At 51.0% G+C, this 57,671-nt stretch carries 42 protein-coding genes and 1 pseudogene (1 of these 43 running past the window's edge); 18 read left to right on the top strand and 25 right to left on the bottom strand.

Going from position 1 to position 57,671, the window contains the following annotated elements; translation table 11 throughout:
• The 6 genes from AC1DWB_RS15650 to AC1DWB_RS15625 all read right to left on the bottom strand — a co-directional run.
• Positions 1-1,366: the 5' portion of an extracellular solute-binding protein gene (locus tag AC1DWB_RS15650; protein ID WP_477542006.1), read on the bottom strand. 170 nt of this gene lie to the left of the window's left edge; 1,366 of the gene's 1,536 nt are visible here — the first part of the coding sequence; it begins with the start codon at positions 1,364-1,366; the stop codon falls past the left edge of the window.
• A 30-nt stretch (positions 1,367-1,396) separates the two neighbouring features.
• A complete protein-coding gene (locus AC1DWB_RS15645; RefSeq protein WP_477542005.1) occupies positions 1,397-2,284 on the bottom strand; it encodes a carbohydrate ABC transporter permease in 888 nt (295 codons plus the stop codon).
• A 28-nt stretch (positions 2,285-2,312) separates the two neighbouring features.
• Entirely contained in the window at positions 2,313-3,221 is a 909-nt protein-coding gene (locus tag AC1DWB_RS15640) for an ABC transporter permease (RefSeq protein WP_477542004.1), read from the bottom strand.
• A 256-nt stretch (positions 3,222-3,477) separates the two neighbouring features.
• On the bottom strand, positions 3,478-5,976 hold the full coding sequence (locus tag AC1DWB_RS15635) for a glycosylhydrolase-like jelly roll fold domain-containing protein (RefSeq protein WP_477542003.1): 2,499 nt from the start codon (positions 5,974-5,976) through the stop codon (positions 3,478-3,480).
• Between the two features lie 93 nt (positions 5,977-6,069).
• A complete protein-coding gene (locus tag AC1DWB_RS15630) occupies positions 6,070-6,966 on the bottom strand; it encodes a helix-turn-helix domain-containing protein (protein ID WP_477542002.1) in 897 nt (298 codons plus the stop codon).
• Between the two features lie 255 nt (positions 6,967-7,221).
• Entirely contained in the window at positions 7,222-8,001 is a 780-nt protein-coding gene (locus AC1DWB_RS15625; protein ID WP_477542011.1) for an alpha/beta hydrolase family protein, read from the bottom strand.
• 364 nt (positions 8,002-8,365) lie between these two features.
• On the opposite strand from AC1DWB_RS15625, the gene AC1DWB_RS15620 reads away from it, so the two are divergent.
• From AC1DWB_RS15620 to AC1DWB_RS15605, 4 genes are all read left to right on the top strand, one after another.
• Complete coding sequence (locus AC1DWB_RS15620) at positions 8,366-8,659, top strand: DUF2573 family protein (RefSeq protein ID WP_477542001.1); 294 nt, start codon at positions 8,366-8,368, stop codon at positions 8,657-8,659.
• A gap of 246 nt (positions 8,660-8,905) precedes the next feature.
• Positions 8,906-10,162, top strand: a complete 1,257-nt coding sequence (locus AC1DWB_RS15615) for an aminopeptidase (protein WP_477542000.1) — start codon at positions 8,906-8,908, stop codon at positions 10,160-10,162.
• A 386-nt stretch (positions 10,163-10,548) separates the two neighbouring features.
• Entirely contained in the window at positions 10,549-11,604 is a 1,056-nt protein-coding gene (rsgA, locus tag AC1DWB_RS15610) for a ribosome small subunit-dependent GTPase A (protein ID WP_477542010.1), read from the top strand.
• Position 11,605: 1 nt separating this feature from the next.
• Entirely contained in the window at positions 11,606-12,064 is a 459-nt protein-coding gene (locus AC1DWB_RS15605; RefSeq protein WP_477541999.1) for a LuxR C-terminal-related transcriptional regulator, read from the top strand.
• Here AC1DWB_RS15605 and AC1DWB_RS15600 read toward each other — a convergent pair.
• The 4 genes from AC1DWB_RS15600 to AC1DWB_RS15585 all read right to left on the bottom strand — a co-directional run bounded on the left by AC1DWB_RS15600 (position 12,006) and on the right by AC1DWB_RS15585 (position 15,399).
• Positions 12,006-12,494 carry a DUF1572 family protein gene (locus AC1DWB_RS15600; RefSeq protein ID WP_477541998.1) on the bottom strand — a complete coding sequence of 163 codons (489 nt, stop codon included), beginning with the start codon at positions 12,492-12,494 and terminating at the stop codon, positions 12,006-12,008. The genes AC1DWB_RS15605 and AC1DWB_RS15600 overlap by 59 nt on opposite strands.
• Before the next feature lie 210 nt (positions 12,495-12,704).
• A complete protein-coding gene (locus tag AC1DWB_RS15595; protein WP_477541997.1) occupies positions 12,705-13,592 on the bottom strand; it encodes an ROK family protein in 888 nt (295 codons plus the stop codon).
• Positions 13,593-13,727: 135 nt separating this feature from the next.
• The gene (locus AC1DWB_RS15590; protein WP_477541996.1) at positions 13,728-14,504 is read right to left on the bottom strand and encodes an SDR family NAD(P)-dependent oxidoreductase; all 777 of its coding nucleotides are present in this window, start codon (positions 14,502-14,504) and stop codon (positions 13,728-13,730) included.
• 436 nt (positions 14,505-14,940) lie between these two features.
• Positions 14,941-15,399, bottom strand: coding sequence for a chemotaxis protein CheX (locus AC1DWB_RS15585; protein ID WP_477541995.1), 459 nt, complete (start codon positions 15,397-15,399; stop codon positions 14,941-14,943).
• Positions 15,400-15,690: 291 nt separating this feature from the next.
• Here AC1DWB_RS15585 and AC1DWB_RS15580 point away from each other — a divergent pair, with 291 nt between their 5' ends.
• Positions 15,691-16,386: a response regulator transcription factor gene (locus tag AC1DWB_RS15580; RefSeq protein ID WP_477541994.1), complete on the top strand. Its 696-nt coding sequence runs from the start codon at positions 15,691-15,693 to the stop codon at positions 16,384-16,386.
• Entirely contained in the window at positions 16,376-17,956 is a 1,581-nt protein-coding gene (locus AC1DWB_RS15575; RefSeq protein ID WP_477541993.1) for a sensor histidine kinase, read from the top strand. Before AC1DWB_RS15580 ends, AC1DWB_RS15575 begins: the two co-directional genes overlap by 11 nt.
• A 288-nt stretch (positions 17,957-18,244) precedes the next feature.
• Here the strand turns inward: AC1DWB_RS15575 and AC1DWB_RS15570 are convergent, their stop codons facing one another.
• Positions 18,245-18,913 carry a response regulator gene (locus AC1DWB_RS15570; protein WP_477541992.1) on the bottom strand — a complete coding sequence of 223 codons (669 nt, stop codon included), beginning with the start codon at positions 18,911-18,913 and terminating at the stop codon, positions 18,245-18,247.
• 1 nt (position 18,914) lies between these two features.
• The gene (locus AC1DWB_RS15565; RefSeq protein WP_477541991.1) at positions 18,915-24,002 is read right to left on the bottom strand and encodes an AAA family ATPase; all 5,088 of its coding nucleotides are present in this window, start codon (positions 24,000-24,002) and stop codon (positions 18,915-18,917) included.
• A 220-nt stretch (positions 24,003-24,222) separates the two neighbouring features.
• Here AC1DWB_RS15565 and AC1DWB_RS15560 point away from each other — a divergent pair, with 220 nt between their 5' ends.
• The 3 genes from AC1DWB_RS15560 (at position 24,223) to AC1DWB_RS15550 (ending at position 26,427) form a co-directional block, all read left to right on the top strand.
• The gene (locus tag AC1DWB_RS15560) at positions 24,223-24,612 is read left to right on the top strand and encodes a VOC family protein (protein WP_477541990.1); all 390 of its coding nucleotides are present in this window, start codon (positions 24,223-24,225) and stop codon (positions 24,610-24,612) included.
• A 96-nt stretch (positions 24,613-24,708) separates the two neighbouring features.
• Positions 24,709-25,611, top strand: a complete 903-nt coding sequence (locus AC1DWB_RS15555) for a LysR family transcriptional regulator (protein ID WP_477541989.1) — start codon at positions 24,709-24,711, stop codon at positions 25,609-25,611.
• A gap of 9 nt (positions 25,612-25,620) precedes the next feature.
• Positions 25,621-26,427 carry a histidinol-phosphatase gene (locus AC1DWB_RS15550; protein ID WP_477542009.1) on the top strand — a complete coding sequence of 269 codons (807 nt, stop codon included), beginning with the start codon at positions 25,621-25,623 and terminating at the stop codon, positions 26,425-26,427.
• A 5-nt stretch (positions 26,428-26,432) separates the two neighbouring features.
• Here the strand turns inward: AC1DWB_RS15550 and AC1DWB_RS15545 are convergent, their stop codons facing one another.
• From AC1DWB_RS15545 to AC1DWB_RS15520, 6 genes are all read right to left on the bottom strand, one after another.
• Positions 26,433-27,002 (bottom strand): Uma2 family endonuclease, encoded by a 570-nt coding sequence (locus AC1DWB_RS15545; protein ID WP_477541988.1) that lies wholly within the window; start codon positions 27,000-27,002, stop codon positions 26,433-26,435.
• Between the two features lie 169 nt (positions 27,003-27,171).
• Positions 27,172-28,488 carry a neutral/alkaline non-lysosomal ceramidase N-terminal domain-containing protein gene (locus tag AC1DWB_RS15540; RefSeq protein WP_477541987.1) on the bottom strand — a complete coding sequence of 439 codons (1,317 nt, stop codon included), beginning with the start codon at positions 28,486-28,488 and terminating at the stop codon, positions 27,172-27,174.
• Entirely contained in the window at positions 28,485-29,726 is a 1,242-nt protein-coding gene (locus AC1DWB_RS15535; protein WP_477541986.1) for a DegT/DnrJ/EryC1/StrS family aminotransferase, read from the bottom strand. Before AC1DWB_RS15535 ends, AC1DWB_RS15540 begins: the two co-directional genes overlap by 4 nt.
• 24 nt (positions 29,727-29,750) lie before the next feature.
• A complete protein-coding gene (locus tag AC1DWB_RS15530) occupies positions 29,751-30,578 on the bottom strand; it encodes a phytanoyl-CoA dioxygenase family protein (RefSeq protein ID WP_477541985.1) in 828 nt (275 codons plus the stop codon).
• Between the two features lie 108 nt (positions 30,579-30,686).
• On the bottom strand, positions 30,687-31,628 hold the full coding sequence (locus tag AC1DWB_RS15525; RefSeq protein WP_477541984.1) for a helix-turn-helix domain-containing protein: 942 nt from the start codon (positions 31,626-31,628) through the stop codon (positions 30,687-30,689).
• Between the two features lie 15 nt (positions 31,629-31,643).
• Positions 31,644-32,513 carry an AraC family transcriptional regulator gene (locus tag AC1DWB_RS15520; RefSeq protein WP_477541983.1) on the bottom strand — a complete coding sequence of 290 codons (870 nt, stop codon included), beginning with the start codon at positions 32,511-32,513 and terminating at the stop codon, positions 31,644-31,646.
• 145 nt (positions 32,514-32,658) lie between these two features.
• On the opposite strand from AC1DWB_RS15520, the gene AC1DWB_RS15515 reads away from it, so the two are divergent.
• The 6 genes from AC1DWB_RS15515 (at position 32,659) to AC1DWB_RS15490 (ending at position 40,180) form a co-directional block, all read left to right on the top strand.
• Entirely contained in the window at positions 32,659-33,723 is a 1,065-nt protein-coding gene (locus AC1DWB_RS15515) for a Gfo/Idh/MocA family protein (RefSeq protein WP_477541982.1), read from the top strand.
• A 275-nt stretch (positions 33,724-33,998) separates the two neighbouring features.
• Entirely contained in the window at positions 33,999-35,933 is a 1,935-nt protein-coding gene (locus tag AC1DWB_RS15510; protein WP_477541981.1) for a heparinase II/III domain-containing protein, read from the top strand.
• Between the two features lie 29 nt (positions 35,934-35,962).
• Positions 35,963-36,865: an ABC transporter permease gene (locus tag AC1DWB_RS15505; protein ID WP_477541980.1), complete on the top strand. Its 903-nt coding sequence runs from the start codon at positions 35,963-35,965 to the stop codon at positions 36,863-36,865.
• 20 nt (positions 36,866-36,885) lie between these two features.
• Positions 36,886-37,776, top strand: coding sequence for a carbohydrate ABC transporter permease (locus AC1DWB_RS15500; protein ID WP_477541979.1), 891 nt, complete (start codon positions 36,886-36,888; stop codon positions 37,774-37,776).
• Positions 37,777-37,867: 91 nt separating this feature from the next.
• Positions 37,868-39,529 (top strand): type 2 periplasmic-binding domain-containing protein, encoded by a 1,662-nt coding sequence (locus AC1DWB_RS15495; protein WP_477541978.1) that lies wholly within the window; start codon positions 37,868-37,870, stop codon positions 39,527-39,529.
• 177 nt (positions 39,530-39,706) lie between these two features.
• A complete protein-coding gene (locus AC1DWB_RS15490; RefSeq protein ID WP_477541977.1) occupies positions 39,707-40,180 on the top strand; it encodes an SRPBCC family protein in 474 nt (157 codons plus the stop codon).
• A 743-nt stretch (positions 40,181-40,923) separates the two neighbouring features.
• Here AC1DWB_RS15490 and AC1DWB_RS15485 read toward each other — a convergent pair.
• The 7 genes and pseudogenes from AC1DWB_RS15485 to AC1DWB_RS15455 form a co-directional block, all read right to left on the bottom strand.
• Positions 40,924-45,600 (bottom strand): 3-keto-alpha-glucoside-1,2-lyase-like domain-containing protein, encoded by a 4,677-nt coding sequence (locus AC1DWB_RS15485; RefSeq protein WP_477541976.1) that lies wholly within the window; start codon positions 45,598-45,600, stop codon positions 40,924-40,926.
• 33 nt (positions 45,601-45,633) lie between these two features.
• A complete protein-coding gene (locus tag AC1DWB_RS15480) occupies positions 45,634-46,845 on the bottom strand; it encodes a Sip1-related alpha-galactosidase (protein WP_477542008.1) in 1,212 nt (403 codons plus the stop codon).
• A gap of 168 nt (positions 46,846-47,013) precedes the next feature.
• Positions 47,014-47,118: pseudogene (locus AC1DWB_RS15475) on the bottom strand (hypothetical protein); the annotation flags it as partial.
• 646 nt (positions 47,119-47,764) lie between these two features.
• Positions 47,765-49,348 (bottom strand): extracellular solute-binding protein, encoded by a 1,584-nt coding sequence (locus AC1DWB_RS15470; RefSeq protein WP_477541975.1) that lies wholly within the window; start codon positions 49,346-49,348, stop codon positions 47,765-47,767.
• Between the two features lie 100 nt (positions 49,349-49,448).
• Entirely contained in the window at positions 49,449-50,330 is an 882-nt protein-coding gene (locus tag AC1DWB_RS15465) for a carbohydrate ABC transporter permease (RefSeq protein ID WP_477541974.1), read from the bottom strand.
• Positions 50,331-50,344: 14 nt separating this feature from the next.
• Positions 50,345-51,304, bottom strand: coding sequence for an ABC transporter permease (locus AC1DWB_RS15460; RefSeq protein WP_477541973.1), 960 nt, complete (start codon positions 51,302-51,304; stop codon positions 50,345-50,347).
• A gap of 158 nt (positions 51,305-51,462) precedes the next feature.
• Positions 51,463-52,968, bottom strand: coding sequence for an extracellular solute-binding protein (locus AC1DWB_RS15455; protein WP_477541972.1), 1,506 nt, complete (start codon positions 52,966-52,968; stop codon positions 51,463-51,465).
• Positions 52,969-53,172: 204 nt separating this feature from the next.
• Between AC1DWB_RS15455 and AC1DWB_RS15450 the strand changes: the two genes are divergently transcribed.
• The 3 genes from AC1DWB_RS15450 to AC1DWB_RS15440 all read left to right on the top strand — a co-directional run.
• Entirely contained in the window at positions 53,173-54,975 is a 1,803-nt protein-coding gene (locus AC1DWB_RS15450) for a sensor histidine kinase (protein WP_477541971.1), read from the top strand.
• A complete protein-coding gene (locus AC1DWB_RS15445; RefSeq protein WP_477541970.1) occupies positions 54,950-56,569 on the top strand; it encodes a response regulator transcription factor in 1,620 nt (539 codons plus the stop codon). Before AC1DWB_RS15450 ends, AC1DWB_RS15445 begins: the two co-directional genes overlap by 26 nt.
• Positions 56,570-57,088: 519 nt before the next feature.
• On the top strand, positions 57,089-57,671 hold a 583-nt coding region (locus AC1DWB_RS15440), incomplete at its 3' end, for a PQQ-dependent sugar dehydrogenase family protein (protein ID WP_477541969.1).

Below are 57,671 nucleotides of genomic sequence, written 5' to 3'. Positions count from 1 at the left end.
CCATCGTGCCAGAAACTAGAGGGAAGGTCGGGTTGGAAACCGCGATCTTCTCATTCTCTGCGTAGAATATGTTTCTCTTCTTGTCTACATCACTGCCGAATGGATTACTCGAGGAATCCGAAATCTTCAATTGCTTGTAGAGACTGACTTCACGATCATACAGACCCTTATCGAGGACGGTCGGTTGGCCGCTCTCCAGCTTATAGTGCATGCCTTCCACTCCGTAATCCATCAAGTAATTCATCTTCTCATCTGCTATTTGATCAAAGAACTGAAGAACCCGCTTCAATTCGCTTTCTGTCTTAATGCTGGATTTGGGGAACATGAACACGCCGGAGTACCCTGGATCAGCGGGGATTCGATTACCCTTCGGACCGGTAAGCTTATTCACCATATCAAGTTTAGCGTTTGGATTCGCTTTGTACAAGTCAGCAAAAGGCGGGCCATCAATCGTACATAGACACCAAGGGGTGATGCCAGCCTTGCCTTGATTAATGAAATCCTGTGCAGCTGGAGCAACCGGGAAGTCGGTATTGATTAGCTTTTCATTGAAGAGCTTACGTAAGAAAGTCAAGGAATCCAAGTATTCTTTAGTCATAAAGTCGGGTACGAACTTGCTGTCCTTCACTTCCCAACCATTAGGCGCCCCGAACCAAGACTGGAATATTTTCATGTATCCGCTAACAAAATTTTTGTCCAACGACATGCCAATCGTATCTTCTTTTCCATTTCCATCTGGATCTTTTTTCGTGAAAGCTTGTAAGATCGTATAAAGTTCATCCGTCGTTGTGGGCTGCTTCAGCCCTAACTTATCCAACCAATCCTGGCGGAATACAAGTCCGTTGCGGGCAATGGGACGAGCGCGAAATATCCCGTACACCTTGCCATCAATCGCTATATTGTTGAACACTTGCTGGTTCAATTTACTGATATTCGGATAATCTTTCAGGTACGCGCCAATGTCCCAGAACATGCCCGAGCGGACGGACGATATGATAGATGGTGCCTTCGTATCGGCAATCATCAGCACCTTAGGCAAGGAGCTGGATGCAAGCGTTGCATTCATCTTATCATTGTAGACCGCACTAGGTACCCAAGTGATATTCAATTTCGTATTGGTGTACGCCTCAATCGCCTTCAATGTCGGATTATCAGCCTTGGGAGGCTCAGGAAGCACCAACAAATTCATCATGGTGATTTCCAATGCTTCTTGCGGTTGAGCTTTTACATTCTCTTTTCCTGCTGGTGTTGGAGCTGGTGTTGGATCAGTTGCCGACTTGCTGGAGCACCCCGCGAATACGCTTGCAACTACCATCGTACTCAGCAGTAACACGGTCGACCGGACTAGCTTACCCTTTTTGTTCATTCTCTTTTTTCCTCCTTCATCATTTGCAATCTATCCTTTAATTGAACCGAGCAGCACACCCTTAGCAAAATGCTTTTGCAAAAAAGGGTAAACGAGCAGGATCGGCAATGTGGATATCACGATAACCGCCATCTTGATCGTCTGCGGTGGCGGGACAATAAACCCAGCATCGAATTGCGTAGAATCCCCCACTCCCCCTTGGGAGAGAATGACGATTTGGCGCAGCCACACTTGAATCGGCCACCTGGACGAATCGTTGATATATATAATCGCGCTGAAGAATGAATTCCAATGCTCCACTGCATAGAACAAGGAGAAGGTAGCGATCACTGGCGTTGACAAGGGCAAGACGATTCGCAGTAATATCCCAACATCGTGACAACCGTCTATCTTAGCTGCCTCCTCAAGACCTTCTGGAAGCTGTTGAAAAAAATTTTTCATCACGATGAGATTAAATGCATTGATGGCCCCCGGCAAAAACAAGGAGAAATAGGAATCCAACAGCCCGAGTTGTTTGACTACCAAAAAGGTTGGAATGAGTCCTCCACTGAACAACATAGAGAAGATGACCATCAACATGACGGGTTTACGACCATCCAGATCTTTTCGCGACAAGGCATAGGCCATTAATATCGTGAACACTAAATTGATAATAGTACCCGCGATTGTAATGAAAATGGTCACACTCAAACTTCGCATGATCGTGGATGTGGAGAAGATGTACGCATAGGCATCAAAGGAAAACTTGGTCGGGAACAAGACAAATCCCTTGCGCAGCAACTCCTCTGTAGACGTAAACGAGCCAGCGATAATGTACAGGAACGGGATAATTGTCGCTAATGCCGTCAATGACAAGATGATAATGATAACACCATCGAACAACCGATTACTCCATGCATGTCCTTTTTCTATATCCATTACGAGATCTCCTTATATGGCTGACTCATCAGTATATCCCTTCCTCCCCAGCTCTTCTAGCCAGGTGGTTGGCTGATAGGACGAGAATCAAACCAACAAGTGATTTGAACAATCCAACAGCTGTCGTGTAACTGAATTGACCTTGCAGAATGCCTGCGTTGTACACATAAGTATCAAACACTTCGGCGACCTCACGATTCATGGCATTCATCATTAACCAGACTTGCTCGAATCCGGTGTCCATGAAATGGCCCAGCCGAAGAATAAACAAAATGACAATGGTACTGCGAATAGCGGGTAAAGTCACGTGCCAGATTTGTCGGAACCGGCCTGCTCCATCGATCCTCGCCGCTTCATACAATTGCATGTCGACTCCTGCTAACGCAGCCAAGAATATAATAGTACCCCATCCTGTCTCTTTCCATATCACCTCAGACGTGATCATAGTCCGAAACCAATCTTCGCTTAGTAGAAAGCTGATCTTGTGTCCCCCTATCGAAGCGATCCATTCATTGACTAGTCCTCCTTCAGTAGTGAAAAAGATATAAGCTATTCCTACGACAACTACCCATGAGATGAAATGGGGCACGTATAGGAACGACTGAATTAAATTCTTGAATACCTTGTTGCGTAATTCATTCAGTAACAAAGCAAGCAGGATCGGCAGCGGGAAGAAAAACACCAGATTGTACACGGCCAGAATCAGCGTATTCCGAAATAACATCCAGAAAGCCGGGTCTGAGAAGAACCGATCAAAATGCTTGGTACCCACCCAGGGACTATGCCAAAATCCGAGAAATGGCTGATAATCTTGAAAAGCGATCAGCACGCCCCACATAGGCAAATATTTGAATAGAACAAAATAAATCACACCTGGAAGCAGCATCAAATAAATCCATCGGTTCTTGAATAACCGGCTCCCACTAGTAAAACTCATGACGGCGCCCCCCTTGTTGCTCGAATATGTTATAACCATAGGGGTCTCGAGTAGGTGCCGTCTATAATCCGATGAGAACTATTAGCGCTGGAATCCTTTTGGAACAATCAGGTATCTTCTGAGCACGTTGATTTGCAATAGATGTAGGCCAACATTAGTAGGGAAATCGAAAAAGGAGTCCTGAGATTTCGCTCAAGGCTCCCCATTCAAATCTACCATTCCCTTATCCGCACCTCATTCGTACCCATCCATGCCTCTACATGATGAGTTTCACAGGCCCTAATAATCCGGATGTAAGCCGCGCCCGATTGTAAGTATTAGCTAGACTATTGGTCACCTTCACACAAATCTTGTTCCTACCCGGTTGAACAATTCCCTCTAAATTCGAGAAGCAGTACGGACTCCACATTCGGGTGCCGACGTGCACGTCATTGATGAACACTTCCGCAATGTCATTGACTTCACCTAAGTCCAAACGGAGTGGCCTCCCAAGCTTGCTCTCCGCTAAGTCAAAAGAAATCTCGTATTGGATTGTTCCAGAATAATATTCCATTCCAGGCCATGTTGTCCATGATGTAAGTGCATCGAGCTTAGTCTCCATGAATCCTGACCACGTCGTTGTCCATCCTTCACCTAGCACGATACATTCCTGAGATGACCCACATCCAATACCCATCAGCTCGTCGGAGAGGGGCTGTTGACTTGGATCGACATAATAAATCACGCTTTCTCTTCGGTCGAGACCAATCGAGATATGGATCCCTTCGCTAGGTGTATCTCGAACAGGCTGCTCTTGAATCGTTCCCAACCAAGGGTTCCATCGTTCGACCCTTCCCTGAATGTCGAGATGGAGCTGACCCTCATAACGTTGTTCCCCTTCGTTGACCAGGAGGAACAAATGCTCATTGCTCTTACGAATATGACTTACCCGTATAGCAGCTGAGGATGGCTGTAACCGTATTTCAAGTTTTATGTAGGTATTCACCTGCTCAGCAACGGACTCCACTGCTCGTAGTGGTATTGCTCCTCTTAAGGAGGTAGTCGCTTCTGGGGATCCAAAGACGATTACTTGGCCCCCCAGATCAATCCACGATTGTAGCTTGTTGATCGTTTGTTCGCTTAGATGCTCCAAGACCTCAACAACGATCACTTTGTAGTTTTGCTTCGCAATTCGCACCGAACCCTCATCGAATGTGCAGGATGAGACAAACAGCGCTTCTTCGAGATAGTTGAATTCGATTTGATTCTCATACAAAGGTTTGGCAATCTTCCAAGGAAGAACGTCTTCCTGACAGAGAATCGCGACACGGGCTTCATTCACACCATCGGTCATCAGCCAGCTCATTCTTCGAATATAGTTGCTGATGTCCTTGTAATGCGCCCACCAAGTGTTATTCGGCCCAACATCGGGCGGTCTCTCGTTCATCCGTTCGCCGGAGATCGAATAATAGAACGCATGGGGAATCAACAAGTTCGTTCCACGGACGAACAACCAGTCCATGTACCACTTCATCTCATCGGGACTGAAGTTCCAGCCGATATTGTCTTTGCCGCAGGCGCCGAAGCATTCATTGGCATTTCTTCTTCTTCCTCTATGCCTCGCTGAGTCGGAAGCACATTTGGCAAGCGTACTATGCGGTCCCTCCAGCATGCTGCCCTCTGCTGGTTCTACATATCTCCACACCACGTCTTGCCCGGGTAATTGGAAGTGTTGCAGCAACCCGATATCTTCACTTCCTCCTGGATGCCCTGCAAGTTGGATACCGTGTCTCTGACACCATTCGGAAAGCGGCTTGTAATAGCTGTCGCTTAGTCTGTGACTGATCGCTCTCCTGAATTTGCGCCGTATCGCGTCTGCCCCCTCGGCCGCTTCCAGCCAGAGAGCAGGCAATTCGACTTCCAGTAGCCCGAAGCTCTGAGCGTAGGACAGGAATTCACTCGTCCAGGGCTTAAGGGAAGGCAGTGGACCTCTGCCCAATATATTCGGTTCGTCCGTGAACATCGCTTGAATGGTGCTGCCGAAATACGGTTTCAATCGTTCATAATAACGCTCATGCGTCAGGCGAATGAACGTTTCCGTAGCTTGCACATTCAATAAATCTGCCGAAGGAGGCGCTCCGGGTTCCCCGTCATCCTGACCGAAATGTACCCCTCGAATCGTTCCTCTGGAGAACTTCTCGATGAACAGCACAACGTGCCAATCCTGATCGTCAGATGGCACGAACTGCACACAGTTAAGTTCAGCTTCAAGTATAAGGGTTTGGTTCAGATCCAGTCGATCCTGTGCCAGCTTCACAACAGCTTGAGCCGAGACGAGCACTTCCCCTTCTTCTAGCGAATACGGGTATGTCCTATGATCGCTGCATCGGTACTCGATCATGGCTAATCCTCTGCTTGCATACTGCGGATTGGCCTTCACGACCATTCCCATCGCGGAACCGGAAGGATACATCGCTTCGTCATATAAGAATACGACCATACTCTGCTTTTCCGCTTCGCGCACAGCCGACTCTACTAATTGCAAATACGTGTCAGACATATACGGGATTGATTCCGGTAGACCAAGTCTCGGGTGGATCACAAAGCCCATTACGCCTTTTTCCTTGAAGTCTCGTATTTGACGAATCAATTCACTCTCATCCAGATTATCGTTCCAGAACCAGAACGGTATAGGTGAGTACTCGTCATCAGGTTGAAGAAACGCTCGTTGTAACGCGGCATGAGCTGGTCTTTGTGAAGATGTTGTTGTCGGCATACGTTCCCCTCCATACGATAGTACTCCTATGTTACATCGCACGGTCCACGTAGGATAGGGTTGATCGAGACTTCTCTATCGCCGATTCAGTCATTACACGGGTTCTGAACTACCTTGCATATCCCTGTACTTTCCTGGCGAACATCCAACAATTCGACCGAACAATTTGCTGAAAAAAGCAGGGTCCTCGTAACCGATATTAGCCGCTATGGTCGCGATCGTGTCATCCGTCTCGGTTAATAAGTGCTTGGCTCTATCAATCCGCAATTGATGCACATACTCGATGATGCTGGAACCGGTATATCGTTTGAATTGTCGGTTCAGCTGTCGTGTGCCGATATGGAATAGATCGGATATGTTCGTTAATGTGATCTTGCGATCATAATGTCTCTCCAGATAACCACAGACGCGCTTGATAAGCAGTTCACTCCGCGATACGGTCGGCGCGCTGTTGCCCCATTCTTCATAGTATCTGGACAGCAGAATCAACAGCTCTACCATTCTCAATTGAATGAGCGCGCGAAAGCCCGGACTCCGTTGCTTCAGTTCATCGAGCATATCGTCCATAATATGCAAGGTCTTATCCGCTGCCGCCCCGCGCAAATTCAGCTTGTGGTGAAACCGCTTGTCTTCGTGCAAGAACGGTTGGACATAGAAGAAATCCATCGAATGGGGAATATCTAGTTGTTGCAGCAGCGACTGCTGAATGAGTCCGGGCTGAAACAAACAATTGATGATCGCCAGCTGCTGACCTTCCTGCAAGGCATACCCGTGTACTTCTCCGGGATTAATGATGAATATGTCTCCCGCTCTGACTTCGTATGTAATGTTCTCGTATCTATGCGTTGCGAGACCTTCCGTGACGAAGATCATCTCCACAAAATCGTGACGGTGCAGATCAGGACTATCCTGGTATCCGTGCACATTCCGTTGGATCCAAAAAGGAAAGTCGGCCGCAACCGAGTAATTCTCGAGTAGTTTGGTATCCATGTACAACCCCTCATTCTTCTATTCAGGCTTGGCGGGAGCAATTGCAGCCCGGTTAACAACTCATGCGTCCCCGTTCAGGAAGAGGTGGCCGCGTTGATCCAAGTGAACAAGTCGTCGAGCACCTGTTCATCCTCTTCACGCGGTAAGACGTGGCCTCGCCCTTCGCTTACGTCCGAGCCGCGTTGATCCAAGTGAACAAGTCATCGAGCACCTGTTCATCCTCTTCACGCGGGAAGACGTGGCCTCGCCCTTCGCTTACGTCCGAGCTGCGTTGATCCAAGTGAACAAGTCATCGAGCACCTGTTCATCCTCTTCACGCGGGAAGACGTGGCCTCGCCCTTCATAGATGCTCATCGTGTACGGCTTGCCCGCTGCATCCATCGCTTCGGCGAGCCGATAAGCATGAGCCACGCTCACGTGCTCGTCGACGGAGCCGTGGATGATCAGGACGGGCGAGCGGATCTCGTCCGCCCAGCATACCGGCGAGCGGCGCTCGTACTCGCCGGTCTCCTTGCGCGGGTGGCCGACCACCCGCTTCAGCATGCGGCGGAGGTCCACCCGCTCGTCGTACGTAAGGCGGAGGTCGCTGACGCCGCCCCATACGACGACCGGGCCGACGCCCGGGCACTCGCGCGCGGCGGAGAGCGCCATCAGCGCGCCGCGCGAGAAGCCGATCAGCGCTGGCGCGAGCGGCTCGGCTTCTGGCAACGCGCGCATGAGGCGCAGCGCGTTGTACAGGTCGTGGCGGTCTTCGCCGCCGAAGTCTTCGCGCCCCTCCCCACCCTCGTTGCCTCGGTAGAACGGGGCGAACACCGTATAGCCGCGCCGCGCCAGTGTGACCAGCCGCGGCACGCGCACCATCCCCACGCCGCGTATGCCGCCGCGGCAATAGATGAGCGGCGGTCTAGGCGCTCCGTCCGCGCCCGCCACCAGGTAGCCCTTGACCCGCAGCCCTTGACTCGTGTAAGTCACTCGCTCGAGCCGTAGTCCCGGGGCCGGGTCGGGCAGACGTTCACGCTCCGGCTGAACGTCCATCGCTTGCGTGTTCGCGCTGTCGGCTTGTCCACTAGCTACGGCGCTATGCTCGAATTGTTCGCTTTGCTCATCGTCTCGCCCACGTTCTTCCACTCGCTTATCCGCCACTGTCTGACCATCCTCCTCCAACTTGCTTATGTATCAAACTCCCGCTCTTCATCCGCCGACACTGGCTCGTCCGCCAACGCCCACTCCTCATACTCCCAACACTGGCTCGCTCGCTAACTTCCGCTCCTCTTGCTCCCTACACATTGCCGCCCGCCAACTTCCGCTCCTCATACAAACCACCTTTGACACCAAGCAATGCGATCCGCTAGACTTGAGATTATGAATTAGTTTATCACGCGAAAGGCGGTTGATGCACATGAATCCTGTGTTCGATGAAGAATTCGACGCACTAGTCGAGAAGTTCGCCGAGCTGATGACTGGCCGATCATCGACTGAGATGGTCGAGAAAGTAACCAAATGGGCAATCTACAACCATATTCACAAAAGCATGCCCGCCCTTACCGCTCATTGGGGGCAGTCTCATCCGGAAGCCAAACGCGAAGTCAGGTTGCTGTTCGAAGAAATCCGTGACCTAAATCAGGCTCTGCGCGCGCATGCTCAAACTTCCGGCGCCACCGGCGAACCCAAGGAAGACGGGAAAGAAGAGTAAAAACGCGCACTACGTTATAACCTTACATCTAACTGGAAAACCTCCCGTTAAATGCAGCCAAAACCTGCTTTTCAGCTAATTACATGGAAAACCTCCTGTTAATTTAACCAAAAGTTGCCCATTCGCTCGATAATGGCAAAATTAGCGGTACTTTTTCCAGTTAATCTCCGCTACTGCCAGGAAACGAGGAATATAACAGGAGGATTTCCCGGTAACCCACTAACAACTAAGAGGAGCTAACACAACATGAACAATCTCGACCCCTTATTCGACCGCAATCTTGAGAAATACGCCGAGCTCGTCCTTCGCGTTGGCGTGAATATACAGCCCGGCCAGGTGCTGATGATCGAATCCCAGCTGGAAACGGTGGAGCTTACCCGCAAGATCGTCAAACAAGCCTACATAGCCGGCGCCAAGTATGTGCAAGTAAACTGGACCGACGAGCAAGTGACGCGCCTTCGTTACGAACACGCTCCAGACGACTCGTTCACCTACTACCCGGAATGGAACGCCAAGATGATGGAGCAACTAGCCGAAGGAGGCGGGGCCTTGCTCAACATCAAAGTCCCTGACCCAACGCTGTTCGACGGCATCGACAGTTGGAAAGTATCCGCCTCCACCAAAGCAGCGGCAGTCGCACGGCAGACGTTCCAGCGCTACATTCGCAACAGCACGATCAGTTGGTGTCTGGTCAAAGCCCCGACACCTGCATGGGCGGCCAGCGTATACCCCGAGCTGCCCGAAAAAGAGCGGATCGCGACCATGTGGGACGCGATCTTCCGCATGAACCGGGTCGATCACGACGACCCGGTTCAAGGATGGCGCGAGCATCTCAACGTTCTGCTCGAGAAGCGCAAGGCACTAACCGCGAAGCAGTACCGCAGGCTGCATTACCGCGCCCCGGGAACGGACTTGAGCATCGAGCTGCCGGACAATTACATCTGGTTGGGCGGCGGTAAGGAGAATGGAGCCGGTATATATTTTGTCGCGAACATGCCGACGGAAGAAGTGTACACGATGCCGAAGCGCGATGGCGTCAACGGAACGGTTACCAGCACAATGCCGCTTAACTTGAACGGCCGTTTGGTTGAGGGACTTAGTCTTACGTTCGAGAACGGGAAGGTTACTCAATTCAAGGCTGATAAGGGTGAGCAATACTTGGCCGCGTTGCTGGATACGGACGAGGGAGCCCGATACTTGGGCGAACTGGCTTTGGTGCCTCACGATTCACCGATCTCCAACATGAACCGAACCTTCTACAATACTGGTATTGACGAGAACGCCTCTTGCCACTTGGCACTAGGCAGCGCCTACCCAACGAATATCGAGAACGGAACCAAGATGAGCAAAGAAGAGCTGCTTGCGAGTGGAGCCAATGTAAGTCTGGTCCACACGGATTTCATGATCGGATCGGCTGAATTAGAGATCGATGGGGAGCTTCCTGACGGTACTATCGAGCCTGTGTTTCGCCAAGGCAACTGGGCAATCAAACTTACGGATTAACTCTCGATTCGCACATCACGTTTCTCACTTTTCTCGCATCGCAAATCAATCACGTTTCTCGCTTTACTCACATCCTGCATCACCTACCACCGCACCACACAATGCATCTCGCCATCGGCTAACGGCCGGTCGTGAGATGCTTTTTTTAGGAAAAATCCGATACAACGATTTTATCCCGTGTCACCGACGCACCGATTGCCTATACTAATAGGGTAAGCCGAGTTTATTCGAGAGGAATTGATGTTATATGTCCATGTCCATTGCCGGAAACCCACAACTAGCTGCAGGTGTCCTCGGATCATAACAACGAATGCGACATGAGGATTCCTGTAGAGTGATTAGCCCCATACTCAACCTTTACTTTACAGGAGGATCTACAATTGAAAATGCAAACTCTAGGCTGGAACCCGGATCGGGAAACAGCATTCACCCCTTATCGTGAAAAAGGCTTCGTCGCGGGACGTGTCGCGTTGGAGCACAAACATATGTATCGTGTATATACGGAAGATGGAGACGTACTTGCCGAGGTGTCCGGGAAGCTGCGACATGAAGCCCTTGGAAGAGCGGACTACCCGGCCGTAGGTGACTGGGTGGCCATGTCTGCACGGCACGACGAAGGTCGCGCCACCATTCATGCTATACTCCCCCGCTTCAGTAAATTTTCGCGCAGAGCGGCGGGCAGCGTACCGGAGGAACAGATCGTAGCGACGAATGTTGATACCGTGTTTCTGGTTAATGCGCTTAACCAGGATTACAATCTGCGGCGAATCGAGCGCTACCTGACTCTAGCCTGGGAGAGCGGTGCGAGTCCGGTCCTGATCCTTAGCAAATCGGACTTGTGCGCTGATCTAGACACTGCCGTCCGCGAAGCGGAAGCCGTCGCACTAGGCGTCCCTGTTCATGCTGTCAACTCATTGGCCGATGAAGGACTTGAGGCGTTGACACCTTACCTTGGCGTTGGTCGAACTGTTGCTCTGCTCGGCTCATCCGGGGCAGGCAAATCCACGCTCATTAACCGTCTGTATGGCAGCGACATTCTGACTACAGGCGACATTCGTGAAGGCGATGATCGCGGCAAACATACGACGACGCATCGCGAGCTGGTCGTCCTGCCGAGTGGCGGACTACTGATCGATACGCCTGGTATGCGCGAGCTCCAGCTATGGGATGCCGACGAAGGCATCAGCACCTCCTTCCACGACGTGGAAGAGCTCTCAACGCAGTGCCGCTTTCCCGATTGCAAGCACAACCAAGAGCCCGGCTGCGCCATCAAGCAAGGATTGCAAGACGGCACACTCGAACCGAGCCGGTACGACAATTATGTGAAGCTGCAGAAGGAGCTGGCTTACTTAGCCCGCAAGGAGAATCGAACGCTGCAAGCAGCAGAGAAATCCAAGTGGAAGAAGATCCACAAGGAACAGAAACACCACTACAATCCGTAATGTGACGGGGTATCTATATAACGCCCTGACGACGAATAAGGCATCCCGCTTGCGGAATATCCCGCTGCAGGATGCCTTTCCATTGCCATTGTCGCCCCATCTCTCCCTATCCCGTTATCCCCTCGAAGCTACACGGGCCTGCATCTGCTTGGTTGGCAATCAACCCAAAGAAACCGGCAAGGTCGCCGGTTCCGTCCATTCTCATTCCAATTTATCCGAGCGAGAACAGCAGATCGCTGGACTCCTGCTCGAAGGACTGACCAATGCACAGATTGCCAGTCGTCTGCACTTGAGCAAGATTACAAGCGGTCACAAACCGTACTTTGCTGTTGAAGAAACTGATGAATCTTGTGTCCGAGTAATGGATCGAGCGACGTTCGCCAGAACAAGGCTGGATAATACTATTTGCGCCGTTTCGGAACGGATGTCGTCTCATACTTCTCATCGAGGCATAGCTTAGCCACATAGAGCACTTGCCCGAGACGCTCGGAGAAGTGGGTCGCACACTGGAGCAATACGTCAAAGTTCGTACGCAGCTGACCGCGAACCATCTGTGTCCCTGCGAACTGTTGCGGTGTCATGTTCTCTACCACTCGAACGACCAGACCGAACGCCTCGCGGACAAGCACGATCAGATCGGCCTTGTTCAGCACTACGCTTTCGAACTCTGCGTCGCGATCCCGTGTCGCATGTTCGCCATGGATACCTGCGCTGATTCGCTCCGCCACATTACCCCGGATATGAACGACGAGATTGGCTATGCTGTTGCTGCCTTCATTCGGCCGCCAATTGAGCTGCTCCTCGCCCAACTGCTCGACTGCCGCGAGCCATCTTCGCTCAATCTCCTTGAACTTGTTGACCAACCAGCTTTGCAACGTCTCCAGTTCCATTTGTTTCCTCCTTGTTCTGTTACTCCAAGCTCAAACATCTTGTTTGAACCTCTTGATTATATAAGGGATTCAGCGGTAGGGGGTTCAAGCCAAAACTCGCCAAGGTCCTCTTTTTCACTTTCCACTCCATGATCCACAATGAATCGACAGTCTCTTCAACTCGATTGCCTATTCTCATTCAGGCGCCTGCCCTTTCTCGACATCAACTGCCTATTCTCTAATCACCGCTTGCCAAGCAGCTTGCGCCAAGGCCAACCCGCCGCACAATCCAGCGTTATCGCCCAGTCCTGGCGGCACGATGTAGGTATCGATCCGCTCGGTTACCCACTCACTCTGTACATAGCCATTCAGCATCGCTTGAACCTGCTTGTGAATTAGCGGGAACAGCTGACGTTGCTTCATCACGCCTCCACCTAGCACAATTCGCTGAGGCGACAGGAACAGGATCGCGTGAACGGCCGCCTGGGCCAAGTAATACGCCTCCAGTTCCCATACCCGCGGATCTTCAGCAAGCTCGCTGCCCTTCTTGCCCCATCGTTTCTCGATCGCAGGACCAGCCGACATTCCCTCCAGACAGTCAGCGTGATACGGACAGCTCCCCGCGAAGGTATCGCTCGGATGACGCTTCACCGGAATGTGCCCCATCTCCGGGTGCACCAGTCCATGTACTAAGTTACCTTCTACTAGCACACCTCCGCCGATGCCAGTTCCAACGGTTATGTAGATGCAACTGCCCAACCCCTTTGCTGCTCCCCAAGTTGCTTCTCCTAACGCGGCTGTGTTGACGTCCGTGTCCCACCCGATTGGACAGTCGAACGACTTCTTTAACTTGCCGAGCACGTCATATTGTGCCCAGCCTGGCTTAGGTGTGGTCGTCACATACCCGTAGGTCGGGCTGCTCGGGTCCGGGTCAATCGGCCCAAACGAACCGATCCCAATCGCATCGAGCTGTTCCCCCTCGAAAAATTCAATCACTCGTCCGAGCGTTTCTTCCGGCAGTGTCGTCGGAAACTCGGTCCGCTTCAGCACCTCCCCCTTCTCATTACCGATTCCACAAACAAACTTCGTTCCCCCAGCCTCAACCGACCCCAATCTCATGTCAGGCACCTCTCCCTTGTATGTAATACAAAAAAATGAACCTTTACAACCAACTAACCTAATTAAGTAAACAAATCATCTAGGTATGCATGCAAGTGTAAGCACCATTTCTTATGCAAACCCCCTGTGCAAACGTCACTTCTTATTGAGCAGCCTTCCGGCTATCCGCTCGAATAAAGCCGGGAATAGCGCGAACAGCTTCGCCCCGAAACTCATCACCCACGGCAAGTCTACGTGCGTGCGGCGCCGTTCGATGGCGTCTGCCACTGCCCGAGCTACCTGCTCCGGCTTCAGCATGAATCGGCGAATGCTGCGCACATAATCGCCACTCGGGTCCGCCTGCACGAAGAAGGGCGTATCGATCGGTCCAGGATTGATCGCCGTGACGACGACACCTGTACCCGCCAATTCCTGCCGCAAACTATTGGTGAAGCCGAGTACGGCGTGCTTGGAGGCTGCATAGGCTGTTGACTTGGCTGATCCGATCTTGCCTGCAATCGAGGCCACATTGACGATCTGCCCCTTACGAGCCTTCAGCATATGCGGCATCACAGCCTTGGTGCACCGCACGACGCCCATGTAGTTGACGTCCATCATGTTCGCGAAGTCGCTAAGCGGCGCATCCAATAGGCGCTCGAAGCGGCCAAAGCCGGCGTTGTTGATCCATACGTCGATCCGGCCGAAATCCGCCATAACTCGCTCAACGACTTCCTGCACCTGCTTGTCCGACGTCACATCCAGCTCGTACAGCTGATGTTGCCCTTCACCAATGTGGCTCGCAGTCATGCGAAGCCCGTCCATGTTGCGCCCGAAGAGCGCCAGAGTCGCCCCTCTCCTCGCCAACTCAATGGCGATTTCCGCTCCAATGCCGCTAGATGCTCCTGTAATCGCTATCAATTTTCCATTAACCATGTTCCACGTACCTCCGTATGAAGGGAAACGCGATTCCGAGCTGGAATGTGTTCCACTAATCTAAGAATATCACAAAATTCACACGGAAAATCACGAACCTAGGTAGCTTTGTGTGATGCGCATAGCGCGGCCTTCGATTAGCGCGGAAGTTCCGCGCTGCAGCCTCTCCCGCGCGGTATTTGAGGGTGTCGATTCACTGTGGACAAGAGGAGTAGAAAGTGAAAAAGAGGACCCCGGCGAGTTTTGGCTTGAACTTCCATACCACTAAATCCCTTGTACAATCCGAGGAGGTTCAAACAAGATGTTTGAGCTAAGCGGTCCTTTTTCACTTGGAACGGCCGTTTTTACCACTATCAACAATGAATCGACAGCCTCATTTTCTCCGCTGCAGCCACCCGCACAAAAAAGAGAGGCTCCATTGAGCCTCTCCGTAGCTCTATGTAATTAACACTTGAATGTTCAACTCGCCGATCTGGTCCATAATAAGCGGGATCGTGAGTGCTTTCTTTGGTGTGAAGCCCGCGGCGTTAATCGATTGTACAAGCTTCGGCGGAGTAATATCGACGCGAACACCTTGATTGAACAAGATCGTACTGGCGTTGCCGCTGATCATATTACCTAACTCCGATATTGCACTCTGGGTCATCTCGTCCATCTCGGTAATGTGATAGCCGCCCATCATAGCTGAAACTAGCTTCAAGGCAACCTCTTCATGTAGCCCGAATACGATGTCCCCTTTCATTTGACCGGTCATACCGATCTGAATCCAAATGTATTTCTCCACAAACTTGACGTCCTTAATGCCAAGCTGTCCGGTTGTCGGCCGTATCTGGATCAGTTGCTCCAATACGATTCTGGCGGATTCCAGGAAAGGATTGATGTACTCGGCTTTCACACGACTGTCCCCTTTTCGACAAGTTTCACAACGTTGTACCTAATTTTGTTATTTTTATCATTATACTCGAGTTTGAAAGTCGTGTATACTGGTTCGCATACAGGAATAGAACCACAAACATAGGCTATAAGACCCAATTTGCATGAAGACAACTCGTATTTGTCGGAATTATCGCGCTCTATTCAGAAAGTTCATTTACTCTTAAGATATTATTAAGATCCCCCCTCAAACTTTATTAAGAATTTTCACCTATACTAAATCTTGTGAGCACGAACCAAGAAAGGAGCCCTTATGGCTGGAGAAACAATACTACTCGTCGATGATGAGAAAGAAATATTAGACTTGCTGGAAATATATTTGAAGAACGAAGGCTATACCCTCCTCTTGGCGTCGAACGGACTGGAAGCACTGGAAATGCTGCGTCACAAAAAAGTCGACCTGATCATTCTGGACATCATGATGCCCCGCATGGACGGTATTCAAGCTTGTCTGAAAATCCGCGAGGAGCAGAACATGCCGATCATCATGCTGTCAGCCAAGAGCCAGGATATGGACAAAATATTCGGTCTAAGCTCCGGCGCAGACGACTATATGACGAAACCGTTCAACCCACTCGAGCTAGTGGCCCGGGTGAAATCGCAGCTCCGCCGCTACATGAGGCTGAACGTTGCAACTTCTCCTCAGGAGGACGAGCTGGAGATTGATGACTTGACCATCAATACATCCACACATGAAATCCGGATTGACGGCCGGGAAGTGAAGCTAACCCCACGGGAATTCGCCATACTCGAGCTGCTAGCCCGTAACCGAGGTATCGTGTTCAGCATCCAGAAAATATACGAATGTGTATGGAACGAGGCGTTCTATGAGTCGGACAATACGGTCATGGTGCACATTCGCAAAATCCGAGAAAAACTTGAAGAAACGCCCAGACAGCCGAAGTACATTAAAACGGTGTGGGGGGTAGGCTACAAAATTGAAAAATAGGTCGGTATTCAAAATTTTCAACCCGTTTTACTGGATTTCCCTCATATTCAGCTTCGGCAAAGACATCATAACGATGGTGCGTAGTAATCTCGAGCGAAGTATCCGGCTTCAGCTTATGTTGGCATTCGGTATCTGCTTGGGGGTGGCGATTATCTCCAGTGCGATTGCTGCTCCGTTCTTCGCCAACGTCAACAAGACATCTACTATCGAGTACGATTGGGGAAGGCAACAAATCGACCAGCATACCCGCTCCCTCCTGTACACGATTGAAAATTCGAACAAAAACAACAACAACAACACTGATAGCGACATAAACAATAACATTGATAATAATATCAAAGGCAGACCCGCTACATCTGCTGAAACGCAGGACCAGATGATCAATCGGATTATCGAGCAACAACGGTGGGGTGCTGAGAAAATACTGGTCGTCGATCTGGACGGCAAAGTATTGCACAAGTCATCCAACGCGACTGAGAATCAGATCGACCTGCACAGCGTCATCCGCAACGCGATGAACATTCGTAATAACGAAAACAGTTACCGAAACCAGGAGTACATCTCCTTTTACCCGTTGAATTTGAAAAATAATACCCACACTTACTTAATCGTGTCGGGCATTCCGGAGCCGCAGATCACTACCCATAAGCAAAATACCCCTCTACCGTTCGTAGTGGGACTCATGGTGTTCATCGGCAGCTTCTTCCTCATTACGAAACGCAAGATGAAGTATATCGAGGAGCTGGCAGGTGGACTGATGGAGATTTCCAGAGGGAATCTGAACTTCCGCTTCGCCAAGAAGAGCAAGGATGAGCTCGGCTCCCTGGCAGAGAACATTAACGACATGACCGCGGAGTTGCAGCAGACGATTGAAGAAGAACGGCTTGCAGAGAAGACGAAGACCGAGTTGATCACGAACGTCTCGCACGATTTGCGTACACCGCTTACACTCATCATGGGATATTTGCGGTTGTTGAAGGATCATGGCTTCGAGAACGAGCAACAGGCCAGCTCGTACGTGAACATTGCCTATTCCAAATCAGAGAAGCTTAAAGGGTTAATTGAGGATTTGTTCGAGTATGCGAAACTGTCTAATCGAGGGGACTTTCTGAGCTTGGAGAGGGTTTGCTTGAACGAACTGCTGGAGCAGTTACTCGAAGAGCATGTGACCCGGGCGGAAGCGAATGAATTGACCATCTCCAGAATGCTGCCCCCGGAGAAAATCTGGGTCGAGCTCGACGCTGATAAGATCATTCGCGTGTTCGACAATCTACTCACAAATGCAGTGAATTACAGCTTCAAGCCAGGAAAGATCAAAGTGGTGATGTTCCGTGATCTAGGCTTCGTCCACGTCTGCATCAGCAATCGGGGAACACCTATCCCACAATCGGAGCTGGAGCGGCTGTTCGAGCGGTTCTACCGACTGGACGAATCGCGATCATCGGAATCCGGCGGTTCCGGTCTTGGGCTTGCGATCGCCAGAAGCATCATCGACTTCCATGGGGGCCAGATCTGGGCTGAATGCGAAGGTGACGAAATTCGTTTCTGGGTGAAGTTGAAGTTGATTTAAGCTCTCAACTCACACTTTTCCGAATTCGTCTCCTGGGATTGGAGAAGACTTTGTACCATATATCCCCTTCATCATCTTTGAACACCTTGATCCCAACCAGCTTCAGGGGCGTCCATATTTCACGGAAATAAAAATTAGGCATTAGGCTCTCCTCCCTTTACGTGTAATATAATCCAAAATTCACTTGACGAATAGTGCTGATTGTAATCTGTTTGTCATATGACACACAATAATAGGAAAACCGACCTAGTTACTAGGTCGGTTTTCGCTGTATAGGAGTCCATTGTCTTACGCTAATGAATGGAGACGAACAATCGCTTGGGCTCGATCATTTACCTCCAATTTCCTGTATAGACTGCTTATATAATTCCGCGCCGTACCTTCGGTTACGAATAACGCCTCCGCGATCTCGCGGTTATTCATTCCCCGAATCATAAGCTGAGCAATCGCATTCTCCCGCTCTGTTAGCTTGATGCGCTCCAGCCTCGAATGCGCAGATAATTGCCATTGTTCATGTTCCGCAGTCAGCTTGGTGATTCGCATCGCTAGCTTGGTTGCGACGGCTGCCGGGAGAATGAACTGACCGGACACCGAATCGCGAATCGAAGCGATCATTCGATCTCCGTCCATATCCTTCAACATATAACCGCTTGCTCCACCGGCCATCCCCTCCACGATGTAGTCCTCCTCGATGAAGGTCGTCAAGATCAGAATCATCGTGTCGGGGCAACTCTGTCGTATTCGTTTCAATGCGGTAATTCCATCCATATTCGGCATTTGAATGTCCATCAGCACCAGATCAGGGCGTAGTGTCTCCGCTAATTCGCAAGCCTCGAGACCATTCCGTGCCACACCGATCACTTCCATATCATCTTCCAAATCCAGAATCGTTCTGAGGCCTTCCCGTGTCAGCATCTGGTCGTCGGCAATCACTATTCGTATGTTCTTCCTCTTCATCTCACGTTCCGCCTCCCGTCTGCATTGGATAAGGTATGTCGATGCGTAGTTGACAGCCTTGGTCTGTATTCGAGCTAATCCGCAGTCTGCCGCCCAACTGTTCTACCCGTTCCTTCATGGATTTGAGGCCAAATCCCATCACGATGACGCCCGTCCCTTTCCCATTATCTTCGAGCCTGAATAACAAGGTCGTTCCATTATACTCCAGATTGAAATGAAATTCCGTACTTTCGCCATGCCGAATCCCATTGGTCAGACCTTCCTGCAGTGCATGATAGATCGCCTTCTGATGGGACGTTGACATCTCGGGCAAGTCATGAATAGACACGTTCACACTGACTCCTGTATTCCGTTCGGTGTCCCTGATCAATCGATGCAATGTGTGACCAAGGTCGAAGGATTGACCTTCCTTCAACATATGGACGGAGCGGCGAATTTCATTCAGTCCGTGTCGAACAAGATCCTGCGCCTCTTCCAGTCGCACTACAGCGCCCTCCTTGTCCTTGTGCAGAAGCCGCTTACCTGCTTCTACCTGAAGGATGGTTGAGGTGAGGGTATGCCCGACGACATCGTGAATTTCCTGGGCGATCCGATTCCGTTCTTCATATAAGGACATCTCTGCCAAGGCAGCGGCTGTCTCGCGCATCGACCGCTCCAGGCTGCGGGTCCGTTCCTCCACTTGTTGTTCCAGGCTTGCCCTCATATCTCGAATTCCTGTATAGAGTCTTGCATTATAGATAGAGATCGCGCATTGCGAACATAACAGCTTCAGTACGTCCAGCCGATCGGGCGTGAACAACCCGGACGACAACTTGTTCTCCATGTAGAGCAGACAGATCAGTTTGTCCTGGTGAAGGATAGGAAGACAGAGCACCGATTTCAACCGATTCTCCTTAACATACGGGATACGTGTGAACATGCCTTCTCCAGCAGCATTGTGCAGGACTACTTCCTCTTGCGTTCTCGCCGCATAGCCTATAATAGCTGATGGAACGAAGTCTGCCGCATCTTCAAGCGGGATCGACTCGATGATCAATTCTTCGGCCTTTCCATGCGTTTCTACAACCCAACTATCGTCATAATTGAACAGGAGTGCACCGGATTCGGCGCCTGCATTCTGAAGCATGATGCGCATTAGAGCATTCAAGAGACGGGGCATTTCCATTTCACCAGAGAGCGCCTGTGCGGACATGATCACGGAGAGATAATCCACACGATCTCGTCCATGCTCACTCTTCAAGTTCAGCAGATGACCGTATTTGGCTGCCAAGTCGGCTGCTTTCGCCACTGCACCCCATTGCATGTACGCTTCGTATGCCTCTGTCATATAGATTTTCGCTAGCTGATTCTTACCTCGGTTCAAACCATGCTTGGCTAATCGTTCTGCAACGATACCTACGTTATGGATGTGTCCATGCTTGCGGGCATCTGCAATGCATTGTTCATACAGATCCTCTGCTTCTCGATCATGATGTTCCAGACTTGCCAGTACAGCTTGAACCATTAAGTATTTGTGTTCATAATTTTCTGGGCAACGTTTTGCGTATTGCTTCATCTTTTTCTCGTGACCGCGTATTCGGGCTATGATTGCCTTTCGCTCCCGTTCTCCTTCTTCCTCATACAGCTCCGACAAAACCAACGTTTCGTACATATAGGGGGTCGATTTCTCCCCGATTATATCGTCCTTACGTCCTTCACTAGCATTGAGCATGGCCTCTTTCTTAATATAGTGATGCGCTTCCTTAAATCTGCCGAACAAATACCCGGTCATGTAAAGACAGATGCAAACCAAACCTTCCATGTAATTGGTATCATCTCCATGTACCGATCTGACGTAACCTTCCTTATAAAGGTCGGTCTTATCGAAAGGATCGTCTGCTGAACGATACCCAGTCAATCGGGCGAGTAGATCGGCGAATATCGACGCTTGCTTCCATTGCAAGTTGTTATTATTGCGCTGCAGGCTCGAAGAGTGGGCAATCAGACGATCGTAGATGTCTCCGAGCGGATGGCCGAATTGCAGCAGCAGCACACAGTTGAGAATCACACTATGATTGCTTTGCCACAAGTCTCCTGACTCTAGTCCCAGCTTGCCGGCCTGATCGGTGAATCTCTCTAGGAAGCCCGTATCATACTGTCGCCAGCTATCGTAACATAACGAGAACGCAGTAAGAGTCTTCACATATAGCGCCGGGTAACCAACGGATACTTGACAGGCAAGTGTTCCCCATTCATATGCAGATCGATCTTGGCGGAATTGAAAATATAAGATCATGGCATACCCCACAAATCCGATAGACGATTCAGGGGTAATGCCGTAGTCCAGCGTCAGATCAATCATTGTGAAGAAATTGGCGGCCCACACCTTCTTGTCCAGATTGAAGCTGGCATTCCCCATATAGACCAGAACCATCATGGCCACCTTACGGCTCTCATCCGTCATGGGTGGCAGATCGTGCAGCGAACCGACCGAACGCCTGCGCAGCTTCCACAGCAACCGCATCCACTGAAGTGTCAGCTCATGCGAACTGGGTTTGAAATTGTGGCGGATATTCAACAACCCCAGAGCCTTCTCAGCCAGGGCCATTACATCCCTGTAATTGTCCTTGTTCGATTCGAACTGGATCATCACGGAATAGACGAGCGCTTTATCCAGATTCGTTCTAGATCTCTGCAGCAAGAGATTGAACAAGACATCCGCCTTATCGAAATGGGTGCACAAATACTCCAACTCGGCTCGTTCTTTGTAAGACCGGAAGGCAAGGCTGTAGTTGCTGTCCCAGCCATCTTCCGGCAATAACGACGTGGCGTTGCGGTAATAGCCAAGCGATGTCTCGTAAGCGTTCGATTGCTTCGCTTTCATTCCCGCCTGGATATTCAATTCCGCTAGCTCCAGTTTTTGCCCCCGATGTTCGATCCGCTCCAACCCTTGATTCAAGTGGTTCACGACTTCGAATACATTCACATCCCCACCTGTTTGCACACGTTGCGCTAACAATCGGCCAATCCGCAAGTGTAGATCAGGACGTTCGGCTTCTGGCACAAGCGCATAGGCGACTTGCCGGATACGGTCATGCTGGAACTTGTACACCGCATTGTCGCTAGTATCCCGCTGCAGCATACGCTCGTGTTCGGCAGTCCCGAGCGCTTCAAGAAGCTCCAGCTCGGACAATCCGGTAAGGGAACCGAGCGTCCCTAGCTCGAACCGGTTACCGAGGCAGGCGGCGCAGCTAAGCACATACCTTATCTGGACCGGCAGATGATTCATTCTGTCCGATATGTAAGCGGCAGCGCTATCGGGTATATTCATCTCGGCAATGAGTCGTAAATTCCATTGCCAGCATCGGTTACTATCATTGAAGGTGACCAGTCCACGGTTAACCAGGTCCTGCAAGAATTGCTTGAGGAAGAATGGATTGCCTGCCGTCTTATGCAACAATACAGAAGCCAATGCATCGGTTTCAGCAGATTCGGAGCGAATAGCATCTCTCAGCAGTTGCAACAAGTCATTAGAATCGAGCACGGAGAGAAGAATCCTCTCGTCGTTCATATTCCGCTCCTGCAGGTATTCCTCGAGTCGCCGGACAGGGTGCGTCGACGTAATCTCTGCTTCCCGATACGCTCCCACGACGAGCAGATGCTTCGTATCCCGGTCCGTGAGCAAGTAAGCGAGATAGTGCAGGGACGCTTCATCCGCCCACTGCAAATCGTCGAAGAACAGGACTAAGGGGTGTTCCCGATCAACGAATAGCTGCATAAATCTGTTCAATACGAAATGAAACCGACGCTGTGCTTCTACTGGCGGCAATGGCTGTACAGAGGGTTGTTCATCAATTAAGAGCTTTAACTTAGGAACGAGGTCGATCAACAGTTGACCATACCCGTCTACCGCATGCAGGATACGCAGCTTCCACACTTCCGCCTGTAATTCACTTTTAGTCAGCAGTTGGTCGATCAATTGTTCCAATGCTTGGACCCACACATCATAAGGAATAGCCGTATGATTCGGGTCAAACTTACCGGACACCGAGAAGCCTCCGGATGGTCTAGCCTTTCGCAGTGATTCCTGGATGAATGTGGTTTTCCCAATCCCTCCATTCCCGCTTACCCACACCATCTTCACAGCTCCCTCTGTCGACCGTTGCAGCGCAGACAGCAAGCTTTGCTGCTCAGCGTGCCTGCCGTACAGGGCGGAAGGGAATATCCAGCGATCCGGAACATCACGGCTGCCAAGCGCGAAGGGCTCGATTACACCCGATTCCCGATATCGGGTTAAGCACACTTCCAGATCAGACTTGATGCCGAAAGCGCTTGTGTAACGGGCATCAGGCATTTTCGCCATACATTTGTCAATAATGTCGGAGACCATTCTGGGTATGATGGGAGCTCTGACATGGACAGGCCTAGGCGTACTTGCCAGATGTTGATATACGATGCCCAGAGCGTCTTGCTGCTCGAAGGGCAGAACACCCGTCAGCCATTCATACAACGTGATCCCGAGTGAGTAAAAATCGGAGCGGTAGTCTGGTACCAATCCCGTTCTGCCTGTTTGCTCCGGCGATATATAGGACAAAGCCGAGTCTGGTCGACTGGCAAGCTTCGTCAGCGAACTCTTATGAGACAAGGTCGAGCACATTCGAACGTCGATAAACTTCACTTCAAGCGTATCGGGATTGACCATTAGATGAGAGGGGGTGATCTCATGATGTGTCATCTGTTCGCGATGAATGTGCAACAGGCAATCGACTACGGCTGCAGCAATACTCAGCAGAGCCGTTAATCCAATTGCCGGCGCACGCTCGCGCAATACCCGATCCAATGTGCTACCGCCGATATCCTGTACCAGCAGCACCGGGCGATCTGCTACAAGTTCCAGACTGTACGGTTCGACTGCCCCTCTGCCGTGCAATCTGGTAAAGATGTCATATTCATAATGAAATGTGGCAACAAGGGCCGGCCCCGGGTGTTCGTCACGCGTCGTCTTGGCGATGACGCTTCGGCTATCTTCCAGATGAACGAGTCGGTATATGATGATTTCTTCATTGCTAGCAATTGTCTCGACCGTCCGATAACCCGACCATTCAAACATGTAAGACCTCCAGTTGCATAATAACCCAGAACATCCGTCCATCAAAATGCATATTAGGACTATTATACCATGTCAACTTCTGGAGTTCACCGTCAAATCAATGGAATGTCGAATCAGCAAACAATACCTTTTCTCTATAGCGATCAAGCGTTACAATATGAAAGTAAGCACGAACGGCAACGAACCGTAAATTCATTCAAAGAAACGAGGATGAGAATTAATGGCAGTGAGAAAGATAGAGCATGTCGGCATTATGGTAACGAATATGGAACGGTCCATCGCCTTCTACCAATCTGTAGTCGGCTTGGAGCTGCTGGGGAAGCTCATGCACACGAATGGAATAATCGAACTTGCGTTTCTGGGCGCTCCAGGAGCGAATGAAACTCAAATCGAATTGATCGGAGGTTATCCAGGACAGTTGGCGGATGAAGCACGTGTTCACCATATTGCGTTCACGGTCGATGATCTTGAAGCGGAAACCGAACGAGTAGCGGCGCTGAATGTGACGTTCCTCGAAGATGCATCCACGACATTACCTAATGGTGCAAGCTACCGTTTCTTCTATGGACCGGACGGCGAGCGCATCGAGTTTTTCCAACCCGCTTCTTAATTCGGGGTCCCCGCAAAGTACTCGGGATGAGCTACGGAGCTTCGCGTCACTTTGTGGGGCTCAATGATAACTAGCAACTAAAGGGGTGGTTCTGGGTTGAACATAAACCAGTTGGAGACGTTGGTGACGATATCCAAGACCATGAGCTTCCGCAAAGCCGGAGAGCTCCTCAATTTGACGCAACCTGCGGTATCCGCCCAAATTAAAAGCTTGGAAGATGAATTCAAAACCGTATTGATTGATCGCAACCAACCGGTCACACTGACGGACAGTGGGAACGTTTTTTTGCGACATGCCGAAATGATGTTAAGAATTGTGGAAGACTTGAAGCAAAAACTGTCCGATCTGAATCAAACGCCGCAAGGTCACATAAACTTAGGAACGACGACTTCCATTGCGATGCAAATATTACCGCGAGTGTTGTCCTACTTCCAGAACCAGTTCCCCCTGATCAAGACGTCCATCCACTCCATGACGACTATGCAAATCATGTCGAATGTGGAAAACGGGACGATCGATATCGGCATCGGGTATTTGTTCGAGAAAAATCCGCATCTGGAAACGTCAATCCTGTATTACGATGCATTCGAGCTCGTTGTCTCCCCCCATCACCCACTCGCAAACCGTCTACATACGACGGTTGAGTCGTTGCGTGACATTCCGTTCATCATGCTGTCCACGGAAACGGCAGGGCGTCGGTTCGTCGATCAGGTGTTCCGCAAATTCAATCTGGAGCCGAACATCGTGATGGAATTGCAGAGCAGCGAGGAAGTGAAGCGAATGGTCGAGCTGAATCTGGGGGCCGCGATCATATCCAAGCTATCGATTGCAAGTGAACTGCGGAACGGGACATTGCGGATGATTCCGGTTGATGAGCTGGACATTAGCCATCCAGTCGGTGTTATTTACAAATCTGGCCGATATTTGAGTTCGGCACTCCAGCAGTTTCTGAGTGACTTGAAGGGCATGCCTGAGATTAATTTTATAGGATCGGAGTAAGACGTTATGCTGAAATTCGATTTACATACGCATCACGAACGATGCGGCCATGCGGTAGGCGGTATTCGTGACTATATTGAAGCAGCCGTCTCCGAAGGGCTTCAAGTGATTGGCATTTCCGATCATTCCCCGTATTTCGGCAGCAAGGAAGAGAGCCCCTGGCCGCAAATTGCGATGGCGAAGAAAGAGTTCGCCGTATACGTGGCCGAAATTCTTCGACTGAAAGAGCTGTACAAGGGGCAGATCGAAGTGCTGCTTGGCGTGGAATCGGACTTTTTCCCTGAGCATGCTGAGGTGTACCGTCGTGTATACGAACAATATCCGTTTGATTATATTATCGGGTCTGTCCATCAATCGGGCGGGGTCAGTATATTCAATCGCAAACGTTGGAAAGGCTTGAGCGAGTCGGAGCAGGTGCAGCAGAAAGAAATGTACTATGATCTCATCCAGCAATCGGCTCGCAGCGGCATGTTCCAGATTCTCGGCCACATCGATGCGATGAAGGGATTCTACCCTGCCTTCTCCACGATTCAGACGAAGGCCGTCGAGGATACGCTGCGGATCATCGGGGAATATGGCATAGCCATCGAGATCAATACGTCCGGCAAGACGAAGGATGTTGGCGGTTGGTATCCGTCCGACGACATCTTGGCGCTGGCGCTGCACTATGGTGTGGATGTCACCTTCGGCTCAGACGCCCATGTCCCGAGCCGTGTCGGGGACGAGTGGAACGAAGTCGCAGCCCGGTTGAAGGAGATCGGCTTTAAGCACTGGGTTTTCTTCCGGCAGAAGGAACGAGTTAAGGTTCAGTTGTAACTTATCTAGTTTTCCTCGGGTGGAAAAACGTCCTTCAAATCTACGGTCATGCACGGAAATAATTGCGATTGCATCACATCGGTTTCTGTCCCTGTATACATCCAGACATATCGGCTGTCCTTGAGCACAAGCTGTTCCACCGTTCGGTAGACGGGATCGACAATCCAATACTCCTGAACGCCGAATCGTTCATACATTTCCCGCTTCACCGACCTGTCCTTGCGTCCCGTACTGTTCGACAACACTTCCACAAGAAGGTCCGGCGTCCCGAAGACGAATCCGTCTCTGATAATGGCGCGGTTGTCATTGGATATGTAGATCAAATCCGGCTGGGCAATATTGTCACCATGGTCAAAATGCACATCCATGGGCGACAAGAGAATAACGCCGTCCATCCTGCATGAAAAATGGAAGAATGCAAACATGTTGCCGACGATCAGCTGATGGATCACCTTCGGCGAGGACAAGAAATCGTATCTGACCCCGTTAATGATCTCATACCGTTCTGGAATTAAGTACTCCGCTGGCTGCTCTTTGATAGTCGATTGTTTGTTCTTCTGCTCGCTGTCGTTCATCTTGCAAGCACCTCATTTCGACGAATGGTTGTTCCCTCCAGTATAACATAAGATGGACATGGTGTTGCCTACAGCAGCAGGCCGGCTCCCCAAAGCCAAAGTGCTCTCCGGACTAAATCCGGTAGAGCACTTTGGCTCATTGGAAGCCGGCCTGCTGACTTGCGTTATTTCAGAGAGACGTTCCCAGCTCTACTAGAGCATCGGATAGGATCTCACCAGTATCGCTCCGGTATGGAAATTCACCGAGCATAAAGGGTGTAAACCAGGCTGGATAAGAATACTTTCGTTCCGAAACATCATACTTATCCGGAGTCGGAATATAGCCGATCGCATCATTCGTTATACCGGCCACCAACACCTTATAGCCAGACAACCGTTTCAAGATTTCCTCATGATACGAATAAAACAGTTCTGACGGATGCGCAAGAATAAGCAGATTACCGAATCGAAGCGCCTGAATTTCCGTCTGGAATTCATCCAATGGGGATTGGCTATAACGAGCCCAGTTCTTCTCCAGTACATCCCTCTCGAACCGGACTCTTCGTTGCACGGCTTTGGGCAAGTTATCATAATGCTTATAAATATCAGCGATCAGCAACATATTACGCAAAATGACAGATTGCTCAATAACCAGCTGCGGAAGTTTGATATCCAACCGCTTGATGCGGACCGAGTCCGCGTCCAAAGGCAGCGACTCCGTGTCAGTTAAAGCCCCCTCAACCAAATCGGCGAATCGATTGGACAGTACCTTAAGATTAATCAAGGAAGTTTCTTGATTCTCATGGCAGAACACCGGATTCTGATCCCCTATCGATCCTTGTATGAACAGTCCAGTCGCGTTATATTGGGCCATTAGTTTGTTCATGGCTACGCCAATGAAGTCGCCGGAGATCAATGATGTGGCTTCGCACATTACGACCGGATGACAAGAATAATGAACCATAAATCCTGCCATTGTGTCTCCCTGGAGCAGCTTAATCACTTTCAATGTGGGATCGGTTAATCCCCCGGGATTGGTTTTCGTATGACTTTCCCGATTATAGGAAATTCCTGAGGCTTGCGTTTCCCCGTACTCCACCGTGGTTTCCGCCATATTCATGGAGGCCATCTTCACGCCCTGCGTAATTCGATCAGGCAAGGTGTCCATATAGGCGTGATCCATCTCCCCCCATCCGATCAATTCCATAGTAGTTGGGCCTGAATGGGTATGGGTGCAGCATAACATGATGTTATCGTAGGGAATGCCACACTCTTGTTCAATTCGCTGTCTGATTTGACGCGACCAAATCTTACCTATCGCAATAATGTCGCAGGACAGGATCGCCCCTTGCATGCCCCCGTGCCGCCATACCATAACATTCGCGAATAACGGTTCGTACACCCCAGTCGACTTACGCTCCAGATTCCAACCGAACCCACACAGCTCTATTCCAACAGGTGGTGTAATGTCCGCTCTACCGAACCCAGCCATCAACACCGTACTCATGCCTTCACGACCAATTCGCTTACATGCTTCTTCACTTTACGAGCCGCTTCAAGTACAAGATCCACACCCGTTGTATCCCCAGTCATGTAGAAGTGCAGGATCGTAACCATTCGTTCTGTCCATCGTTCCGCATGGGGAAGGCTCATTGTGGAATATTCCGGCAGTTGAATGCTTTCATGTAGAAGCGGGCGCAAATTGGCTTCTTCAAAAGCTTTTTCTTTATAGAGCGGTCGATTGTAGCCCGTCGTACACCAAGCCACACCTTCTGCTCTCATCGCCTGCACGAATACATCACGTGAACAACCGAACTGGCCGGCATCGAAATCCATAATCAGGAAATAGCAACCCATCTGGGTAATCCGTTCGTCATGCGGCAAACAACGAATGCCTTCAATTTGGTTTAAAGCATTCGCCAGATGATAGTAATTATGGTGTCTTTGCTCAGCTTGTACAGGAAATCTGCTGAACTGGGACAGCAATAATGCAGCTTGTAACCCGCCCATCCTCCAATTGGAGGCGCATACATGATGGTAGTAAATTTTTTCGTTCGCTTTGCGGCCTATGTTGCGGATCAGTTGGGCCTTGGCATACATGTCCTCATCCTTCATCAGCACTAGTCCGCCTTCACCTGCGGATAATGATTTGCTTTCTTGAAAGGAGAAGCTACCGAACGTTCCCCATGAACCTACTCTTCGGTTCCGCCAAGATGCCCCTTGAGCATGAGCGCAATCTTCAATTACGATGAGACCATGCTTGTCGGCAAGCGCCATGATCGCGTCCAAATCCGCCACATATCCACCGAAATGGACAATCAGGATTCCTTTCGTTCGCGGCGTAATTGCTGCTTCAATAGCAGCCGCACTAATCTGGCACGTGTCCTTCTCCACATCAACAAAGATGGGAACGGCGCCTACAGAAACAATCGAACCCGCGCTTGCTACGAAAGTAATGGCCGGAACAATCACTTCATCTCCTGGACATACCCCTCCTGCTTTTAACGACAATTCCAACGATACCGTTCCATTCGCTACAAGAACAGCGTAATCGGCGTTATGATACTCAGCGAATTGGGCTTCAAATATTTTATGAGGCTGATTCTCATCCCCCAGTCCTCCCCAATACCCATGCTCTAGCGCTTGAACAACTGCTACTTTATCTTCTTCATACAGCTTTGGCCATTTATAATCTTTTAACGGTTCGGCTGACGCCTTTCCACCATTAATCGCTAAGTTAGACATTTTTCTTCCTCCTTCCTTTTGAATTTAGGGCATTACAACTGTGTTGGGCAGAATCGTGCCGCATGGTCCAGCGTCCTGGTTACTTTCCCGCGTATGCACATTCCCATGTCGATCAGTTAAGGCAAATGAGATATGATGGCCCGCTTTCTCCGAAGACATCCCGATGTAATGCACAATGTATGAACGACGGAAACGATCCTTGGATTTATTAGGATACGATCCATGAATAATATTGCCGTTGAACAGCAGCGCATCGCCCGGATCCATATTGACCGGAACGGGTGCCGTTCCTTCGGGGATATCCACTTCATCCGCATACACATAAATTTGACGATCCGCTTCATGAGGACACTGAATTTCCAAATTCCCCGTATTCGGGACAACAACAAGTCCGCCGTTCTCTTCATCCGCCGGATCGATGGCAATCCAGCAGCCAATACAGGTGCCCGGTTCAATACGAAGATAATAATTATCTTGATGCAACGCCTGTCCTCGCGCTCCGGGAGGCTTGAAGTAATACATCGATCCCGCGGCAAGGGGCTCCTCATTGAATAGATCAGCCAGCATAGCCATACCCGTTGGATGAATCATCATTTTTTTGACAGTTTCGCTTATTCGTTCCGGAGCCAGCATACGCGGATATTGCTGCAGAGGATCATTGTCCATATTGCCTCTCTTCGGAATGTCAAAACAACCTGGAATCGGCCCCTGCGCATTCAGTTCCTGGAAATGTTGCTTGGCTTCTTCTACTTCATCGAGGTTCCAGAGTCCTTTTATTAATAGATACCCTTCTCGATGAAACTTATTAATCTGTTCCTCTGTTAGCACTTCTCTTGTCGGTTGTGTTGACAATGCCAATCCACCTCCATTGGTAATTAATGCAATTATAGAATGAGGAAGTGTACGGAGAAATGTAAAAAGCGATCCAATCCATGTATAATCTCACACTAACATCCCTATCTAGTCGTTCCCTGGAACGTCTTCCTTCGATTTGCGGTATTGCGTGGGTGTCAGTCCCGTTTCCTTCTTGAACGTTTTGCTGAAATGATAAGGATCGTAAAATCCAAGACGAGAGGCGATCGCCTGAACGCTGTCATCCCCCTCATGAAGCCAACGCTTGGCTTTATCCATTCTGTTCTCTTCTATATATCTCACAATCGTTTTACCAGTCGCCGCTTTGAACAGGTTGTTTAGATGATTGATGCTGATACATTGCTCCTGGGATATTTCAGATAAGCGGATATGGCGGTTATGATGCTTCTCCACATATTCGTAAATTTCTTTAACAACCGTAGTTTTCCAGTGCTCGCTTCTGCCTCCAATAGGAGCTTCTCCCAGCTTTCTTAACGTGTAGAGAAGCAGCTGCATCACATAGGTTTTGATCAAATCTACCTGTCGCGGTTCCGTACTGTTCTGATTGGGTTTCAAATGGTCAAGGATGGATTGCAGGTTGAGATCATACTCGAACTTATTCCCTTCGAATAACAACAGATCTTGGCTGTAATCTCTAACGAATACATGTACGACAACCTGCTTGGAGTCGGCAGCCAGCCAAATCGCTTTATAGGGCCCCAACTTATCCGGCATTTCGTTATGGATGATTCCCGGAATAAGGAGACAAACCTCGCCTGCGCTCAGTCTCAGCCAATCCTCGCCATGCTGCATCATACATCCGCCATCCAGACTTACGCACAATTCCATATAACTGTGTGAATGCGGATCCTGGATCACTTCGAACTGAGCATTAGCAGCATCGCTCCATTCCGACTTCTGCACATCCCTCGCTTGATGAGAAGCGATCCAGTTGCTCCCATAGTGCCTGGTAATCAGATCCACAGCCTGGTGAAGGGCGTCCACTAATGATAATTGATGGGCTTTCCACTTGATTTCCAGTGATTTCATGATTGATCCCTCGCGTCACTTCACTTTCATTCGAAAGTTGTGAGGCGTCTCCCCTGTTTTTTTCTTGAACAGCTGACAAAAGTAGGACACGTTATGAATGCCGATCTGATAAGCAATCTGATCCAGCGGAAGGGAGCTGCTCTCCAATAGACGACTGGCTTCCTTGATTCTACGGGCGGTCAAATAGTCGGTCAGATTCTCCCCCAGCTCTCTTCGAAATAAGGATGACAAATAGGGGGCAGACAAATGCAAGTGATCGGCCAAGTCTTGCAATTGAAAGGGCTTCATGAAGTTTTGATCAATCCATTCCATGGCTTGTTCCGCATGTCCTAACGGCCTCCTATGCACGGTCAACCCATCTTGATTGTCATGGCTCCAGTATTGCTGCAGTAGACCCAGGAATCCTACTATATGGAGCACTTGTTGTTCTCTCATCTGGTCGATGCTCAAATCTTGTGTAAGCAAATGACTCAATCGCTGGAATTGCTCCACAATGGGATGGCCGCTGTGTAGGCCTGTGATCGCTTGAGATTCTAGTGAGCGCTTCCAAATTAGCTCGTGAAATTCCATCAGCCTTGGAAAAGCTCGAAGACAATGATGGATCAACACGGGATCATATAATAGGTAGGAGCGGATAAAGGGGCGCTGATCCGTAGCCTGAACCGCAAGCTTATGTAATTGAAACGGTTGAAAAAACAATAGGATACCGTCCGTAATCTTGATTGTTTTCTTGCCTACTACAACTTGACCAGAACCTTGATCGATATAGTGTAATTCAATGCCGTCATGCAAATGAATAATATCCTTGAAGTCCGAACCGCTTACTTTGTTGTGGGCAAATAGAAGAAGATTATGTGATAAAGCCGAGCTCAGATGCGGGTTCATACGATCCATCCCCCTTATTCCGAATGCTTAATACAGCAACATTTTACCATAAAGTAGACAAACAAACGCGTTGATATTACTTATATACTAAACACAATCCATTCTGTTATAGTACATATTCTTTTCACCAGGAAGGAGCACCGAAGTGAAATCAGGCAATCCCATTTATTGTTCAGCATTGATTGGTGCAGGCATCACGGCTCGTTCCTTGCACTTGCCAGCTCATCAAGCCGTAACAGGTTCATGGTTGAAATGGATCATGGATATCAACGAGGACAACGCAAGAGTCCTTGCCGAGCAATTCGGGATTGAGAAATGGACAACCAACCTCGAGGATGTGCTGAGCGACCCTGAGGTCGATTGGCTGGATATTGCAACACCTAACAGCACTCATGCAGTATTGACTATACAAGCATTACGCGCTGGCAAGCATGTCCTTGTGCAAAAGCCGATTGCGACCTCCATTCATGATGCTGAAATGATGCTGGCAACCGCATTAGAGGCGGGAAAAGAACTAGGCGTGTTCATGTGTTTTCGCGGAGATCCTGCTATACAGGCGATCAGGGAAGTCATGCGATCCGGTTCCTTGGGCGGTATTATTTCGATCCGAGGGAAGATGATATCTGGTTCTGGATTCAAATTGAAAAGCGGGTGGCGGCAGGCCGAAGGAAGCGGTGCGTTAGAACAACTCGGTATTCATATGATTGACTTGTTCACCTTCCTCACCGGGAAGACGCACTGGGTAATGGCAGAAGTGAATACGTTATACGCCCCTCTGAAGGGGGACGATGTCTCCTTCGTTCTAATGGGACTGAACGATGGGGTTACCGGCATTCTGGAAGCGACCTATTGTTCCTTCGTAACCGGCTCTACCCCTGCATTCTTAATCGAAGTCAACGGTACCCATGGGCATTTCCACTACCAATTGGAAACTGGAATGCTGACGGCGGAATTGAAAACGGACACCGAGATAGGGCCCTATTCCTATCGGGCCAGCGACGGAATCTGTACCTACACATTCGACCATACATTAGGCGGGGGAGCCGTTCATCGGGCCCATCAGCAGTTTATCGATCATTTGCGGGCCAAACAAACGGACTGTAATGGTGCTATTGAGGGGATTCAATTGCTCCAGATCATCCAATCGATACGGGAGTCATCGGCATCCGGTAGAAAGGTGCAAGTGACGGGAAGAATCGAACAGGTTTAATCCACAGTTCAATTATGTAAGCGCATCCATTTAAGCTGCATCTAAGGCCATTATTGAGGCTGTCGATTAACTGTGGACAAGAGGAGTGGAAAGTGAAAAAGAGGACCCCAGCGAGTTTTGGCTTGAACCTCCATACCGCAAAATCCCTTATACAATCAGGGAGGTTCAAACAAGATGTTTGAGCTCTCGGGGTCCTTTTTCACTTGGAACGGCCGTTTTTGCTTCTATCAACTGTTAATCGACAGCCTCTCATTCCGAAAGGAGCTATCCGCGTTATGATTCAGACGAAACGTTTGGTAAACGATTGGCAGGCTATCAGAAACAAATTAGATGTTTTCCCATGGGCGGAACATATCGCTCGACAATTAAAATCGGATACCGACCAGTGGATTGTCCATTACCAAGACGACCCTTCACGTATTGCTGGATGGGGGCATCATTACTTCTGCAACCTCTGCTCCTCGGCACTGGTGTTCGATCCTTCCAAACCGAATGAGCACTATTGCGGTGAATGCGGGGCCTTGCGCCAGGACGAAGATGTGAATGAAGCATGGTGTGCCACTTATCGCAGCACTGCTTGTACGCATGTATTTCGCGCGGCCGTCTTGTATAACCTGCACAGCGACCCGACTTATCTGGACTACATCCGCAAGGTGCTCAACTTTTACTGTGACCATTTTGAATCTTTTAAGGTTCGTACCCCTCCTGGATTCGAAGGCCAATTCAGCGGCATTAATCTATCGGACGCGGTGGCCGTCTGCTGGATGCTGAACGGGCTGGAATTGGTGCGAGAGCAGCTGACCGAAACGGAATTAGAACGCTATAAACATCGATTGTTCTTACCTATGGCCGACTTTCTTCACAAGAAGAGCGGCGGAACGCCTAACATCAGTATCTGGATGAAGTCCGCTCTCGGTATGATTGGCTTGTTCTTCCATGAACGCGAATGGTGCCAGCGCGCGGCCGATGGCGAGGAAGGGATCAAGCGCAAGCTGGCCGACGGACTGCTGCCGCAAGGCTTCTGGTATGAAAGCTCGTTCGTTTATCATTTTCTCTGTGCCGACGGGCTTACCTACTACGCCGCGTTTTGCGAGCTCTATGAGTATGAATTTCCCGAGTTAACACAGGCGGTACGGATGATGTACCGTTATCCGTCACAATACGCATTCCCGAACGGGCTATTCCCAAGTCCTAACGATGGCTGGCCCCTTACATCATTCCGCAATTACGCCCATCAGTACGAATGGATTCGCAATATTTATGACGAACCGCCTTTCCGTTATGCGCTGGCGCATGGGTACGACGAGTTCGAACCGAATGGAACTGACGAGAACACCGAGAACACCGCCAATATCGGAGGCATTCCGCGGCTGCTGTTCGGCACGAACTGGCGCTCGGAGTGGGAAGCTTACGAACGCGACCATGGAGAGTCGATAACTCCGCTCAGGCTATCGCTCTACGACGAAGATATCCATTATTGCATGCTGCAGAATGAACAGGCGAGTGTCTTCCTTAAATACGGTTTTGTCATTAAAGGCCATTCCCATGCCGATGTGATGAATTTCGAACTGTTCCTGCAAGACGAACTGATCTCACGCGACATCTCCAACAGCGGATACGGCTCAGATCTGTTCCGTGAATGGCAGCGCAAGTCGATTGCCCACAACACGGTAATCGTTGATCGGCACAACCAGCCCAATCGACCACCTGGCCAGATGTTGGCCTTCGATGCCACCAACAATAGCTGCAAGGTCGCAGCAGATAATGTTTATCCCAATCTGACGTTTACACGTTATCTGCACTTGTGTCCTGACCGACTAATTGACGAATTCACGGTAACCTCTACCGAGGGGAAATCTGAAGAACACACATTCGACTGGCTGTTTCATTGTTCCGGCGAACTGCAGTGCGATTTCCCGATGCAAAGTACACAACCGCCTGGCGAGGAGGACGGTTATCAACTTATGCTCGACGTGCAGAGCTGCACAACCGACGATGACTGGGAAGTAAGCTGGCTGCTGCCGAACAAGAAGTTGACCCTTGCAATGACCGGCAGCCCGGGAACGACCGTCTATCTCTTCAAGGGGTATGAACACCGAGCGGACTTGCAACGCTGGGGCGTAATGGTACGACGTACTGGAAGCACGGCAACGTTCCAAGCCGAGTATCGGTTTGCTGTCACTTGCGATTCCGCCGTCGATTCGCAATAGATCAAAACTACTGGAGAGGCAGTGAACCTATGCATCCCCTGAAGAAACTCGGGAAATATATCGATTTATACGCGCTCATGGCTCCCGGACTCATTTACTTTGTTGTATTCGCTTACGTGCCTATGCTTGGGCTGCTGATCGCATTTAAGGATTACAACATCTTTCAAGGTGTACTCGAAAGCCCCTGGAACAATTTCCAACATTTTATCAACATGGTCAACTTGCCTAATTTCTATAGAATCGTGCGCAATACGCTGGGATTAAATTTGCTCACTCTCCTGGTCGGGTTTCCTGCCCCTATTATTCTGGCTATTCTGTTGAACGAAATAGGCAACAAATATTTTAAGAGGATTACACAATCTCTGCTCTATTTGCCGCATTTCATATCCTGGATCATCATGGGCGGTATTATCTACAACATGCTTTCCTTGAAATACGGGATCGTCAACCGCATGCTGCAATGGTTCGGGTTCGAGCCGATTTACTTCATGTCCGACAGTGTTTGGTGGGTCGTCGTCTATGTCCTATCCAGCGTGTGGGCTAGTGCGGGTTGGGGGACGATCATTTACTTGGCGACGATCACGACGATCGACCCGTTCCTGTACGAAGCGGCTTCCATCGATGGAGCAGGGCGCTGGAAGAAGATCATTCATATTACGATCCCCTCCATGATTCCGACGATAATTGTGCTGCTTGTTCTCAATTTGGGGCATATGGTATCCATTGGCTTCGAGCAGCCGTTCGCGTTAATGAATCCTACCGTCATGGATGTAGCCGATGTAATGAGTACTTATATATATAAGCTGGGGATCGTACAAGGCACCTTCGACATGACGACGGCGATCGGCATGGTTCAATCGGTTGTGAATCTGGTCCTGATTGTCGGAGCGAATTATATGGTGAAGAAGATGGGGCAAGAAGGCCTATGGTAACCAAACAAGGGGTGAAGAGGATGAGAGGTTACAGACGACACAGTACGAATTGGGACTTGGCGTTTCATATCTTCAATTATTTGATTATTGGACTGCTCACCTTCGCTTGCATCTACCCATTCCTGAATACGCTCGCCAATGCGTTCAGCAGCAGTCACGCCATTCAATCTGGGAAAGTTGTGCTATGGCCAGTAGATTTTAATTGGGATGCGATGAAAGCGGTGTTCTGGGACGACAATGTTACGCTTGCCATGATGGTGACGATCTATATCACCGTCGTAGGGACAGTACTCAATCTCATCTTCACTATATTTACTGCCTATCCGCTCTCCCGCCGCGATTTGCCGGGAAGAAAATATGTAATGAATTTTCTAGTCTTTACGATGATGTTCAGCGGCGGTATGATTCCGAGCTACTTGCTGGTCAAATCGTTGGGTATGCTGGACAGCTTATGGGCGCTCATCATTCCGGGTTTGATCAGTGTGTTCAATCTGATTATTATGAAAACCTTTTTCCAGAACATGCCGGAGGAACTCCGAGAAGCGGCTGTCGTAGACGGTTGCAGCAACATTCGCTACATCTTCTCTGTCGTGCTGCCATTGTCAGGCGCGGTGATCGCTACAATTGGCTTGTTCTATGCTGTTGGGCATTGGAACACGTATATGTCTGCCGTGCTGTATATCGATGATCCTCGTCTGTACACGCTGCAAGTCCGACTACGCAACATCTTGTTGCTGTCCCAGATGGACACGTCCCTTGAAGTTATACAGGTGCAAGGGAAATTGAACGTCATTGAGGAATCGCTCAAGGCCGCTACGATCATATTTGCTACCCTTCCTATTCTGATTGTTTATCCATTTTTGCAAAAGTATTTTGTCAAGGGAGCTTTACTGGGTTCGGTAAAAGGCTGAAGAAGCTGTACGTCCTTACAGGAATAGGGAATTGGGATATGCCAGTCCCCTTCATATATCCTGATCAAAACATATTAAGGGAGGCAAAAAAATGGTAGGTATGGTCAAACAGAAAGTCTGGATTAGTCTGGTTCTCCTCTTCTCTCTAGCGTTAGTGTTGGCTTCTTGTACAAGTTCCAAAGGAAAAACTCCTGACAGCAGTGTAAAGCCGAGTGAGACTGCAGGAGCTAACAAAGAGGCAACAACTAAACCGCCGACCGAGATGACGAAGCTGCGCGTCATGTTGTACGATCGCGGCAATGCACCTCAAGGAATGAAGTTAAATGAAGCCCCGATGATCAAGTGGGCCCAAGAGGAAGTAAAGAAGCTAGGTATCGATCTGGAATATGCACTCGCACCACGAGCGGAAGCAGAAACGAAGCTGACCACCTGGCTCTCTTCCGGAGATTCGCCGGACATCATCTTTACTTACGATATCAATACCTTGTTCCGTTATGCCGGTCAAGGAGGTCTATGGGAGCTCGACGATTTGGTCAACAAGTATGGCAGTCAGATTAAGAAAAACAACAATGATGCGATGTACGCCGGTGTATACAAGAACAAACGGTATGCGGTTCCGGCCATCAATGCGAACACGAATAGAGGCCAACAGATCATTGTACGTCAGGACTGGCTGGATAAGCTGAATATGAAATCACCTACCAACTTGGATGAGTTCTACAAGGTGTTGAAAGCTTTCAAGGAGCAGGATCCTGGCAATGTCGGCAAGGCCAACGTAATCCCGTTCGCATTCCCTGCCGTGGACAAATCGTTTATGTATGTGTTGTCCGGTGCCTTCGGGATGAATCCGGGACTGCTCGGCAACGGTATCGCGATGTATGGAGGGGTCTGGGAGAAGGATCAATTCGTATCCAACATCGCATCGAAGGCCGGACACGATTTCCTGCTGTTCATGAATAAATTGTATAAGGAAGGTCTTATATCCAAGGAATTCGCTACGGACGTCAATCAGCAACAGATGAACCAGCAAATCGCTACCGGTGTCGCCGGTTTCGTGGAAAGCAACGACAGCGGTTGGGCTACCACGTTGAAGACGATGCCAGCGGTTCCCAATGCGCGATGGATGCCTGTTGCACTGTTCCCCAATCCAGACGGTGTGAAGAAATCAGGCGGTGCAGCCAAACACGGTATGTTCAGCATGGTGCCCAAATCGAGCAAAGAACCTCAGGCGATTGCGGCGATCAAATACTTGAACTGGATGGCCGACCCGAAGGTGATTGAGACGCTGCAATTCGGTATCGAAGGTGTTCACTGGAAAATGGTGGACGGCATCCGGGCACCGATAGACCCTGCCAAAAATGCGAAGGAAGTGTCCTGGTACTCCGGCGATATGTCCATCATTCAAGGGGGTCAACCACAGTTGACGTATGATCAATTGTTGGCAACGGCCAAAGCCGATAGTTCGATTACCGATCCTACCTATTATGCGAAGGTATTGGATACGTTCGCCAAAATCCATGCCGAGTCCGCTCCTAAAAAAGCATGGATCAACGCGATTGCCCGTCCATTCGCAGCGCAGAATCAGGCGGCCATTGCCACATATCTGAATGAAATGATAACTAAGCTCATCGTTACGGCCGGTGATCCGGAAGCTGTGTATACGGAAATGATCGCGGGTTGGAAGAAGCTCGGTGGTGATAAGTTCGACAAGGAAATGACAGATACTTACAAGGAAATCGGATTTACGAACTAAATGAACGTACTATGAGTATACGAATCTCCTCCCTAAGACTAAGGTCTTGGGGATGGGATTTTTTTATTGCTAACTACTATTCAAGAAGGCTATCGATAATGTGGCTTATGACAGCAATATGTTAATCTATTATTTAGACCGATAAATAGTGCACGACTAAACAAAGGAGGATGGCTGTTGCCCATTATAAAAATATCCCTGTTTATTGAAGCACCTCTCCGAGTGTGTTTTGATCTTTCACGCAGCATTGATATTCACATGGAATCGACCTCTCATACAAATGAGAGAGCGATAAAAGGTCGGACCAGTGGGTTGATCGAACTTGGAGAAACCGTGACCTGGGAGGCTACTCATTTCGGCATTCGCCAACATTTAACATCCATCATTACGGAGTTCGATTCGCCTAATAAATTCGTGGACGAGATGGTTAGCGGGGCTTTTAAACGGTTCAGACATGAGCATACATTTGAATTACGAGACGGTGGGACGTGGATGACGGATACATTCGATTATACCTCACCATTTGGACCTCTCGGTAAGTTAGCAGACGTGATGTTTTTACGATCGTATATGGAACGTTTACTCTTACGACGGAACGAATATATTAAAAGTATGGCCGAAAATACTGCTAACCTTGATCCAAACCAATAAGAAGGCTTGGGTTCATATGAAACACTTCGATCTTGTTTGTCGTAAAGTACATCATTGTCTTGCTTCGGTTGACAAGAACTTGATGTCATAAATGACAAGAACTTTATCCATTCCCCACTGACAAACAAAAAAACACCATCGTATTGCGGATAGAATTACTACAAAATGTGGGGTAATTTGTGTCGCTAGTCTACAATGTAGGGACATTTGTGCATTTTTTGTTGACACAAATGTCCCTACATTAATATAAAAAAAGCTCCTATCGGAGCAATTCGGTGAAGCGGGTTCGTCTTTAGCGGTAACTTTTTATGCCGAATCAGGATGCAACCTCTCGAAGTTTATACTTTCTGATTCTGTAAAAAAGCTTGATTTCTCAAGCTTTTCAAATCAAATTATATAGATACATTTGCGTCGTTGGACAGTAGTCGGTTGTTGTCGGATGACAAATATCTTGACTTGGGTTGTCAAATACATCATGGATTGCACGATTTCATTCGATTTATTCTTTTCTTGCTCCAAAGCGAACGATTCGAACACTCATAATCTGGAAACACTGCGCTCTGCTTAAACTGTTGAATTAACATGTCCTCAATACGTTTGTACTCTGTGATTAGCCGCTTAAATCTTGCTTTGCCTCATTCAAAGTGCGAAGCCTGCCCCCCGTACCGGCACCCGGCCTCTCCCGCAGCAAAGAGTGCGTATTCATGGATGCAGCTCACTGGATTCGCGTGTGGCGGAAGCTGTCACTCCACCGTCACATAGTCGAACTCGGCATCGGTGCCGTATGTCCGGAGCCCGATCTTGCCCGCGCTCATGCTGGAGTCGGTCACGTTGATTTTCTCGACGCCGTTCACGTAGCATTTGATCGAATTTCCGTTGAGGACGGCCTTCAGTGTGTACCACGTTGTCAACTGCTGCGGCAGCGGCACATTGGCGATCTGGCTCCATGTTTGCCCGTCCTTCTTCATCAACCGCAGCTGGCCGTCGGGTCGGCGCAAATTCAACCAATAGTAATGATTGTCGTCCGTCATGCGGAACACGAGACCCGCGCCGGTGGCAAACCCGTTCTCCGCCGTCATTTTTACCCTGGCTTGAACGGTGTAATCGGTCCACGCCGCGTTCCCGGCCGAGGATACCGCTTCTCCGCTCGCGCCGGACTGCGCGTACACAAGCGTGACGTCCGGCGCCAGCTTCCAGCTCGCGCCCGACGTCGTCCAGCCCGCCGTATCGCCATCCTCGAAATCGTCGTACAGCAAATATACGGGCGGTGTCGGACCGGGCGGCGTAGACGTCACCGGCTCGGGCGGAATTTCGTTCGTGACGGTCACGTCATCGAAGCGGGCCGACGTCTTGAACGAGCGGAAGCCGATTCCGCCGGCGGGCAAACTGCCGTCCATCACGTCGAATACTTTGGCGCCGTTCACATACGCTTTGATCGAATCGCATTCGACGACGACTTTTACCCGGTGCCACTCATTCAGCGGAAGCGGAAATGGAATGGTCGATCCGATTTGACTCCACGTACCCCCGACCTTCTTCATGAGCCTCAGCTCATTCGAAGGAACTTTCAAGTTCAACCAATAGTAATTGTTGTTGTCCGTGCGGCGGAAGGCGAGACCGGTTCCGCTGGCGTCCGTTCCGACGCCGGTCAGCTTGATTTTCGCCTCGGCAACATAATTATTCGCCGCGGAAGTGCCGTCGTGCCAGCTGATCGCCTCGCCGGCGACGGATGACTGGTCGTAGGCGTACGTACCACCTTCAGCGACGACCGACCATACGCCGCTGCCCGACTTCTGCCAATTGGATGCGTTCCCGTCCTCGAAGCCGTCGACGAACGGCGCCGGGATCAGATTGGGAAGAGGCGCCCCGAATTGCACTTTAAAATCGTCGACGTTCGTCGCCGTATTGTATACGCGCACCCCGGCCTTGCCCGAAGCCGGACCGGAATCCGTGACGTCGACGAGCTTCGCTCCGTTCACGTATGCTCTGATCGAGCCACCGAAGGCCTCGATCTTCACCGAGTACCAACTGTTCAAACTTTGAGGCAGCGCGGCCGCATATACTTGACTCCACACGTTGCCCGACTTTTTCATCAGCCGTAGCTTGTTATCCGGCCGCCTCAGATTGAGCCAGTAGTAGTTGTCGCCGTCCGCATACCGGAATACGATGCCGGAGCCCGTCGAACTAGGCCCTTCGTCCGTCATCTTGATCCGGGCTTCGATCACGCTGTCGGACGCGGAAGTCCCGTCCGCAATCGCGATATATTCGCCGATCGAGTCGGACTGGCGAAGCACTTTCGTCCCATCCTGCACGACCGACCACCCGGTGCCTGAGGCGGTCCACCCAAGGAAGTTGCCGTCCTCGAAGTCGTCGGCGAAAGGCGCTTGCAGCGTCGTGGCCATAGCTGCGACCGAAGCAGCCGACTCGTAGCTGGCGGCGTTCACGGCCGTCACCTTGTAATAGTAAGATGTCGACGGTGCGAGCCCCGTGTCCCAATAACGGCTATCCGCGCAGCAGGCGATTTTCGTCTCCCACGACGGCGCAAAGTCCGGCGTCGTACCGCGGTACACGTTGTACGTGTTCGCTCCCGCCATGTCCGTCCAATCGAGCTCGATCACCCCGCTGCCGCGCCCGGTCGCGGTCAAGCCCGCAGGCGCCTCGGAGGCCAGCTTCAACGTCCCCGGGACGCCGGAAGCGAGAGAATAAGTGACGCCGCCGACCGTCAGGCGCTCCACCGCCGTCCCGACTTGGATTGCGGCATTCAGCTCGGGGCGCGGATCGGTAATCGACACCCCGTCGATCGTCACGTTTGCGGCGTTTTCCAGCTTGATCGCCGCAATGTCGCCGTCCAGCGTCCGAACGCCCGCCGCCGTCGTGATCGTATTGGCGCCCGCAAACGTGACCGTATCGGCGCCGGCGATCAGGATGGCGTTCCGGATCGGATCGCGTATCGTATTGTTAAGGATCGTAATGCCGCGGATTCCCCGCGAATCCGATACTTGCTTGTCGGCTTTCTCGCCGAATATTTGAATGCCGCTCGCCGTCAACTTGCCGCCCTTGGCCGCGCTGTTGATATCATTCAAGTAATTGTTGCCGTTAAACGTATTGCCTTCGATCGTCAACTGCTCCGCCATCGGCCCTTCATACGCGAACGGTCCCGGCTCGTTTTGCACGGCGATTCCCGCCCCGCCGAGGTCGGTGAACGTGTTGTTCCGGATCACCCCGCCGCTGCCGGGCCGCACGAGAACTCCGTACCGCCGCGATTCCCGGAACGTCGAGCCGCTTACCTCGTAGTTTTGGAAATTTTTCGTCAGGTTGAAAATCGAGTCCGCCGTCGACATGTCGTCGCCGCCCGTCATACCCGGAATCGCCCGGTCCAGCGTCAGAATCGCCCTGCTCTTCAATTCGAAGCCGTTTACCGGCACCATCCCGACGATAACCGCCGTTCCCCGGATTCGCCCGGTTCGCGGATCGAACACTTGAATCGTGTCGCCGATCGCGTAAATGCCGCTGATTTTCGCGTAGATTTGCGTCGGGGATTTCGCTTCAATCAACTGGCTCGGATGCTGGTAAAAGTTGATCGCATCGTCCAGCATCCCTTCGAACGTCGAATTCCGCACGACCGGCCCGTTTACGGAAAACTGGATGTGGATGCCATCCGCCGGGGTCGTCATTACCTGATCCGGGGTACGGCGCAGAACGTTCAGGTTGTCGACCGTCACGTAGCCTTCCAAATTTTGCCCCGTAATCGTCGTCCCCGCCCCTTTATAAACGGTCACGCCTTCGATGGAGATGTTGCTGTCGTTGCGCAAGTCGAACACGTTGAAGCCGGTCCCGCGGTAGCTGAACGCGAATTTGTCGTTTTGCTCGATGTAGCCCGACGCACACACTTTGGAAGTCATGTAAGACGGGAGCTGCAGCCTGTAGGCGTTCGTGCCCAACTTCTCCCACGACTGCACCGTGACGAGGTTCGGCGCAGCCTCCTTTTGCAAATCGAAATTGCTCGGATCGCGCACCACTCCCCATCTGGAAGGCATGAGCGCCGTACGCGGATCGTCCAAAATATACCCGTACCCGGCGTCGGGCGCGAAGTCGACCGTAGCCGCCGGGCCGTTGCAAGCGGTGATGACCCCTTGCGTAAAAGGCGGCTTCTCGTAATCGACCGTGAAGCCTTTGATCGCAATGCCGGACGAATCCTGAAATTTGAACGCCCCGTAGAAAGGGTCGGCGAACATCAGCTCCGTATTGTTACCGCGCAGCGTCAGACCGCCCGTAGCCCCTTTGTAATGAAAATAAAAGTTCGAGATTAGCGGGTTTTGCGGTTCGAAGCGTACACTGTCGATTTCCACCGTACCGGAAGCGGCCCCGGCGGCTGGTTCGATGCGGATTTGCCGGACGATGCCGTTGTAATACAGGCTGTCGAGCGGTATGACGTATTCCTTCACGTCCGCGTCGCCGGCCGAAATCGCGAACGTCTTCGACTTTTTGTCGTCCCACACCGGGTCCGTATCGGTAATATAACTGATTTTGCCCTGGACGGTGGAAGTGTTGTTTTTTATCCGCAGCTTGAGCGTACCGTACCGCTCGGCGTGAAGGCTCAAATATTCCGGAGACAACACGGCGGAGTCGCCTGCGGCAACTGTCAGTTGGTAGCGGCCGCCCGCAACGAGACCGGATCCGCCAAGAGCCGTCCAACCTTCGGCGTCTCCGTCGGTATCGAACTTCCATTCCGCCGCGGTCGCAACGTCGGCCCAGATCGAATCGATTTCGATCGTCCCCGAGCCGGCTCCGTTTTCCGGGTCCAGCCTCAGCTTCTTGATCATGTTGCCCGCCCATTTCGGGTGGTAGCTCAAATCGACGGTATATTCGGTAAACCCGGCGTCGTTCGGCTTGATCGGGAACGTCTCACTTTTGGCGACCGACCACGCCGCGTCGTCCTGGGTTGTCCACCAAATCGTCGCCGACGTGGCGGCGGTGTTGTTTTTCATATGGATCCGGACGTTAAAGAAGCGGTTCCCGTCGATGGCGAGCGCGCCGGGCGAGATCATGTACGGGTCCGTTCCGCTCGGAGCGAGCGTCAACACTCCACCCGACACGGTGCCGGACAATTGATTCGCCAGCGTCCATCCGTCCAGGCTGCCATCCGTATCGAACCGCCACTCGCGCGGCGGCGGACCGACCAAATACCGGCCCGTCGCGAAGACGACCTCCGCTCCCCCCGGCGTTCGCACCGCTTCGTCGATCGCCGTCCGTATCGCTTCCCCGTCATCCGTGCCGTCATTCGGAACGGCGCCGTAGTTCGCCACATGAATCACAGTGACCGCCGCTTTCGCGACAGGCGCGAACAAGCCTGCGTCCAAGACGCCGAACGACAGGCAAACGATCGCAAGCCATGCCGCGGCTTTTGCCAACTTTTTCATCCCATTCCCTCCCTAAGTTTCAGCCTCCTCGCATTATTTGCGACGTATTCGCATGACCGCATACTTTTGTCCCGCCGGCGGCTCGAAACGCCACAACCGGCCGTCGTCCGTTGCCGGTGTGCAGCCGTCGGTCTCCAGTTGCCCATAGGCGCTCCAAACCGCGAAAGGACCGCTCTCTCTCAAGCGGACGATCAATTCTTGCGCGGAGGCCGAAATCGTTTCGACCGCCGCCGCAGACAAGTACTTGTCGGTGCGGCCGATGGTCGACCAGCCGTCGCGAATCGGCGTCAGCATGTAAAACCGGTTCCCGTATCCCGGAAGCTTATAATTGTGCGGACCGTCCAAGAGGGATGCGCTCTGTTCCAGCCAATCATAAATGACCAGCCCTTCGGCCGGGACCGTCCACACCGTCGGCTCTGTCTGCAGCATGCAGCCGGCTTCGGTATAATGCTCAGGACGAATCGATCCCTCTAACGGCACCTCCGGCTCCGACAAATTGTAGGCGACGACGGCGGCCGTCCCTCCCTGCAGTGGAGCGATTACGACATAAGGCTTCTCCCCTTCCAGCGGATTGTCAAACAAACATTCGCGCAACGGAACCGCCGGCGCTTGAGGACGGAGCAGTTCTCCGTCCGAGTAGCACAACGGGAGAACGTTGCCCGCATCGAATGCCGCCGGGTTGTCGGACAAGTAGACCGGTCCGCCGGACATCGCCTTCGATACGGCCATGATCTGGCCGCTTCCCGCGTCGCCGGAATGGAACATGTCGTGATCCCCCCAAACGGTTTGCCCGAACCAAGGCATGTTGCCGTACGAGTTATGCAGGTGCCGCCTCGCCCGGGCCAGGTCGCCGACAGCGTAATCCTCGCTGCAGCGGGTCACTGCGCTGAGTCTCGTATTGAAGACGGCGACTGCATTGTGCGCCATGCAATTGATCAAGCCGTCCACATGGCGGGCACAAGCGGTCTCCAAAGCCTGTGCATTGTGCGCCGCCCGCTCCGAGCCGTTGTCGGTGCCGGTATTGAGCTTCACGTTCTGCGCCTGATTGTCGACTTTGACGAAATCGAAGCCCGCTTCCCGCACCGTGCCGATCATCTCGTCATAGAAGGCAAGCGAATCGAGAAACGAATTTTTCGGCTGAAGCCGGTCTCCCGGCACCTGCTCCAGATGGGATCCAAGGTCACCGAGTTCGTGGTCCGGGCTAATCGCGCCCCAATAGCCGTTGAAGTTCAGCCACAGTCCCATCCACTTGATTCGCTCTTCCGCCCGGCGATTCAGCAGCGCCGACCAGCCGTTCGGGAATTTATTCGCGTCCGGGCGGAAGCTGAGGAGGCGGCGCATCGCATCGGCGTGCAGGTGGCCGTCGTCCACCAGGACATACCGGACCGGCAGCCCGGATTCCTCGATCCGATCCACCGCTTGAAGCAGCATCTGTTCGTTGATGTCGAACTTGTACTCCTCCCAGCTGCACCAGCCCAAATAGCGGAATATCTCGGGATATTGCTTTTCTTCCCGCATTCGGACCGATCCGCCCAGCCGTTTGTCGAAGATCGCCGTCTCCCAGACGCTCCGGCAGGCTGCATACGGATCGGAGGCCTCGGCCCAAGCGCAGAGCGGGATGCTGTCCGCCTCCACCCGTCCGGTGCCGAGCGTGCCGATCTCCAGCATCAGCCTGCCATCCTCCTCGGCAAACCACGCAAGCGTCTTCGGGCTCGTAACGGCGAGCAGCGCCACATAGCCGCCGCTTTGCAGCTTGAGCAGGAGGAAGTGCCCGCCGATCACAAGGTCGCGAAAATCCCGGATCGCCAAGGGCTGGATGCGATTACAGCCATCAGGCCATGCCTGGGTATGTCCAGGGATCGGGTCATACTTCTGGAACGGGGCGAAATAAGAGGCTGCTTCGAAGGACGGCAGCTCCACCACGTACCGCATAATCACGCCGCGGTCGTTCGGGAGATACGATCCGCCCTGCTCCGCCATCATTCCGCTCTTCTGCTCCAAACCGACAAAAGATAGTGTTTTCAGCTGCACATCGGCAATTGGATTTCCCATTATTCATTCTCCTCTTTCTTTTCTATTAAAATTGCGTCCGCTAAAACAGCGTCCGCTCCCACCGCAGTCAGCACCGCGACGGGAGCGGACGCCCCTTTCCGAAATGGACAACTTACTTGGCTGCCTTGGCCGCATCCATCTTCTTAATAAAGTCATTCATTTGCTTGACGTAATCCTCGCCGCCCGCTTTATACCATCCGGTCAGCAAATCGTCGAATTTGCTGACCGGCTGATCGCCGAGAATGATCTTCATCACGGTCTGATCCCACACCTTTTGGTAATCCATCATCTCCGGCTTCTTGGCCGCATCCGGCACAAAGCCCAGGTCTTTGCCGCGCACGACGGTGTCTACCGACTTTTTAAGCCATGGCATAATGAGATCCTTCACGTTCTTATCCATACCGACCGTGATGAAGAAGTCGATATCGTTCGCGCGACGCATCGTGTTTTTGCGAACGAAGGCGGTCGGCGTGTTCGGAAGGGCGACCTTTTGCCCATTATCAACCTTATAGTCGGACCCTTCGAAGCCGTCGCTCACAGTCGGCCACGTGTCGTCGGATAAATAAGCGTCCAGGAATTCTACCGCCTTCTGAGGATTCTTCGACCCCTTCATAACCGCCCAGAAGCCCCACAGGCCGGTTGCGTAGCCTCCGCCTTTCACCTGTCCCTTATCGTCCTTCACGAAGACGTAAGTCAGTTCGACATTCGGATTCAGCTTGCGCATTTCATCGGTATGCCAGTTGTAGTGGCCGGCGAAGCCCGGAAAAACGCCCGTAATGCCTTTCCAGAAGCGTTCCCTCGCCTTGGTGCCGTCGTTCGTAGCCGCATCGGGATCCAGCAGACCTTCCTTATACAGCATGTTCGTGTAAGAGAGCGATTTCTTATAAGCATCGGAGGTCGTATCGTAAATCGGATCCATATACTCGTATTTGCCGCCGCTCGTTTTCGTCCAGCCGGTCTGTCCGAATGTGCCGGACAATACCGGATCAAGCACCTTCTTCGCATTGGCATTAACGGCGAACCCGTACGTATCGTTCTTGCCATTTTTGTCCGGGTCATTCTTCGTAAATTTACGCAAAATGTCGGTGAACTGGTCAATCGTGACCTCCGAGTTGTCGGGGATGGTGATACCGACATTTTTGAGCCAGTCCTTGCGCACCCAATAAGCATCGTTACGAGTAACGGACGTACGCGGAATGCCGTAAATTTTGTTGTCCTGATTGACTTTGAGTGCATCCCAACTGGTATCGTAGCTGTACTTTTCCAAATTTTTCGTGTTCTTGATATAATCGTTGACCGGCAAAATCACGCCGTCCTTCATTGCATTCAAGAAGCTCGGATCGTTCGTGGCCGGGAAAAAGACGAGATCGGGATAGTCGCCGGACGCCAGCATCAGCTGCAACCTTTCCTTATATCCGGTAAGCGGCGGGATTTCAAAAGTAATCTTCGTCCCCGTTTTCTGCTCCAGCAGAGCGACCATCTTTTTGTCCGTCTCCGATAAATCTCCCGCGTCGTAATTCCCCATTATTTTGATCGGTACCGGCTGGCTCGATTTAGTCGAAGCCGAGGTCGCTGCCGGTGACGATCCACCCGCGTCCGTTGTCGTGTTACCGGAGCTTCCTTTCCCGCATGCCGCGGTGGTCAGCACCAGCGTTGCCGCTATTGCCGCCAAAAGCCCCCTCTTTTTCGTAACCATGTGAATCTCCTCCAGGATTTTCAATTTAGTATATAGTGAAAGGGACATCCCTTTAACTATCGAGCATTCCATCGCCATGCGTCAATCTGCAATCGGTACGCTAACCCTTAACAGAACCAAGTGTAATGCCCTTCACAAAATATTTCTGGATAAACGGATACACGAAAAGAATCGGAAGCATGACGATCGTCAAAGTGGCGTATTTTAGCGTCTCCGACGTAATTTGTTCAGCTCCGAGCTCAGCTGCATTGCCGCCGGAAGAGATCATTTTGGCGTTGGCCCCCTCGATAATCTCCCGCAGGAACAGCATAAGCGGCCACTTGTCGACGGACCGGATATAGATGATCCCGTTGAAAAAGTTGTTCCAATACCCGACCGCCGAAAACAAACCGAGCGTTGCGATAATCGGCATCGAGAGCGGAACGATGATGCGCAGCAGAATGTACGGATCGGATGCCCCGTCGATCCTGGCCGCTTCCTCCAATTCCTCCGGCAGCCCTTCGAAATAGTTTTTCATCAGGATCAGGCTGAAGCCCGAGAACAGGGACGGCAGGATGAGCGCCGCGAGCGAATCGAGAAGTCCAAGCGACCTCATTAAATAGTAGTTGGGAATGAGGCCTCCACTGAACAGCATCGTGAATACGACGATCGTCATGAGCGTCTTCCGGCCCTTCAACACTTTTTTGGATAACGGGTAAGCGGTAAGCACGTACATCACGAGGCCCGCTGTTACCCCGATGATCGTGACCAAGATGGTATTGCGATAGCTGACCCATAGAATACGGTGCCGCATAATCTCTTTGTAAGCACCGAGGTCGAAATCATGCGGCCAGATCATCAGCGGATTGGCCACATAAGCCGTATACGAGCTGAAGGAGACCGCGAGCACGTTGATAAACGGATAGAGCATAATGATACAGATCAATGTGATCAACGTATAGTTGGTGATGTCAAAGGCGTCCAATCGGAATCGTCGTTTCATAGGAGCTACCTGCCTTACCAGATTTGTTTGCCGAACAGCCTGGCCAGACGGTTCGCCGCCAGGATTAACACAAAGCCGACAACCGCTTTGAAGAGACCGACCGCCGACGCAAACGATAAACGCCCGTCGATCAGGCCGATGCGGTAAGTATACGTTTCGAAGACGTCGCCAACCTCGTAGGTCATCGGATTGTAGAGCAGAAAGACCTGCTCGAAGCCGTTATCCAGGATATGGCCGACCTGCAGGATCAGCAGGACGACGACGGTAGACAAAATACCTGGCAGCGTAATATGGCGGATTTGTTGAAACCGTCCGGCTCCGTCGATCTTCGCCGACTCATACAACGTAGGATCAATACTCGTCATAGCGGCAAGATAGATGATCGTCCCCCAGCCAACCCCCTTCCACACCTCCGCGGAGACCAGGATCGTCCGAAAATATTCGGGCTTCAGCAGGAACGGAATCGGCTCGTGTCCCATCGACTTGATGATCTGATTAACAATCCCGTTCGAGGGAGACAAAAAATTGATGACCAGCCCCGCAAGGACGACCCAAGAAATAAAGTGCGGCAGGTACAGAATCGTCTGCGTGACCCGTTTGAACACCATATGCCTCACTTCATTCAGCATGATGGCAAGCAGGATCGGAGCCGGAAACTCGAAGATGATTTGATAGAAGCTGAGCACGAGCGAGTTCCGGAGAATGTGGTAAAAGTCAGGCGCATGCAATAGGTAGATGAAGTTTTCAAGTCCGATCCACTTGCTGCCCGTTATGCCGCGAACGAGACTGAAATCCTGAAAGGCGATCACAATCCCGAACATCGGGATATACTTGAATATGAACAAATAAAGAAAGCCCGGAATAAGAAACACATACAGCCATTTGTGATAAGCCATATGTTTGCGCAAAGCCCTTTTCCGATCTGCGGCTGTGACGGCCGCCCGCTTCGGCGACTCGTGTACCGACAACTCCATGTCGATCCATCCTTTCCTCTCTAGCTGCAACTGTATAATCATTGTAGCTAACTAAGCCTTAGTTCAAAATGCAATATCTCTCGAAATGTTTGGCTATTCCGTCATTTTCGCAAACACCAAAAGCGCCCCATTCTCTCCTTGGAGAACGGGGCGCTCTTCTATAGTAGTCCTTGGCTCTTGAGCTGCTGCTCAGCCGCCTGGAGGTAGACATCGTAATGATATTCGAGATCCAGCGTCTTGAGGAAGTCGTCGTAGCTGCTCAGCGGCCGCTTGCCGTAGAGGAATTTGTACAGCTCTCCGGTGATGTAGCGTTCCGTATCGGCCGGGACGTACTCCGGAGGCGGCTCAATGAAGGAATCGAGCACTTCGATGCGCGGCTGCTTCATGGCAAACCTGAAATAAGGCTCCTGCTTCGCGAACTTCGTTTGCAGGTAAACCAGCTCATCCCGTCCGGTCAACTGGTACATGTACGAATATTTGGCCTGCGCCATCTGAGCGGTTGGAACGATTCGGCCGTTGCTCATCGTGTAATGCTTGCCTTCGATCCCATACATCACAAGCCGGCTGCCTTCGGGCGATGAGACATAATTGATCAGCTGAATCAGCTTATACAGCTTGTAGGGACTTTTCCCCAGCGTCTTCGGCATGACGAGAATATTCGAGTCCCCCGGATCGTAAAAGCTCGCGTATGCGCCCCCCGGCCCCTGAGGTGTAGGAAGCTGTGTCCAGCGCGCGTTCGGATTGAGCTGCTGCCACTCCCGTACCTTATTATCGTTGATCATGTTGGGCCAATTGTAGTAAAACAACCCAAGCTGCCCTTGGAAGGCTTTCACTTCATGTTGCACCTTCGTATTGGACAGAAAATCCGGGTCCACGACGCCCGCATCCACCAAAGCTTTTATATATTCAAGTGCCGGCTTCATCCCAGGGTCGTACAGGGAGTTCATCAATCGTCCGTCTTTGCGGTAAAAATGTCCCGGATAAGTCGTGCCGAATGCGCCGAAGATCGGACCCAGCGCCTGATTAGGCGCGCCGCTGAACCCGTAGGTATCGTTCTTCCCGTTCCCGTCGGGATCCCGAAAGGTAATCGCTTCGGCGACCGCGGCCAGCTCGTCCAGGTTTGTTGGCGGCTTCAGTCCCAGCTTATCCAGCCAATCGCCCCGCACCCAGTACGTGTACTGAGATGCGGTATTATTAAGAGCAATGCCATACTGCTTGCCTTCAACCGAGGTCAAATGTTCCTTAGCCCCTCCGACAAAATCGAATGTAGGCTTAAACAGATCGATATACGGCGACAAGTCGAGCAATTGATCCTGCTTCGCCATCCGGTTTAGTGTACGCCGGTCGACATAAAAAATGTCGGGCGGGTTGCCTACTGCCATCCGCATGTTGAGCTGCGTTTTACATTCGTCCCCCAAGCAGGCTACGATGCGCAGATCAATATTGAGTTTGGCATCCAGCGCCTTCTTGATGTCGTCGTTCATCGGGTCCGGCAGCTCGCTTCCGGCTATGAACACCTCGAGGAGCGGCGTTTGCCTGACCGGGTCCGCGCTTCGTTCCGATTCCTTGGGAGCCCGCAGCGTGCAGGCGGCCAGGAGTAGAGTTGCCGCCACACAGACGGAAACTCCGATCAACCGACGTTTGCTTGTGATTGCTTGGTGCATTTGGGTACGTCTCCTTTGTAGAATCGGCCGAAATTCCCTCATCTCTCATTATAACGCAGAAAGGGAAGCGAACCATCGGGAACTCCTTTCTATTTTTCAAGATTTTCTTCGTTATTTCGCTTTTTCATGCTTCGTTTGTCCGTTGCGGATCATTTGCCTTTATAATATAACTGATCACATGAATCCGGAAGGACGACCATCGGCATGAACTTTTTCCGTATCCGGCACAGCGCCAGCTCGCTTCGCTTCAAGTTGTCCACCAAAATGTTTTTGGTCGCGTTCGGATTAGTGGAAGCGATTATTTTGCTGTTCGGTTATTCTTATTACCGTTACTCGGCCAATACGCTTGAAAACGCACAAATGGAATACGCCAAGCAAATGGTGCAAAAATCCGATCAGTATTTACAGCTCAACCTTGCCAATATTCGCAACTTTTTTATATCGGTCGCAAACGATAACCGGTTGCAGACGGGCTCGGAGTCGGAAATCCGCAAATGGTTTAATAATAACTTGATCTATTTCATGCCGAGCGCGAGCAACATTCATGTCATGATCGACGATCGTACGGTCATCGGGACGAACGTGAGCGGCTGGAAGCTGACGGAGAGCGACTATTTAATGCAGAAGCTGACGACGGTGATCAATCGGGGAGAGCTGATCTGGATCGGTCCTTACTTCTCTCCGGTGTCCGGCTATACGGTTTCCGTCGTCATGAGCGTCGATGCGGTACGCGGCTCCAGAAGGTTGCTTATTGTCGATTTGGATTTACAAGGTCTCTACAGCGCCCTTATTCCGGACAGCGCTTCTGAAATACAGGGCTCCCTGCTGCTGCTCGATGAATCGAACCGTCCGGTTTATGGAAAAGCTCCGTATGCCGACTATTCGGTCTTTACCAAAAGCTTCAGCCTGACGAGCCTGCCTGACGATCTGTTTAAAACCAACTGGCAGCAAAACGAGCTCTACGATACGGACCATCGGGAGCTGTTCCTCACCAGAAGCCGGACGAATTTCGTAGGCTGGCAGGTTGTCTGGATTCTGGATCGAAATCTGCTGCTCTCCCCTTTAAACAGGCTACTGGACTATACCTGGATCCTGGTCGTGCTCTCGCTCGTTCTGTCATTAGGAATTGCGAGCCTCATCTCTGTGATGATCAGCCGACCGATTCGCCGAATCGCATCCACGATGAACGAAGTCAGCCGTGGAAAGCTCGACGTTTCCATTCATATGCCGAGAACCGATGAACTCGGATTGCTTGCGGGGCATTTCAATAAGATGGTCGGACGAATAAGAGGTCTGATCTCGGATTTGCAGCATACGGAGGAGCAACGAAAGAAGGCGGACTTCATTGCGCTTCAAGCGCAAATAAAGCCGCATTTTATATTTAACACCTTAAATACGATCAGCATGGTCAGCCGGCAGGGCGAGCTCGATAAAGCCGACAAGCTCATTTCCGCTTTGACCGACCAGCTCCAATACAGCCTGGATGTGTCCCCATCGCCTGCTCCGCTGCGTGAGGAGCTTCGCTCCATGGAGAGCTATGTGGAGCTGATGGCAGCCCGGTACACCGATTCCTTCCGGTTCGAATCGGATATCGATCCCACCGTACTGGAGAGGATGCTTCCCAAATTTACGCTGCAGCCCCTTGTGGAGAATGCGATTTTCCACGGACTTGTACCTCTTGGCCGCCAAGGGACGCTTTTTATCGGGGCGACGGATCTGGAGGATCGTTGGGAGCTGATGGTTGAGGATGACGGCGTCGGCATGTCTTCGGAGAAGCTGCAGGAGTTGATGGACCGGATGGAAGGCAATCAGCGTGGAGGCCGCATCGGCATCGTTAACGTTCATCGCCGGCTGCGTCTCATGTTCGGTGATCGTTATCAATGTCTTATCGACAGCAGTCCCGGATCCGGCACACGTATCATCCTAACGTTCCCCGCCGTGCATGATACCGACCATTTCCCTTTGCAGGAGGATGAGACCGATGAAGAAAATTTTGCTCGTAGATGACGAGCCAGCCGCCCGCCAACATATCCGGGATAGCTTCCCATGGAATACATACGACTGTGAGATCGTCGGGGAGGCTGGCCACGGCGAAGAAGCGCTGGTGCAGTGCGCGCTCCTGCAGCCGGATATCGCCTTGATCGATATCACCATGCCGGTTATGGACGGGCTGGAGCTGCTGCATCGGCTTGACGCCGAATTCCCTCATATCCGCAGCATCATGCTTACCGCTCACCGGGATTTTGCTTATGCGCAACAAGCGATGTTAAGCGGGGCCTGCGGTTACGTCCTGAAAGCTCCGATCAGCATGGTCGAGATGAAGAAGGCGCTCGACCGTGCCTGCATCGACTTGGACCGTGACCACCACTACAAGCGACACGAGAAATCGCACGAGCGACTGCTGCGAAATTACCAATATCCGCTTCGGCGTAAATTTTTCAGCGATATCTTGAACGGCCTTCTGACCGAGGAGAGGGAAATGATTCTCGAGGGAGCCCGGCTCGACATCCACCTGGTCGGCATAGAGCACGGTCTGCTTCTGTGCGCGGCCGATAAGTTGCAGGAATATGCACAGCGTTACCCCGAACGCGATCACTCGCTCATCGAGTACAGTATGCTCGAGATCGTGCGCGAAACGCTGATCGATTCTGAGCGCTATCCGTTCGAGCTGTTTCCGCTCGAATTCGGCCGATTCGCTCTGCTGCTCGGCTGCGACGGGACCGAGAGCGAACCTTATGCCTCGAGGTTGAATCGGGTATGCCGCGGCATTGCCGCTCCGCTGGGCAAATATTTGCAGATGAACCTGACCGCCGCATACAGCCGCCCGGTTCGATCGTTATCCCAGCTGCGGCGTACGTTTACGCAGACGGAGAAATCCATGGTGCTGCGATTTTATCAAGACCACCCTGCCCCGATCGATGCGGGTGGACCCCTCTTGTTTCAACCCGTCCCGGTTGATCGCTGGGCGGAATGTGTCGGCCGGCTGGCCGGGAAGCTAAAGGCTCAGGAGCAAGAGCTTCAGGCCGGGATCGACGAGTGGATTCGAGATGCTCGAACGCTGCTCTTGCGTTTCCAGCCGGACCCGAGCCAGGTGAGCGTTCTCCTGAGTGAGATAAGGCCCCATCTGGATGAACGGTTGCCGAATGTAGAGGGAGATGGTGCGAGTTGGCCGGATGTCCGCTCATTTGTCAGCTTAAATGAGATTTTGGCTGCTCTGCATGGCTTTATGCAGGAGCGAGCCCGGTTGCAAACGACAATCCGGGAGCTTCGTCCGGAAATCTCAAACGCCGTACTGTTTATTCGGCAGAACCTTCAAACGGAACTAACGCTGGAGTCGATCGCAAGCAAAGTGCAGCTCAGCCCGTCTTACTTCGGCCACCTTTTCAAGAAAGAAATGGGCGTCTCCCTGATCGAATACATTGTTGAACAGCGAATCGAGCTTGCCAAAACATGGTTGAAGGACGGCCGCTACCGCAACTACGAGCTCGCTGAGAAAACCGGCTTTCAAAACTATTCGTACTTCTGCACCACTTTCAAGAAGGTAACGGGAATGACCCCAAACGAATACAAGAATGCTCACAAAAGGAAAACGGTTATTTAACCAAAAAATACTCTATTGGATTAAATGTGAACAGTACCTTCCGCCCTTATGATTTCATTCAGCATAGCTTCTAATTCGGATAGGCGGCAATCGGTCAAATTTTCCCGCAGGACCCATATTGCTTCTAATCCAGTAATTCGAAACATTCGTTGCTGACGCTAAATCAGACCGTCAGGGGGCGGTGAGCGCGCTTCGGCACCGCCTAAAGACTTTTAATGACTAAAGCCCGCGTAACCCTCGGCGCTCCCGTCGGCGTCGTCCCCCCTTTTTTTTCCAAATTTCCTGTATTCCAAAGAAAGGACAGAAGGTACATTCTGTCCTTTCTTTGGGCGGAAGAAAATAGCTTACTGCTTCCAATTGCATGCTTTCTGAAACATATAGGTTTCTTTTATTGGCCGGTCACATAGGATATGTTGTTCCTGTGTAAGGCGATGCCGTAGGAGCCGGGTACCCCGGTAATAATAAACAGTTCTAATCATATTCTTATAAAAGAAAAGAATAAAAAGGAGGGTAAAGTTATTGACAAAAGTTAAAGTTAGGTTACGGCCCATTGTAAGTAAGATAAACTTACCCACTGTTTTGAAAACAACTATACTTCCGGGTGACTCAATTGAAAGATTATTTATTGCAACCCAGGTAGGAGAGATCTTTTACATAGGGAACGGGGTTATAAGGACTTTTTTAGATATTCGCCCACGAATCATAAAACTAGGTGTCTCTAGTGGTGGATATGATGAACGGGGATTACTAGGGCTAGCATTTCATCCCGAATTTTACTATAATGGTCTGTTTTATCTCCATTATTCAGTCACTGGAACCCAAGGTCCAGGTGCTCTTCCAGGTGCTTTTGAATCTTTTAAGCCTAACCCTTGTGATTCTAGAACCTTAAACCTAAAGTGGATAAATAGAGAAATTCAATATGATCATATTGATACAGTTGAAGAATGGATTCTACAATCGAATGGTCAACCTCAAAAACGGCGGACATTACTTAGTATAAGAAGACCATTTTTAAATCATAATGGTGTCAATAGCTTAAACTTTTCACCTGAAACAGGAAAACTTGTTTTAACAACCGGAGATGGCGGATCAGGCTATGATC

It is taken from the genome of Paenibacillus sp. P4_E11 (assembly GCF_056401635.1).
This window is presented reverse-complemented; position numbering and strand designations above follow the sequence as displayed.

Excerpts from the sequence above, each read along its gene's own strand:
- AC1DWB_RS15560 (WP_477541990.1), top strand. The coding sequence starts at position 24,223 with ATGGCAGTGAGAAAGATAGAGCATGTCGGCATTATGGTAACGAATATG.
- AC1DWB_RS15545 (WP_477541988.1), bottom strand. The coding sequence starts at position 27,002 with ATGAACGACAGCGAGCAGAAGAACAAACAATCGACTATCAAAGAGCAG.
- AC1DWB_RS15525 (WP_477541984.1), bottom strand. The coding sequence starts at position 31,628 with ATGAAATCACTGGAAATCAAGTGGAAAGCCCATCAATTATCATTAGTG.
- AC1DWB_RS15565 (WP_477541991.1), bottom strand. The coding sequence starts at position 24,002 with ATGTTTGAATGGTCGGGTTATCGGACGGTCGAGACAATTGCTAGCAAT.
- AC1DWB_RS15485 (WP_477541976.1), bottom strand. The coding sequence starts at position 45,600 with ATGAAAAAGTTGGCAAAAGCCGCGGCATGGCTTGCGATCGTTTGCCTG.
- AC1DWB_RS15505 (WP_477541980.1), top strand. The coding sequence starts at position 35,963 with ATGCATCCCCTGAAGAAACTCGGGAAATATATCGATTTATACGCGCTC.
- AC1DWB_RS15465 (WP_477541974.1), bottom strand. The coding sequence starts at position 50,330 with ATGAAACGACGATTCCGATTGGACGCCTTTGACATCACCAACTATACG.
- AC1DWB_RS15580 (WP_477541994.1), top strand. The coding sequence starts at position 15,691 with ATGGCTGGAGAAACAATACTACTCGTCGATGATGAGAAAGAAATATTA.
- AC1DWB_RS15645 (WP_477542005.1), bottom strand. The coding sequence starts at position 2,284 with ATGGATATAGAAAAAGGACATGCATGGAGTAATCGGTTGTTCGATGGT.
- AC1DWB_RS15535 (WP_477541986.1), bottom strand. The coding sequence starts at position 29,726 with ATGTCTAACTTAGCGATTAATGGTGGAAAGGCGTCAGCCGAACCGTTA.
- AC1DWB_RS15595 (WP_477541997.1), bottom strand. The coding sequence starts at position 13,592 with ATGAGATTGGGGTCGGTTGAGGCTGGGGGAACGAAGTTTGTTTGTGGA.
- AC1DWB_RS15640 (WP_477542004.1), bottom strand. The coding sequence starts at position 3,221 with ATGAGTTTTACTAGTGGGAGCCGGTTATTCAAGAACCGATGGATTTAT.
- AC1DWB_RS15520 (WP_477541983.1), bottom strand. The coding sequence starts at position 32,513 with ATGAACCCGCATCTGAGCTCGGCTTTATCACATAATCTTCTTCTATTT.
- AC1DWB_RS15635 (WP_477542003.1), bottom strand. The coding sequence starts at position 5,976 with ATGCCGACAACAACATCTTCACAAAGACCAGCTCATGCCGCGTTACAA.
- AC1DWB_RS15625 (WP_477542011.1), bottom strand. The coding sequence starts at position 8,001 with ATGGACGTTCAGCCGGAGCGTGAACGTCTGCCCGACCCGGCCCCGGGA.
- AC1DWB_RS15480 (WP_477542008.1), bottom strand. The coding sequence starts at position 46,845 with ATGGGACTGTGGCTGAACTTCAACGGCTATTGGGGCGCGATTAGCCCG.
- AC1DWB_RS15590 (WP_477541996.1), bottom strand. The coding sequence starts at position 14,504 with ATGGTTAATGGAAAATTGATAGCGATTACAGGAGCATCTAGCGGCATT.
- AC1DWB_RS15600 (WP_477541998.1), bottom strand. The coding sequence starts at position 12,494 with ATGGAACTGGAGACGTTGCAAAGCTGGTTGGTCAACAAGTTCAAGGAG.
- AC1DWB_RS15615 (WP_477542000.1), top strand. The coding sequence starts at position 8,906 with ATGAACAATCTCGACCCCTTATTCGACCGCAATCTTGAGAAATACGCC.
- AC1DWB_RS15510 (WP_477541981.1), top strand. The coding sequence starts at position 33,999 with ATGATTCAGACGAAACGTTTGGTAAACGATTGGCAGGCTATCAGAAAC.
- AC1DWB_RS15630 (WP_477542002.1), bottom strand. The coding sequence starts at position 6,966 with ATGGATACCAAACTACTCGAGAATTACTCGGTTGCGGCCGACTTTCCT.
- AC1DWB_RS15495 (WP_477541978.1), top strand. The coding sequence starts at position 37,868 with ATGGTAGGTATGGTCAAACAGAAAGTCTGGATTAGTCTGGTTCTCCTC.
- AC1DWB_RS15445 (WP_477541970.1), top strand. The coding sequence starts at position 54,950 with ATGAAGAAAATTTTGCTCGTAGATGACGAGCCAGCCGCCCGCCAACAT.
- AC1DWB_RS15540 (WP_477541987.1), bottom strand. The coding sequence starts at position 28,488 with ATGAGTACGGTGTTGATGGCTGGGTTCGGTAGAGCGGACATTACACCA.
- AC1DWB_RS15455 (WP_477541972.1), bottom strand. The coding sequence starts at position 52,968 with ATGCACCAAGCAATCACAAGCAAACGTCGGTTGATCGGAGTTTCCGTC.
- rsgA (WP_477542010.1), top strand. The coding sequence starts at position 10,549 with ATGCAAACTCTAGGCTGGAACCCGGATCGGGAAACAGCATTCACCCCT.
- AC1DWB_RS15450 (WP_477541971.1), top strand. The coding sequence starts at position 53,173 with ATGAACTTTTTCCGTATCCGGCACAGCGCCAGCTCGCTTCGCTTCAAG.
- AC1DWB_RS15460 (WP_477541973.1), bottom strand. The coding sequence starts at position 51,304 with ATGGAGTTGTCGGTACACGAGTCGCCGAAGCGGGCGGCCGTCACAGCC.
- AC1DWB_RS15620 (WP_477542001.1), top strand. The coding sequence starts at position 8,366 with ATGAATCCTGTGTTCGATGAAGAATTCGACGCACTAGTCGAGAAGTTC.
- AC1DWB_RS15570 (WP_477541992.1), bottom strand. The coding sequence starts at position 18,913 with ATGAAGAGGAAGAACATACGAATAGTGATTGCCGACGACCAGATGCTG.
- AC1DWB_RS15500 (WP_477541979.1), top strand. The coding sequence starts at position 36,886 with ATGAGAGGTTACAGACGACACAGTACGAATTGGGACTTGGCGTTTCAT.
- AC1DWB_RS15470 (WP_477541975.1), bottom strand. The coding sequence starts at position 49,348 with ATGGTTACGAAAAAGAGGGGGCTTTTGGCGGCAATAGCGGCAACGCTG.